This window comes from Tractidigestivibacter sp. (assembly GCF_057241865.1).
In genome coordinates, this window is the sequence record NZ_DBHHPX010000013.1 from 1 (window position 1) to 54,333 (window position 54,333).

65 protein-coding genes, 1 other RNA gene and 1 pseudogene (1 of these 67 only partly in view) are annotated in these 54,333 nt (G+C 59.3%); 7 read left to right on the forward strand and 60 right to left on the reverse strand.

Going from position 1 to position 54,333, the window contains the following annotated elements; genetic code table 11:
- Both ACO59D_RS05770 and ACO59D_RS05775 read right to left on the reverse strand, forming a co-directional pair.
- A partial coding sequence (locus tag ACO59D_RS05770) for a TCP-1/cpn60 chaperonin family protein (protein ID WP_485126157.1) occupies positions 1 to 247 on the reverse strand: 247 nt, incomplete at its 3' end.
- A 68-nt stretch (positions 248 to 315) separates the two neighbouring features.
- Positions 316 to 606, reverse strand: a complete 291-nt coding sequence (locus ACO59D_RS05775; protein WP_130811371.1) for a co-chaperone GroES — start codon at positions 604 to 606, stop codon at positions 316 to 318.
- 319 nt (positions 607 to 925) lie between these two features.
- Between ACO59D_RS05775 and ACO59D_RS05780 the strand changes: the two genes are divergently transcribed.
- Positions 926 to 1,504: a xanthine phosphoribosyltransferase gene (locus tag ACO59D_RS05780; protein WP_485126158.1), complete on the forward strand. Its 579-nt coding sequence runs from the start codon at positions 926 to 928 to the stop codon at positions 1,502 to 1,504.
- A gap of 62 nt (positions 1,505 to 1,566) precedes the next feature.
- On the opposite strand, the gene ACO59D_RS05785 is transcribed toward ACO59D_RS05780, so the two are convergent.
- Positions 1,567 to 3,492, reverse strand: a complete 1,926-nt coding sequence (locus tag ACO59D_RS05785) for an NAD(+) synthase (protein WP_485126159.1) — start codon at positions 3,490 to 3,492, stop codon at positions 1,567 to 1,569.
- 164 nt (positions 3,493 to 3,656) lie between these two features.
- Here ACO59D_RS05785 and ACO59D_RS05790 point away from each other — a divergent pair.
- The 3 genes and pseudogenes from ACO59D_RS05790 to ACO59D_RS05800 all read left to right on the forward strand — a co-directional run.
- Positions 3,657 to 3,821, forward strand: a pseudogene (locus ACO59D_RS05790) (helix-turn-helix domain-containing protein); the annotation flags it as partial.
- A 6-nt stretch (positions 3,822 to 3,827) separates the two neighbouring features.
- On the forward strand, positions 3,828 to 4,583 hold the full coding sequence (locus tag ACO59D_RS05795; RefSeq protein WP_485126224.1) for a hypothetical protein: 756 nt from the start codon (positions 3,828 to 3,830) through the stop codon (positions 4,581 to 4,583).
- Positions 4,584 to 4,883: 300 nt separating this feature from the next.
- Entirely contained in the window at positions 4,884 to 6,530 is a 1,647-nt protein-coding gene (locus tag ACO59D_RS05800) for an ABC transporter ATP-binding protein (protein ID WP_485126160.1), read from the forward strand.
- Here ACO59D_RS05800 and ACO59D_RS05805 read toward each other — a convergent pair.
- From ACO59D_RS05805 to ACO59D_RS06080, 56 genes are all read right to left on the reverse strand, one after another.
- On the reverse strand, positions 6,525 to 7,313 hold the full coding sequence (locus ACO59D_RS05805) for an amino acid ABC transporter ATP-binding protein (RefSeq protein WP_485126161.1): 789 nt from the start codon (positions 7,311 to 7,313) through the stop codon (positions 6,525 to 6,527). The genes ACO59D_RS05800 and ACO59D_RS05805 overlap by 6 nt on opposite strands.
- A gap of 1 nt (position 7,314) precedes the next feature.
- Positions 7,315 to 8,514, reverse strand: coding sequence for an amino acid ABC transporter permease (locus ACO59D_RS05810; protein WP_485126162.1), 1,200 nt, complete (start codon positions 8,512 to 8,514; stop codon positions 7,315 to 7,317).
- 19 nt (positions 8,515 to 8,533) lie between these two features.
- On the reverse strand, positions 8,534 to 9,475 hold the full coding sequence (locus ACO59D_RS05815) for a transporter substrate-binding domain-containing protein (RefSeq protein WP_485126163.1): 942 nt from the start codon (positions 9,473 to 9,475) through the stop codon (positions 8,534 to 8,536).
- A 220-nt stretch (positions 9,476 to 9,695) separates the two neighbouring features.
- Positions 9,696 to 12,125: a tRNA (adenosine(37)-N6)-threonylcarbamoyltransferase complex transferase subunit TsaD gene (tsaD, locus tag ACO59D_RS05820; protein ID WP_485126164.1), complete on the reverse strand. Its 2,430-nt coding sequence runs from the start codon at positions 12,123 to 12,125 to the stop codon at positions 9,696 to 9,698.
- Between the two features lie 408 nt (positions 12,126 to 12,533).
- The gene (locus ACO59D_RS05825; protein WP_485126165.1) at positions 12,534 to 14,000 is read right to left on the reverse strand and encodes an RNA-binding domain-containing protein; all 1,467 of its coding nucleotides are present in this window, start codon (positions 13,998 to 14,000) and stop codon (positions 12,534 to 12,536) included.
- A gap of 220 nt (positions 14,001 to 14,220) precedes the next feature.
- Entirely contained in the window at positions 14,221 to 14,724 is a 504-nt protein-coding gene (gene tsaE, locus ACO59D_RS05830; protein WP_485126222.1) for a tRNA (adenosine(37)-N6)-threonylcarbamoyltransferase complex ATPase subunit type 1 TsaE, read from the reverse strand.
- Positions 14,725 to 15,342 carry a uracil-DNA glycosylase gene (locus ACO59D_RS05835; protein WP_485126166.1) on the reverse strand — a complete coding sequence of 206 codons (618 nt, stop codon included), beginning with the start codon at positions 15,340 to 15,342 and terminating at the stop codon, positions 14,725 to 14,727. It lies immediately after the preceding gene.
- Positions 15,343 to 15,385: 43 nt separating this feature from the next.
- A complete protein-coding gene (gene alr, locus ACO59D_RS05840) occupies positions 15,386 to 16,543 on the reverse strand; it encodes an alanine racemase (protein ID WP_485126167.1) in 1,158 nt (385 codons plus the stop codon).
- A gap of 11 nt (positions 16,544 to 16,554) precedes the next feature.
- Complete coding sequence (locus ACO59D_RS05845) at positions 16,555 to 18,177, reverse strand: NAD(P)H-hydrate dehydratase (RefSeq protein ID WP_485126168.1); 1,623 nt, start codon at positions 18,175 to 18,177, stop codon at positions 16,555 to 16,557.
- Between the two features lie 6 nt (positions 18,178 to 18,183).
- Positions 18,184 to 18,786 carry a holo-ACP synthase gene (gene acpS, locus ACO59D_RS05850; RefSeq protein WP_130811385.1) on the reverse strand — a complete coding sequence of 201 codons (603 nt, stop codon included), beginning with the start codon at positions 18,784 to 18,786 and terminating at the stop codon, positions 18,184 to 18,186.
- 3 nt (positions 18,787 to 18,789) lie between these two features.
- Complete coding sequence (gene glmS / locus ACO59D_RS05855) at positions 18,790 to 20,640, reverse strand: glutamine--fructose-6-phosphate transaminase (isomerizing) (RefSeq protein WP_485126169.1); 1,851 nt, start codon at positions 20,638 to 20,640, stop codon at positions 18,790 to 18,792.
- A 171-nt stretch (positions 20,641 to 20,811) separates the two neighbouring features.
- Entirely contained in the window at positions 20,812 to 22,149 is a 1,338-nt protein-coding gene (glmM, locus tag ACO59D_RS05860) for a phosphoglucosamine mutase (RefSeq protein ID WP_485126170.1), read from the reverse strand.
- Positions 22,150 to 22,374: 225 nt separating this feature from the next.
- On the reverse strand, positions 22,375 to 22,770 hold the full coding sequence (gene rpsI, locus ACO59D_RS05865; protein ID WP_130811388.1) for a 30S ribosomal protein S9: 396 nt from the start codon (positions 22,768 to 22,770) through the stop codon (positions 22,375 to 22,377).
- Between the two features lie 3 nt (positions 22,771 to 22,773).
- Positions 22,774 to 23,214, reverse strand: coding sequence for a 50S ribosomal protein L13 (rplM, locus tag ACO59D_RS05870; RefSeq protein ID WP_130811389.1), 441 nt, complete (start codon positions 23,212 to 23,214; stop codon positions 22,774 to 22,776).
- A 328-nt stretch (positions 23,215 to 23,542) separates the two neighbouring features.
- Positions 23,543 to 24,436 (reverse strand): patatin-like phospholipase family protein, encoded by an 894-nt coding sequence (locus ACO59D_RS05875; protein WP_485126171.1) that lies wholly within the window; start codon positions 24,434 to 24,436, stop codon positions 23,543 to 23,545.
- A gap of 340 nt (positions 24,437 to 24,776) precedes the next feature.
- Complete coding sequence (locus tag ACO59D_RS05880; RefSeq protein ID WP_485126172.1) at positions 24,777 to 25,841, reverse strand: GH25 family lysozyme; 1,065 nt, start codon at positions 25,839 to 25,841, stop codon at positions 24,777 to 24,779.
- Positions 25,831 to 26,532, reverse strand: a complete 702-nt coding sequence (locus tag ACO59D_RS05885) for a C39 family peptidase (RefSeq protein WP_485126223.1) — start codon at positions 26,530 to 26,532, stop codon at positions 25,831 to 25,833. Before ACO59D_RS05885 ends, ACO59D_RS05880 begins: the two co-directional genes overlap by 11 nt.
- Positions 26,525 to 26,785 carry a phage holin gene (locus ACO59D_RS05890; RefSeq protein WP_485126173.1) on the reverse strand — a complete coding sequence of 87 codons (261 nt, stop codon included), beginning with the start codon at positions 26,783 to 26,785 and terminating at the stop codon, positions 26,525 to 26,527. The genes ACO59D_RS05885 and ACO59D_RS05890 overlap by 8 nt, the downstream gene beginning before the upstream one ends.
- On the reverse strand, positions 26,778 to 27,134 hold the full coding sequence (locus ACO59D_RS05895) for a hypothetical protein (protein WP_485126174.1): 357 nt from the start codon (positions 27,132 to 27,134) through the stop codon (positions 26,778 to 26,780). Before ACO59D_RS05895 ends, ACO59D_RS05890 begins: the two co-directional genes overlap by 8 nt.
- A gap of 1 nt (position 27,135) precedes the next feature.
- Positions 27,136 to 27,582: a carbohydrate-binding protein gene (locus ACO59D_RS05900; protein ID WP_485126175.1), complete on the reverse strand. Its 447-nt coding sequence runs from the start codon at positions 27,580 to 27,582 to the stop codon at positions 27,136 to 27,138.
- 150 nt (positions 27,583 to 27,732) lie between these two features.
- A complete protein-coding gene (locus ACO59D_RS05905; protein WP_485126176.1) occupies positions 27,733 to 28,635 on the reverse strand; it encodes a DUF6273 domain-containing protein in 903 nt (300 codons plus the stop codon).
- A gap of 9 nt (positions 28,636 to 28,644) precedes the next feature.
- Positions 28,645 to 29,436, reverse strand: coding sequence for a hypothetical protein (locus ACO59D_RS05910; protein WP_485126177.1), 792 nt, complete (start codon positions 29,434 to 29,436; stop codon positions 28,645 to 28,647).
- Entirely contained in the window at positions 29,433 to 29,849 is a 417-nt protein-coding gene (locus ACO59D_RS05915) for a hypothetical protein (protein WP_485126178.1), read from the reverse strand. The genes ACO59D_RS05910 and ACO59D_RS05915 overlap by 4 nt, the downstream gene beginning before the upstream one ends.
- Positions 29,850 to 29,869: 20 nt before the next feature.
- Positions 29,870 to 31,777: a phage tail spike protein gene (locus ACO59D_RS05920; RefSeq protein WP_485126179.1), complete on the reverse strand. Its 1,908-nt coding sequence runs from the start codon at positions 31,775 to 31,777 to the stop codon at positions 29,870 to 29,872.
- Positions 31,768 to 32,466, reverse strand: a complete 699-nt coding sequence (locus ACO59D_RS05925) for a distal tail protein Dit (RefSeq protein WP_485126180.1) — start codon at positions 32,464 to 32,466, stop codon at positions 31,768 to 31,770. Before ACO59D_RS05925 ends, ACO59D_RS05920 begins: the two co-directional genes overlap by 10 nt.
- Positions 32,467 to 32,494: 28 nt before the next feature.
- Positions 32,495 to 35,236: a phage tail tape measure protein gene (locus ACO59D_RS05930; protein WP_485126181.1), complete on the reverse strand. Its 2,742-nt coding sequence runs from the start codon at positions 35,234 to 35,236 to the stop codon at positions 32,495 to 32,497.
- Positions 35,237 to 35,533: 297 nt separating this feature from the next.
- On the reverse strand, positions 35,534 to 35,917 hold the full coding sequence (locus ACO59D_RS05935) for a hypothetical protein (protein WP_485126182.1): 384 nt from the start codon (positions 35,915 to 35,917) through the stop codon (positions 35,534 to 35,536).
- A gap of 10 nt (positions 35,918 to 35,927) precedes the next feature.
- Entirely contained in the window at positions 35,928 to 36,524 is a 597-nt protein-coding gene (locus ACO59D_RS05940; protein WP_485126183.1) for a major tail protein, read from the reverse strand.
- A gap of 9 nt (positions 36,525 to 36,533) precedes the next feature.
- On the reverse strand, positions 36,534 to 36,863 hold the full coding sequence (locus ACO59D_RS05945; protein ID WP_485126184.1) for a hypothetical protein: 330 nt from the start codon (positions 36,861 to 36,863) through the stop codon (positions 36,534 to 36,536).
- On the reverse strand, positions 36,860 to 37,231 hold the full coding sequence (locus ACO59D_RS05950) for a hypothetical protein (RefSeq protein WP_485126185.1): 372 nt from the start codon (positions 37,229 to 37,231) through the stop codon (positions 36,860 to 36,862). Before ACO59D_RS05950 ends, ACO59D_RS05945 begins: the two co-directional genes overlap by 4 nt.
- Entirely contained in the window at positions 37,212 to 37,535 is a 324-nt protein-coding gene (locus ACO59D_RS05955; protein WP_485126186.1) for a hypothetical protein, read from the reverse strand. Before ACO59D_RS05955 ends, ACO59D_RS05950 begins: the two co-directional genes overlap by 20 nt.
- A complete protein-coding gene (locus tag ACO59D_RS05960; RefSeq protein WP_485126187.1) occupies positions 37,532 to 37,834 on the reverse strand; it encodes a phage head-tail connector protein in 303 nt (100 codons plus the stop codon). Before ACO59D_RS05960 ends, ACO59D_RS05955 begins: the two co-directional genes overlap by 4 nt.
- Positions 37,835 to 37,845: 11 nt before the next feature.
- The gene (locus ACO59D_RS05965) at positions 37,846 to 39,132 is read right to left on the reverse strand and encodes a phage major capsid protein (RefSeq protein WP_485126188.1); all 1,287 of its coding nucleotides are present in this window, start codon (positions 39,130 to 39,132) and stop codon (positions 37,846 to 37,848) included.
- A 3-nt stretch (positions 39,133 to 39,135) separates the two neighbouring features.
- Positions 39,136 to 39,771 carry an HK97 family phage prohead protease gene (locus tag ACO59D_RS05970; RefSeq protein WP_485126189.1) on the reverse strand — a complete coding sequence of 212 codons (636 nt, stop codon included), beginning with the start codon at positions 39,769 to 39,771 and terminating at the stop codon, positions 39,136 to 39,138.
- Complete coding sequence (locus ACO59D_RS05975) at positions 39,752 to 41,029, reverse strand: phage portal protein (protein WP_485126190.1); 1,278 nt, start codon at positions 41,027 to 41,029, stop codon at positions 39,752 to 39,754. The genes ACO59D_RS05970 and ACO59D_RS05975 overlap by 20 nt, the downstream gene beginning before the upstream one ends.
- Before the next feature lies 1 nt (position 41,030).
- A complete protein-coding gene (locus tag ACO59D_RS05980; RefSeq protein ID WP_485126191.1) occupies positions 41,031 to 42,659 on the reverse strand; it encodes a terminase large subunit in 1,629 nt (542 codons plus the stop codon).
- Positions 42,660 to 42,750: 91 nt separating this feature from the next.
- Positions 42,751 to 43,170 (reverse strand): hypothetical protein, encoded by a 420-nt coding sequence (locus ACO59D_RS05985; protein WP_485126192.1) that lies wholly within the window; start codon positions 43,168 to 43,170, stop codon positions 42,751 to 42,753.
- 168 nt (positions 43,171 to 43,338) lie between these two features.
- Positions 43,339 to 43,656, reverse strand: coding sequence for an HNH endonuclease (locus ACO59D_RS05990; RefSeq protein ID WP_485126193.1), 318 nt, complete (start codon positions 43,654 to 43,656; stop codon positions 43,339 to 43,341).
- Positions 43,657 to 43,766: 110 nt separating this feature from the next.
- Complete coding sequence (locus tag ACO59D_RS05995) at positions 43,767 to 44,177, reverse strand: hypothetical protein (RefSeq protein WP_485126194.1); 411 nt, start codon at positions 44,175 to 44,177, stop codon at positions 43,767 to 43,769.
- Positions 44,178 to 44,315: 138 nt separating this feature from the next.
- Positions 44,316 to 44,753 carry a dUTP diphosphatase gene (dut, locus tag ACO59D_RS06000; protein WP_485126195.1) on the reverse strand — a complete coding sequence of 146 codons (438 nt, stop codon included), beginning with the start codon at positions 44,751 to 44,753 and terminating at the stop codon, positions 44,316 to 44,318.
- Positions 44,754 to 44,763: 10 nt separating this feature from the next.
- Positions 44,764 to 45,156 carry a single-stranded DNA-binding protein gene (locus ACO59D_RS06005; RefSeq protein ID WP_485126196.1) on the reverse strand — a complete coding sequence of 131 codons (393 nt, stop codon included), beginning with the start codon at positions 45,154 to 45,156 and terminating at the stop codon, positions 44,764 to 44,766.
- Positions 45,153 to 45,476 carry an integration host factor, actinobacterial type gene (gene mihF / locus ACO59D_RS06010; protein WP_485126197.1) on the reverse strand — a complete coding sequence of 108 codons (324 nt, stop codon included), beginning with the start codon at positions 45,474 to 45,476 and terminating at the stop codon, positions 45,153 to 45,155. Before mihF ends, ACO59D_RS06005 begins: the two co-directional genes overlap by 4 nt.
- Positions 45,448 to 45,624, reverse strand: a complete 177-nt coding sequence (locus ACO59D_RS06015; RefSeq protein ID WP_485126198.1) for a hypothetical protein — start codon at positions 45,622 to 45,624, stop codon at positions 45,448 to 45,450. Before ACO59D_RS06015 ends, mihF begins: the two co-directional genes overlap by 29 nt.
- Positions 45,625 to 45,815: 191 nt before the next feature.
- Positions 45,816 to 47,027: a tyrosine-type recombinase/integrase gene (locus ACO59D_RS06020; RefSeq protein WP_485126199.1), complete on the reverse strand. Its 1,212-nt coding sequence runs from the start codon at positions 47,025 to 47,027 to the stop codon at positions 45,816 to 45,818.
- On the reverse strand, positions 47,005 to 47,253 hold the full coding sequence (locus tag ACO59D_RS06025) for a hypothetical protein (RefSeq protein WP_485126200.1): 249 nt from the start codon (positions 47,251 to 47,253) through the stop codon (positions 47,005 to 47,007). The genes ACO59D_RS06020 and ACO59D_RS06025 overlap by 23 nt, the downstream gene beginning before the upstream one ends.
- Entirely contained in the window at positions 47,250 to 47,516 is a 267-nt protein-coding gene (locus tag ACO59D_RS06030; RefSeq protein ID WP_485126201.1) for a hypothetical protein, read from the reverse strand. Before ACO59D_RS06030 ends, ACO59D_RS06025 begins: the two co-directional genes overlap by 4 nt.
- A gap of 10 nt (positions 47,517 to 47,526) precedes the next feature.
- The gene (locus tag ACO59D_RS06035; protein WP_485126202.1) at positions 47,527 to 47,670 is read right to left on the reverse strand and encodes a hypothetical protein; all 144 of its coding nucleotides are present in this window, start codon (positions 47,668 to 47,670) and stop codon (positions 47,527 to 47,529) included.
- A complete protein-coding gene (locus ACO59D_RS06040; protein ID WP_485126203.1) occupies positions 47,667 to 47,933 on the reverse strand; it encodes a DUF3310 domain-containing protein in 267 nt (88 codons plus the stop codon). The genes ACO59D_RS06035 and ACO59D_RS06040 overlap by 4 nt, the downstream gene beginning before the upstream one ends.
- A complete protein-coding gene (locus tag ACO59D_RS06045; protein ID WP_485126204.1) occupies positions 47,930 to 48,145 on the reverse strand; it encodes a hypothetical protein in 216 nt (71 codons plus the stop codon). Before ACO59D_RS06045 ends, ACO59D_RS06040 begins: the two co-directional genes overlap by 4 nt.
- Positions 48,135 to 48,482, reverse strand: a complete 348-nt coding sequence (locus ACO59D_RS06050; protein ID WP_485126205.1) for a hypothetical protein — start codon at positions 48,480 to 48,482, stop codon at positions 48,135 to 48,137. The genes ACO59D_RS06045 and ACO59D_RS06050 overlap by 11 nt, the downstream gene beginning before the upstream one ends.
- A 5-nt stretch (positions 48,483 to 48,487) precedes the next feature.
- Positions 48,488 to 48,805 carry a hypothetical protein gene (locus tag ACO59D_RS06055; protein ID WP_485126206.1) on the reverse strand — a complete coding sequence of 106 codons (318 nt, stop codon included), beginning with the start codon at positions 48,803 to 48,805 and terminating at the stop codon, positions 48,488 to 48,490.
- 299 nt (positions 48,806 to 49,104) lie between these two features.
- Positions 49,105 to 49,560, reverse strand: coding sequence for a Lin1244/Lin1753 domain-containing protein (locus ACO59D_RS06060; protein WP_485126207.1), 456 nt, complete (start codon positions 49,558 to 49,560; stop codon positions 49,105 to 49,107).
- Between the two features lie 30 nt (positions 49,561 to 49,590).
- Positions 49,591 to 49,857: a hypothetical protein gene (locus tag ACO59D_RS06065; protein WP_485126208.1), complete on the reverse strand. Its 267-nt coding sequence runs from the start codon at positions 49,855 to 49,857 to the stop codon at positions 49,591 to 49,593.
- Complete coding sequence (locus tag ACO59D_RS06070; RefSeq protein ID WP_485126209.1) at positions 49,854 to 50,249, reverse strand: hypothetical protein; 396 nt, start codon at positions 50,247 to 50,249, stop codon at positions 49,854 to 49,856. The genes ACO59D_RS06065 and ACO59D_RS06070 overlap by 4 nt, the downstream gene beginning before the upstream one ends.
- A 189-nt stretch (positions 50,250 to 50,438) precedes the next feature.
- Positions 50,439 to 50,567, reverse strand: a complete 129-nt coding sequence (locus ACO59D_RS06075) for a hypothetical protein (RefSeq protein ID WP_485126210.1) — start codon at positions 50,565 to 50,567, stop codon at positions 50,439 to 50,441.
- A gap of 291 nt (positions 50,568 to 50,858) precedes the next feature.
- A complete protein-coding gene (locus tag ACO59D_RS06080; protein WP_485126211.1) occupies positions 50,859 to 51,083 on the reverse strand; it encodes a helix-turn-helix domain-containing protein in 225 nt (74 codons plus the stop codon).
- Positions 51,084 to 51,238: 155 nt separating this feature from the next.
- Here ACO59D_RS06080 and ACO59D_RS06085 point away from each other — a divergent pair, with 155 nt between their 5' ends.
- The 3 genes from ACO59D_RS06085 (at position 51,239) to ACO59D_RS06095 (ending at position 54,276) form a co-directional block, all read left to right on the forward strand.
- Complete coding sequence (locus ACO59D_RS06085; protein ID WP_485126212.1) at positions 51,239 to 51,616, forward strand: helix-turn-helix domain-containing protein; 378 nt, start codon at positions 51,239 to 51,241, stop codon at positions 51,614 to 51,616.
- Positions 51,617 to 51,628: 12 nt separating this feature from the next.
- Positions 51,629 to 52,528, forward strand: a complete 900-nt coding sequence (locus ACO59D_RS06090) for a 3'-5' exonuclease (protein ID WP_485126213.1) — start codon at positions 51,629 to 51,631, stop codon at positions 52,526 to 52,528.
- Positions 52,529 to 52,785: 257 nt separating this feature from the next.
- Positions 52,786 to 54,276: a recombinase family protein gene (locus tag ACO59D_RS06095; RefSeq protein ID WP_485126214.1), complete on the forward strand. Its 1,491-nt coding sequence runs from the start codon at positions 52,786 to 52,788 to the stop codon at positions 54,274 to 54,276.
- Here the strand turns inward: ACO59D_RS06095 and ssrA are convergent.
- Positions 54,230 to 54,333, reverse strand: a transfer-messenger RNA (tmRNA) gene (gene ssrA, locus ACO59D_RS06100) (it continues 267 nt past the right edge of the window). The two genes, ACO59D_RS06095 and ssrA, sit on opposite strands and share 47 nt — an antisense overlap.

A 54,333-nucleotide genomic window follows, 5' to 3' on the forward strand; every position in this document is an offset into this window, starting at 1 on the left:
TGTCGTTGGTCTTGGTGGCGACCTCCTTCACCAGCTGGGCACCCATGTTCTCGATGGGGTCCGTGAGCTCAATCTCCTTGGCGACAGAAACGCCGTCGTTGGTGATGGTGGGGGCGCCATAGGAGCGCTGGAGCGCGACGTAGCGACCCTTGGGGCCGAGCGTGGTGGTGACGGCGTCAGCGAGGGTGTTCACGCCCTTGGCCAGCTTCGTGCGGGCGTCGGTGCCAAAAACAATGTCCTTAGCCATGTTGTGCTTGTCCTTCCAGATAAACCCTGATGGGTGAATTACCAGCTAGCATCTCGACTCTATGCGAGCTACTCCTCGATGATGGCGTAGATGTCATCCGCGCGGAGGAGCAGGAAGTCCTCGTCGTCGACCTTGACCTCGTTGCCACCAAACTTGCCGTAGAACACCTCGTCGCCCGCCTTGACGTCAACGGGGATGCGGTTGCCATCCTGATCGCGCTTGCCCTCGCCCACGGCGACGACCTTACCGCGCTGCGGCTTCTCCTGAGCGCCCGAGGAGATGTACAGACCAGAAGAGGTCTTCTCCTCCTTGGGTGCGGGCTTGACGAGAACGCGGTCTCCCAGCGGCTTAAGAGTCATAACCAAGAACCTCCTTTTAGGGCGCCGTGCGGCGCTTGAACCTGTGATGACGGACGTGTGGTCCTGTCATCCAATCCAACGTCCATCTATGTACCCATCCGATTGAGGTTATACCGTCGCGATGAGAAAAATCTTCCAATTGAGACTTAGATTTTCTAACTGGGTTGGAACCATGGATGCGGGTCGCGTCGGGCGCAGACGTGCGTCGGGCACGGTGACGCCGGAGGCGCATTCTCATACGCCGCAGCTCGCAGGTATTAACTATGCTCGTAATGCGTACAATGGAACGCACGTTAGGCGCCAAGGGAACGGGGATTGCATGCGTGAGCTCGAGGAGAGGATCAAGCAGGAGGGCATCGTCCGCGAGGGCAACGTACTCAAAGTCGATAGCTTTCTCAATCACCAGTGCGATGTCGCGCTTTACGCGGATATGGGTGACGAGTGGGCGCGACGCTTTGCCGGCAGGCCCGTCGACAAGATTCTGACCATCGAAGCGTCTGGCATTGGCATCGCCTGCGTCGCAGCCACGCGCTTTGGCAACGCTCCGGTGGTCTTTGCGCGCAAGTCGCAGTCCATCAACCTCGATGGCAAGCAGTACGTGGCACGCGTGCACAGCTACACCCACGGCAACGACAACACGGTCATTGTCGCCAAGCGTTTCCTCGACAAGGGTGAGCACGTCCTCATCATCGACGATTTTCTCGCCAACGGATGCGCGCTCGACGGCCTCATCGAGATCTGCGAGCAGGCAGGCGCCATTGTCGAGGGCATCGGCATCGCCGTCGAGAAGGGCTTCCAGCCCGGCGGCATGCGCCTGCGCGAGAGGGGCTTCGACGTTCAGTCGCTGGCCGTCGTGAGGTCCATGGACGCAGAGACCGGCGCGATCGTATTTGAGTAGCGCCGCACGCGACACACCCCACACCGAGAAACGCGGGCCCGCATCGCCGTGGGCCCGTCTTCTTACAGGCCCTCGAGTTCGCGCAGCCAAAGCGTGGCGCAAGCGTCGGACGGCATGCGCAAATCTCCCCTGGGGGAGACAGCCGCCGAACCTACCTTCGGTCCGTCCGGCAGGCAGCTGCGCTTGAACTGCTGCGCGAAGTAGCGCCGGTAGAAGGTCTTCTCCCACTTGAGAATCGTGGCATCGTCATAGGTGTCCCCAAGCGCATGGCGCGCCAGCCGATACGCCTTGCGCGGCGGCGCGCACCGGCGCAGGACCTCGTACAGGAAGAAGTCGTGCAGCTCATAAGGACCGACAAGGTCTTCTGTGCGTTGGGCGATGGCGCCATCCTTCTCGGCAGGCAGAAGCTCTGGCGAGACGGGCGTGTCCAGAACGTCGTAGAGAACGTGGGACTCCTCGTCGTTTCCGCAGGTATCGGCCACGTAGCGAACAAGATGCCGCACAAGGGTCTTGGGCACGCTGGCATTGACCGCATACATCGACATGTGGTCACCGTTGTACGTAGCCCAGCCAAGCGCCAGCTCGGAGAGGTCACCGGTTCCAACCACCAGGCCACCCTCCTGGTTTGCAATGTCCATGAGCACCTGGGTGCGCTCGCGCGCCTGGCAGTTCTCATACGTGACGTCGTGCATGGACTCGTCGTGGCCAATGTCGGAGAAGTGCTGGCGCACGGCGTCGGAAATGTTGACCTCGCGCAGGTCACAGTCAAGGGCAGCCGCAAGCGTGGTGGCGTTGCCATGCGTGCGGCCCGTAGTGCCAAACCCAGGCATGGTCACCGCAATGATGCCCGTACGGTCCAGGTCGAGCAGGTCGAACGCGCGAACGCACACCAAGAGGGCAAGCGTGGAGTCAAGCCCGCCCGAGACGCCAATCACCACGTGGCTCGAGCGTGTGTGCGCAAGGCGCTTGGCTAGGCCGCGGGCCTGGATGCTCAGGACGTCCTCGCACCTCTCGGCACGACGCTCGGCATCTGCGGGCACAAACGGATGGGGGTCAACAAAGCGCGTGAGCGTGGTGCGGCTGGGCGTAAGCGAGAAGTGCGTGACCGTGTAGCCCGCCGCCTCGGGTGCCGGCGCGGCGACAAAGGTGGACATGCGGCGGCGCTCCTCGCAGAGGAAGGCCACGTCCACCTCGCTTGTGGCGGCACCGCCACCAAAGGGCTGAGCCTCCGCGAGCATACGACCGTTCTCGGCAACCATGTCGTGCCCGCCAAAGACCAAATCCTGCGTGGACTCGCCGTCGCCAGCCGAGGCGTACACATAGCCGCAGATGAGGCGCGCAGACTGCCCGCTCACGAGGCTGCGCCTGTAACCTGCCTTGCCTACGATTGCGTTGGAGGCCGAGAGGTTGCAGATCAGCGTGGCGCCCGCCAGTGCGTGCTCGGTTGAGGGCGGATTGGGAATCCAGAGGTCCTCGCAAATCTCGGCGGAAACTACCAGCTGTGGGAGCTCGTTGCAGGCAAAGAGCTGCTTGGTGCCAAAAGGCACGCCCGAGAAGCCCGCAAAATCCACAGACACGCAGGCATCTGACCCCACCGAGAAGTGGCGAGACTCATAGAACTCGTTATAGGTAGGAATGGCCCGCTTGGGAACAGTGCCCAGCACGCATCCATGCGCGAGGACAACGGCGCAGTTGTAGAGCTTGGCATTCACGCGCATGGGTGTGCCGAGAAGCACAAGGGCGTCCAGGCGGGAGGTCTTCCGGGCAATGGTAGCCACGGCCTTCTCGGCCGCGTTGAGAAGGGCGTCCTGCCAGAAGAGGTCCTCACAGGTGTAGGCCGTTGTACAGAGCTCCGGAAGCACGATGACGCGCGCGCCGTCTTTGGCGGCGGCCTCAATATGACGCAGGCAGGAGGCGGTGTTGTACTCCACGTCGGCAACGCGGACCTCGGGCGTCCTTGCCGCGACCTTCACGAATCCGTCCAGCATCTTTCCTCCCGGGCTCCTCCAAGGGAATTGGTTTGGCGCAAGACTCATATTTCCAAGAGTAGCGTATCGTAGAGATGCAACGACGTTCTATTGCGTCAAGCACGGCCATTCCGTCAAAAGCATGGGCCCACACTCATTTCACTCACGCGAAGGGAGGCATGCATATGACAGCGAATTCACTTGGAGGCATCATTCGCACGCTTCGCAAAGAACGCGGGCTCACGCAAGAACAGCTTGCAGAGGGCATCTGCTCGCCCGTCTCGGTGTCGCGCATAGAGAATGGGCGACAAACACCCTCGAAGGCAGTGCTCGATGCACTTATGGACCGCTTGGGCATGAGCAGCTACCAGCTCTTTGACGTTAACGCCGGCAGCAAAGAGCAGCGAGAATTTGACAGGCGCATTCAGAATGCATGGCTCGCTTTCGATGGTCTCGACGCAAGGCGCGGCAGAGCTCTACTTGAGGAGCTGCAGACGAGTATCGACGATGGCTCGCCTGCCACCGAACGACAAAGACTCCTTGAAGTCGATGGTGCATCTATGCTTAGAAATGGCTGCACCCCCACCGATGCCATGCGCGCCCTTACCCTGTTAGAGCAGGGGCTAAGACTCACAAAGCCAGGTATTGATCCAAGCGACCTACGCGACGAATTGCTCTCTCCTACCGAGGCGCAGATTCTCTCGCACATGGTTGCGGCCCTGTACTATGCAGGACGTGACATTGAAGCAGTTCGTCTTAGCGAGGAAATACTTCTCTCGTTAAAACGACAACAGGCACAAGGCCACCGGTTCCTTACTGCATGGCTCAACGTAATGGTTAATCTTGCGATTATCGAGGAGAAACGCGAGCATTTTGACGAGTCTACCCTCTACCTGCAGCAGGCACGAAGAAGAAGCCTCGACGAGGAAGAACTCATTATGATGCCCATCATTCTTGCCGGCCTTGCCCGTGCAAAGTTCAGAGAAGGCGACGTTGCTGCAGCTACGCACATGATGCGCACGGTTGCCGACTACCTTGATCTCTGCGACAAAGATGACTATGCACAAGACATCCGCTCATGGGCTCAAGAGCACATGGATGTAGAGCTCTAGGCGGCGATGCTCAGAGATACTAGGTGCTCAGTATCCAGTACTTAACATCTCGAGTAATTTAAAACTTACATGCTCTGATATGGAGTGAGACATGCCTCCTTGCGATGATTCCATTGTTGGCGTAAGGGGGCGTTGAACATGAAGGGGCAAGCAGAGCATCTGTCAGGGCAAGTCAATAGTGGCTGGGTCGTCATTATCATCAAGCATTAGCTTCATCAATCCGCTGGCAAGGCCTCTCTCTGCCAGCGGATTCCTAACGGCATACAACTGCATTTATGTTTAGCGACTGAAGGGGAGACCATGCAGGGATTGTCATACATCAGAAGATACGCCAGCGCCGGTAAGCTAGCAGGTCTCTGTCTTCTCAACTTTCTACTCTGCGCCATGGTTATGGGCGTCGCCCTTCTGCTGAGCTTGCTGCTTGACACCATCTCCAATTCGGCAACAACGGGTGACCTCTCTGCATTGCTGCACCTCATCTTTATTGCCTGCCTGTATGCCCTTATAGTTGGGATTCTAAGCGTGATTGTGGGCTATCTTAAGGCATCCATTATTAAGAATGTCATGGTTGGCATTCGCGAAGGTGCTTCCCGTGGTCTATTGTTCAAAAATACTGCAGGGACCTCCAGTAGCGCAGATCAACTCACACTTCTCGGACAGAGTATGGACACGCTTGAGAATGACTGGCTGGGAGGAATGGCAGACATATTGAATGCTGCTTTCAGCATAGCAATCGGTTGCGTTCTGCTGGTATGCCTTAATCCGCTCATTGCATTGATTTCACTCATAGGAATGGCTCTCCCTACCCTGGTTCCGCAGCTATTTAGTAAGCGTCTAGCTGACCAGCAGCAACAAATTATCTCCGACACTGCAGCCTACAACGGACGAGTGCGCGACACAGCCCAAGGTAACGAGGTTATAAAATCGTTCCACGCAGAGTCGTTTATCCTCGAGAAGCTGAATGAAGCCGCTAAATTTCTACAGGGTCATAAAGAGAGTCTCACCAGAACGACGGTGTGTATCAGTGGATTCTCAGGTGTCGTTGGTGTAGCCGTACAGTTCATCATCATGGGCATCACGGGCATCTTTGTGGTAAAGGGCTTTGTGACTATCGGCAGCGTAGTGGCGGTTACGCAGCTCTCAGGAAGCGTCATCTCGCCAGCAACAGAGCTTTCTAATAAGCTTAGCAAGCTAAAGGCAACCTACCCCATCTTGGATCGACTTGCTGAGCTTGATGGGGCTGCTCACAGTGATACCGATGCCACAACTCACCAGGTAGATCATTCACTTGCTCTCGATCATGCATCCTTCTCGTATGACGGGAACGACACACAAGTAGTAAAGAACTGCACTGCACGCTTTGACGCGGGACGCAAATATGCCATCTGTGGGCAGAGCGGCTGTGGCAAGTCTACCCTACTCGGCTTGCTGTCTGGAATGCATGCGCCCAGCTCAGGAACATTGCTTGTTGATGGTGAAGCCAACGCAATACCAGACGTTGCCTTTGTCCACCAAAATGTATTTCTCTTTGACGGAACCTTACGCGAGAACATCACGCTTGGAGGTAGCTTCTCAGACGCTGCCATCTCCCAAGCCATGCACCTTGCAAAACTCGATGATGCTGCAGCAGCACTCCCGCAGGGACTTGACACGCCTGTTAGCGAGAACGGCACGCGTCTCTCGAGCGGTGAGCGTCAGCGTGTCGCCATTGCAAGAGCACTGCTTTACAGCAAGCGAACGCTTCTTGTGGACGAGGCAACCTCAGCACTTGATCGCAACACCGCAGCTCAAGTGGAAGACGCATTGCTTTCCCTTGATGGAGTGACCGTAATTGCCGTAACGCACCATTTAGACAAGACGCATGCAGCTCGCTATGACAAGGTACTCACCATGAAAAATGGGCATCTGCAAGACGAGAGACAGGGGGACCGTCCCCTTGTCTCATAGGTAGCGGGCGAGAAATTCGCGGGTACGGGGCTTCTCGGGGTCGGTGAACATCTTCTCGGGACTGCCCTTCTCGGCAATGACGCCCTCGTCCATGAACACGACCTCGTCGGATACGCTGCGCGCGAACGCCATCTCGTGCGTCACCACGACCATGGTCATGCCCTGGGACGCCAGACGCCGCATGACCTCGAGGACCTCGCCAGAGATCTCGGGGTCAAGCGCCGAGGTGGGCTCGTCAAAGAGCATGAGGTCGGGCTTCATGCAGAGCGCACGCGCAATGGCAACACGCTGCTTCTGCCCTCCGGAGAGGGTGTTGACATCGGCGCCGGCAAAGTCTGCGAGGCCCACGGAGTCGAGGTTTGCCAGCGCGACCTTCTCGGCCTCCTGCCTGCTCGTCTTCTTGAGCGTCACCGGTGCCAGCGTGCAGTTGTCCAGCACGTTCATGTTGTTGAACAGGTTGAAGCTCTGGAAGACCATGCCGATCTTCTCGCGCAGGGCGTTGATGTCAACGTGCTCGGCTGCAAGGTCCTTACCGCGGAACCACACGTGTCCCGCGTTCGGCGTCTCGAGCAGGTTGATGCAGCGCAAGAGCGTCGACTTGCCAGAGCCCGATGCACCGATGATGGTCACGACCTGCCCCGGCATAACGGTGAGGTCGATGCCGCGAAGCACCATGTTGGAGCCAAAGGACTTCCGGAGGCCCTCCACGCGCACGACGGCCTCGGAGTCTGCGCCGGAGGCCGTAGCGCTCACGCCGCATGCGCCGTTCCCGCTTGTTGCCATGCTACTTCTCGCCTCCCACCTTCACATTGGACACTCCCAGCACGAGCTCGGTCTTGGCGTCAAGCCGCTTGGCAAGCTTGCCCAAAAGCCACGACGCCGTTGCCGTCATGATGAGGTAGAACACGGCGATAACGAGATAGGCATTGAGCTGCTTGTAGTAGATGCCAGAGATGGTAGAGGCGGCAAACGCAAGGTCAAACACGCCAATCACCGAGAGCACCGAGGAGTCCTTGATGTTGATGACCAACTCGTTCGAGAGGCCGGGGATGGCGTAGCGAATGCCCTGCGGGAAGACGACCTTCACCATGGCCTGCCACTGCGAAAGCCCCAGCGAGCGCGCGGCCTCCATCTGGCCCTTGTCGACAGACTCGATGCCGCCGCGCAGGACCTCCATCATGTACGCCGTGGAGTTGAGCGAGACAACCACCAGGCCGGCGATGAAGCGCGACCACACGGCATTGATCTCTGTCACCAACATGCCCGACCCACTGAACAGGCCAAAGCCCGCATAGTAGATAATCACGCCCTGCACAAGCATTGGCGTGCCACGCACCACCGTGCTGTAGACCCCGGCAAACCCCACGCCAACCTTCTTGAGGAAGCGGATGAGGTCGTTGTCGGGACGGTCAATCTGCTGGATGCGCACGAAGGCGAGAAGGAGCGCCAGCACAAACGCGATGGCCGTGCCAAAAACTGCCAGCTCAATGGTAGTGGCAATACCCTGGAGATACGTCGAGTAGCCCTGCTGGAACATGTAGAGGGTCTGGATGAGCATGTCATCCTGCGGCATGGAGGTGGCTGCCGAAGCGGTTACCCATGCGCTGGCAAAGCCCATCACCGCGCGGTCAACGAACAGCACGATGGCAAGCGCCCAGATAGCGTAGGACCCAAGGCGCAGTGCGCGCTGGGCACGCGGACGCGTAAACGGCGACGCCTCGGCATATGCATCCCAGTGCGTGAGCTTGAACACAAGTGCCACAGCCGAGAGGACAAGCCACGCAGCCAGCACGTAGTACATAACGACCTCGACCGTATACGCATGAGCGAGGAAGCTCAGCGACGGCCGCGGCTGGCTGGAGAGCCACATGCCCGCATACGCCACGGCTGACGTGCCGAGAAGGACGTAGCGGTGGTCTCGGCGCAGCCACGCGGCAAGGCGTGCGCGCCGCGTGGTGGGCTTGGCGGATAACGCGTCTGTCATTGTGCTTCGCTCCTTGCCGCTATTCCGGCTGGCGGTCCATGCAGTCATCCCACATGCTCTGGCGCTCGTCCGCCGAGATGCCATCGATGACCTCGTTGATCTTGGCGAGAACCGCATCCTGGCCCTTGGCGATGGCCGCGTTGTCGGGGTTGGAGGCGTCCGTGAAGCCCTTGCCCTCGGCGAGGTCAACCTTCTTGAGCGTGGGGTAGCTCTTGAGGAGGCGCGGCAGCGAGAGGGACGAGAAGGTAATGGCGTCGCAGGTACCATTCATGAGGCCGTCGACCACCAGCGGAACGGTTGCCACCGGCGTGAGGTGGTTCACGTTGGGAATCTGGTCGATGAGGTCATCGTAGAAGGTGTCCTTCTGGCCAAGGACCGAGGCACCCGAGAAGTCGGAGAGCTTGGTGGCATTGGCGTAGGGCGAGTCCTGCTTGACGACCATGATGACCTCGTCGTCGATGTAGGAGTTGGAGAAGTCTGCGGACTGGGCACGCTCGTCTGTGACGGACATGCCCGCGCAGATGATGTCGATCTGGCCGTTAACCAGCGAGTCGACGAGGCTGCCAAACTCCATCTTCACCGCGACCGGATCCATGTTGAGGGCGCTGGCAATCTTCTTGGCCACCTGCACGTCATAGCCGTCGGCATAGGCACCGTCGACATTCTCGATGGGAATGGTGGTATCGCTCGCCGTGGACTCCTGCCAGTTGTAGGGGGCGTAGGCAGCCTCCATGCCAACGCGCAGGGTCTTGCCGTCACCGAGCTTGAGAGAGTCCGAGGGCGAGGAGCTTGTCGAGGAGGCCGACGAGGAGCCCGAGGACGTGTCGCCCGACTGGGCGGCAGGGCCGCATGCCGTGAGGACGGTAATCCCCCCAACGGTGAGGGCCGTAATGCCCGAGGCCCTAAGAAAGTCTCGACGAGAAAATGAGCCAGACGCGCGCTGGATGGGATGCCTCTTCATGGTTGTCCTCCTTGGACGGTTCCCGCTGTTCCCCTTTCGCGCAGCGCAACCGGAGGGGACCCATTCCCCTCCCCCTTGCAAACGGGGCCCACCCCTGCGACCCGATGCGAGAAAGTTACGCGCACAGGGAAACGATACTCCTCCGACGGCGGCGCGTCCCAATGGTCACAGCGAGGTAACAATGACCGGGATGCATGCGGACGGGAGACCGGCTGCCACCCTACCAGCTGGGTGGCACGGGGGCATCGGTTGTGGACCAGGCCCCCAGTGGCGCGTTGGGGTCCGCGTCAAGCGTAAGCGGCGCGAAGTTGCGTGCACGGTAGCTGCGCAGGGCCGCAACGCTGATCATGGCCGCGTTGTCCCCGCATGCCCTCATGGGCGGAACGGTCACACGCACGCCGCGCTTGCCAAACGCCTCGTGATACGCCGCGCGCAGCTGTGGATTGGCAGCGACGCCGCCGCCCACGCAGAAGTCCGAGACGCCCGTCTGCTCAACGGCCGTCACGGCCTTGGCCACCTGCACGTCAATCACTGCCGCCTCGAAAGACGCCGCGAGGTCGGGCAGGTCGATGGGTCGACCGGCGCGATTCTCGCCCTCGATGTAGGTAATGACAGCGGTCTTCAGGCCCGAAAGCGAGAATTGATAGTCTCCGCTGTGCATCATCGCGCGCGGGAAGTGGATGGCACGCGGGTTGCCCTTTGCTGCAAGTCGGCTGATGACGGGGCCGCCGGGATACCCCAGGCCAAGCGCCTTGGCCACCTTGTCGAAGGCCTCGCCCACCGCATCGTCGATGGTGGTCCCCAGAATCTGGTAGTCTCCCCATCCACGCACGTAGACCAGCATGGTATTGCCGCCGGAGACCAGGCTCGCCACGAAGGGGGACTTAAGGTCCGGCGTCTCGAAGAGGTTGGCGAGCAGGTGCCCCTCAAGGTGATGCACCGCAATCAGCGGCAACCCGGTAGATGCGCAAAGCCCCTTCGCAAACGCAACGCCCACCACAAGTGCACCCACAAGGCCAGGACCAGCCGTGACCCCCACGGCCGAGAGGTCTGCCGCGGTGAGCGTGTCGCACCCAAAGTGCGCACCAGCCTGTGCCATGGCCTCCTCATACACGCCCACGATAGCCTCGACGTGCTTGCGGCTGGCAATCTCGGGCACCACGCCGCCAAAGCGTGCGTGGAAGTCAATCGAGGTAGCAACTACGCTCGAGCAGACAGCGCCGTGCGAGTCCACCACGGCAACGGCCGTCTCGTCACAAGAAGACTCGATCGAGAGGACCAGGTCGCCGGCGGCAGCCAGCGCCTCCTTGCATGCGGTGTCGCGCGGGCCCGCAAGGATGGGCCACGGGCGGATGGAGGCGTGCGGCTCGGGGCGCTTGCCCAAAGACTCAACGTCACCCGCAAGCGGGAGCTCCGCGCTCAGGATAAGGGCGTCATGTCCACCGGCATAGTAGCCCGGACGGCGGCCAATCTCAACAAAGCCCAGGTGGGAGTAGGTGGTTATGGCAGGGCCGTTCTTCTCGTCCACTTCGAGAGAAGCCGTCTTTGCGTTGAGCACGTGCGCGTCGTAGCACAGGCGCGCCACCAGGCGGGAAGCAACGCCCTGGCGGCGGTGCCCCTCCTCCACAGCCACATCGCAGATCTCGAAGTTGTCACCGGCCATCATGCCACCGGCAAAGCCGATGATGCGGCCAAGGTCGTGCGCGACCCACCAGCTGCGACCCGGCTGCGAGAGCTCCTCGTAGAAGAGCTTCTCGGTCCAAGGAGTATGAGAGGAGCCCGAGAAGGCCGCCGCCTCCAGCTTAGCAACGGCGGAGAGGTCGTTCACGGACATGGGACGCAGCTGCAGGTGCCTGTCGGCCAGCGCGTCGTCCACTCCGGTAACCTCGACGCTTGCGGGAGCCTTGAGGCCAAGGCGCTTGCGCTCGTTCTCCTCGGCATCCGAGAGGCGCGTGTAGATGGGCAGCACCAGTGCCGGATCGCCCGGGCCAAGGGGCTGCGCGGCGGCCGCAAGCGCCAGGCCCTCGCCCGTGGGGTACCAGAGCCTCTCGTCGAGGATGTTCGCGAACCCGGCCGCCTCAAAGCGCGCGCGGTACCTCTTGAGCCCGTTGCCAGTGAGGATGAGCTGGGACGCATCCCCGCGTGCCGCCCATGCCGCCACGCATTCATCGGCCTTGCAGACCGTCTCGGTGGCAAACGCGCGGTGGACCCCAGCGTCATCCAGCCGGTAGGTGCCTGGGTATACCTCGCCCCGCATAGCGTCATCGGCCACGCCGAGAAGCCCGCGCACGCCCGCCCGCCAGGCAACCCATGCCGTGGCATCCATGACCGAGACTCCGTGGAGCGGCTTCGAGAGGCCGCACGAGAGACCCTTTGCAGTCGCGATGCCAATGCGCACGCCGGTAAAGCTACCGGGACCGCGGCCCACAAGAACGCAGTCGATGTCAGCCATGGTGTTGTCGCAGTCATCGAGGGCCGCGAGAGCCGTGGTGACCAGCTCAACGTTGGCCTGCCGGCGGCACAGGTGGTCGCGCGCCGCAAGGACGTGCGGGGTCGCGTCGGTCCTCCAGGAGACCACCGCACAGGCAAGCATGTCGGTGGACGTATCGATGGCCAGGGCAAGGCCCTGGGGGTTGGTATCGCCTGTCATTCTCATCTGTCTCCAGAAACGTGGCATCTTCACGGGGGATAGTGTAGCGCGCAGCCACCAGGGGCTGTCGAGACGTTTTCAGACACATAATGGTGCACGTGACCCCTGTTCCATCTGAAAGCGCCTCAATGGCCCGCAAGGCCCTGCGTCGAGAGCGACGAGACGCAGACCCTATGCCGTAGCCTCCGCCAGCGCGTCGGCCAGCTCCTCGCCACGGGCATCGTGGGCGACAAGGCGCACCTCGCGCGGCCCACGTGTGGCTGATAAGTGAGTGATAAGTGAGAGGCAAGTGAGCGGGGTTGAAGACTCGCAGGTGAGGGCGATGTGCCACTCCCAGCCGTGCGGGCATTGCCCCTTTTTGATAAGTGAGCTGCAAGTGAAACCCGCGGGATGACGGGGAGACTGCCCCTACGACCACCCCGGAACATAGCGACGATACCTTGCGCTCGCATCCTCGTCTTCGAGTTTTATCAGCCCCGTTGCACAGCACTCCCTAAGGAGTCTAGAGATCGCTACGAGGTCTCTCTGAGTAGAAGACATACCAAAGCGATCTCGTACCGTCTGATTGCTCGCCGCCTCCCCCTGCGCGTACATCAGGCATGTATGCCAGTACACCGCCTCTTTTCTCTCCTGCTTTGTCATTCGGTCATAACTGCTGCCCGAAGAGAGCGTGACCCTGGTCCCCTGCGCCTCGTCGCTTACCATCTTTGGTCCCAGCTGGTGCGTCTCTTCGCACGATTCGACTGCGAGGTCCCAGCCCGTTCCACCCTCTTCGCAAAGGTCCATCTGCCTCAGGATGTTGACTAGCCCGGTATTCCTCGTCTTTGGCAGGGCATTGAGAACCCTATCCGGCGGAATGAGACTGGCCCCTGGATTAGAGAACTCCACCCTGTTTTCGTAGATTGCAACAAGCGGCCCCATTGTCGTTACCGTCAGATCCTGGTGAATGACGGTGTTGGAGAGGAGCTCGCGAATCGCTGTCTGTGGGTATGCCCTCACGACACGCCTAAACGCACCATCAGTCTGTTCTCGCGCAGGAATCACGGACATGACATATTCTTCGGCCTTTCCAAGCGCCATTGCGTAGCCCTCATCAAAGGTCTTATCGTCAAGTATCCGGGTATTACCCCTCCCGGCAAAACGTAGGACTCGAAGTGCCCTCTTCCGAAGGCCTGGGATACTTGTCAGCCTTCTAGCGATGAGAAGCGCTCCAAGGTTCGTGATTGCATAGAGACCGTTATCCTGCTTCTTCGCAAGGCCCTGCTCGCACAGGGGCACCATGCAAGCTTCAATAGAGCTTGGTGCCTGCAGCCCCAGCAGCCTAAAAAAGCTTTCAAGATCTAGGTAATCCGCAGCTTCGGCGCAAGTGAGGTCACCCACCGCCACGCGTTCTTCGAAGTTTGAGCTCTGCAGGCGCCGCCACAGCTCAGCCTCGCGGTTAGAGGCTGTCACCAGCTCTTTTGTGCTGCTTCCAACGCGAATGTATGCCTTCTTCTCGAAATAGACAGGCTGCCCAGAGGCCGCACTCACAACCGCCACGACAAACGAGCGCCCATCATGCTCGATAGAAACGAAATCGAAGTTGACATTAGGTGACAGCATCCTCTGCAGCCAAATCTGAAGGTCTTGGTTGCCCTTAGCCTTTGCGGACAGCGGATCAAACGTAGTACCGACAAGTTCGTGCGTATCATCAGCGACGCCCCAAACCTTGTAAGCAGACTCGCGACCGTGGTATGCGGCAGAGTTTGCAAGCGCAGAGATATCCTGACCTATTCGCACCGGATCGGCATTGTTCTCCTTGAACTCTATCCACTCAGTTTCGTTCGGATATCCAACAAGCTGGTACAGAAGGTCCATTGGGGTGGTCTTGGTCATCTTGCCTCCCGCAGCCAAAGCAAAGTTCGGTGATAAGTGAATGATAAGTGAGTGATAAGCGAGAGGCAAGTGATCGGAGTTGAAGACTCGCAGGTGAGGGCGATGCGCCACTCCCAGCCGCGCGGGCATTGCCCCTTTTTGATAAGTGAGCTGCAGGTGAAGCCCGCAGACGTCGCGCTTGGCAACGCCGCCAGGCGTGGCCGTTGCAGCACCGCAGACCCTATGCCGTAGCCTCCGCCAGCGCGTCGGCCAGCTCCTCGCCACGGGCGTCGTGGACGACAAGGCGCACCTCGCGCGGGGGCTCCTCACCTGGTGCCGCCTCGGCCTCGAGTCGCGTAACAAACACATCCACGCGGGCAACGCCGATCTCGTCGGCAAACTGCTCGCCCCACTCGATCACGCAGACGCCATCGGCACCCAGCACGTCAAAGAGGCCCGTGTCCTCGAGTTGCTCCGCGCGATCAAGTCGATAGAGGTCAAAGTGGTCAAGGTCCATCTCACGCCCGTGATAGACCATCTCGATGGTGAAGGTGGGACTCGTGACGTCTTCCGTGACGCCCATGCCTGCGGCAATGCCCTTGGTGAGCTGGGTCTTCCCGGCACCCAGGTCTCCGGTGAGCACCAGCACGTCACCCTCCCGGAGAAGCTCTCCCAGCACGCGGCCAAGCGCGATGGTCTCCTCCTGCGATGCGGTCCTGAATGAGACCTCTCGTGCCACAGTCAGTCACCCCTTCCTCGGGCCAGGTGGGTTGTCTCGCAGCCATTGGCCCACCATCGCAAGGTCGCTCTCGAGGAGCGGCTGCCAGTCAGAGTGATAGATGCAGGCGGCAGGATGGAACGTGGGACACACCACAAAGTGCCCCGTCTGATACAGCTTGCCACGCAGCGACGTGACGCCGGCCTCGGTTCTCAGCACAAACTGAGAGGCAAAGTTGCCCAGGCACACAAGAACGTCGGGCCACACGGAGCGGATCTGCTCGCGCAGGAAAGGCGAGCAGGCCGCGATCTCCTCGGGCTTGGGGTTACGGTTCCCAGGTGGACGGCACTTGACCACGTTGGCAATGTAGATCTGGTCACGCGTAAGGCCGGCAAGCGAGAGAAGCGAGTCGAGCTTATGGCCGGCGGCCCCCACGAAGGGTTCGCCCTGCAGGTCTTCGTTGCGGCCGGGACCCTCGCCCACGAACATCACACGCGCATTGGGGTTGCCCACCCCAAACACGAGATTCGTGCGCGTCTGCCCCAGGGGGCAGAGCTGGCAGTCGCCCATAACGGAGCGAATCTCCTTGAGCGTGACCTCCTGCGGCCCCTGATGCTCATGGCCGGGAATATGCATCACCGACATTTCTCCATCATCCTCCAAGAGGCTGGCGCGCCCGCGCCGACGCTTAGACATAGACCTTCTCAAGACGCATGCCAAAGTCGCATACGACTTCGTAGTTGATGGTGTCGCGAAGCTGGGCCATCTCGTCGACGGTAATCTCCTCGTCACCGTCGCGACCAATGACAGTTACCACATCGCCCATCTTGACCGGCTTTGCCGGGCGATATGCGCGCGCGTTGTTCACATCCACCGCAAACATGAACTGGTCCATGCAGATGCGGCCAACCTGACGGCAGCGCACACCATTCACGATAACGTCCATGTTGTTCGAGAGCGTGCGCGCAAGGCCGTCGGCATAGCCGATGGGTGCCGTGGCCACCTGTATGTTCTGCTTGGGGACGCGCCAGGTGAGGCCGTAGCCAACGCCGTCACCCACGTTAGGGTAGATGGCCCGAACGATACGCCCACGCACGCTCATGACAGGCTCGAGCTGGATGCGCGGTGCCGTGGTCTCGGCAGGCTGCAGACCATAGAGGCCAATTCCCACACGGCACATGTCGAAGTGGCACTCAGGGTGCAAGACGGTACCCGGTGTGTTGTCGCAGTGGACAAGGCCAGTCTCCAGGCCGGCCTCGCGCACAATAGAGACAGCCTCCTTGAAGCGGTTGAGCTGGAGCGCAAAGTCCCAATCGTCAATAAGGTCGGCGGTGGCGAAGTGCGTGAACATGCCTGCGCACTCAAGCCCACGGTGGAAGTCGACGGTCCGCCTCAGCTCGAGCACGTCCTCGCGGCACACGCCGATGCGCGTCATGCCGGTGTCGACAGCCAGGTGGTAGCGAGCCACCTTGCCCGAAGCGGCGGCGCACTCGCCCAGTGCAAGGGCAAACTCGGCCGTGTAGACCGAGGGCATAATGTCGTGGTCCACAAGGGTCTGCACGCACTCCACGGGCGGCTCGGAGAGCAGCAGGATGGGCCATTCGATGCCCGCCCGGCGAAGCCTCACGCCCTCTTCCACGGTGGCAACGGCAAACTGGTCCGCACCGGCAGAGTGCATGGCGCGGACGCAGCGCTCGGCACCGTGACCATAGGCGTCGGACTTCACGACGCACATCATCTTGACGCCAGGCCCCAAGAGAGCCTTGAACTTGCGCGTATTCCCCTTGAGGGCAGCAAGGTCAATTTCGACCCACGACCACCTGCTCGCAGGGCTCTGAACTGCCATGCCTTCGCTCCCTATTCGTTCTCGTCGCCGCCATCGGCGTCAGGGAAGGTCACGCGCTCCCCCAAGGCGTCATCCGCAACACCCAGTTCGTCGATGATGTCCGAGGCCATAACGCCCCTCGAGCCCATGCGCTCGGCTGTAAGCGAGGCTGCATAGCCATGGAGTTCGCAGCAGAGCGAGCAGAGCAGGGGCAGGCTGTCCACGCGCCCATAGGACTGCGCAAGCTTGGATGCGATGATCCCGCTCAGAACGTCGCCCGAACCTGCCGTGGCAAGAGCCGCCGGACCGGGCTTGGGAAGGATGGCCTGCTCGACGCCCACACAGCCGCTAGCGGTGCCCTTGGTGACAACAACCAGCTCAGAGCCACCGTCGGACCACACGATCTTGCGTGCGTCCTCGAGCTGGCCCACAAGCGAGGAGGGCGGGTTTTCCTCCCTGCCCACCAGGCGACCGAGCTCGCGACGGTGCGGCGTGAGCACAAGCGGCGTCGACCTGCGGAGAATCTCGGGGAAGTCGGGCAGTTTGCCCGAGGTGAGGCGGGCAATGCAGTTAAGAGCGTCTGCATCAAGCACCAGCGGCGTCGAGGTCCCAAGAAGTGCCGAGACAACCGCAACGGTGCCACCAGAGATCCGCATGCCAGGCCCCGCAAGCACGGCCGAGCACTTCTCGGCCAGCTTGGTCACTATGGGCACAGCCTCCTTGGAGATGGTCCCGTCTTCATCGCAGGGAAGCCCCACGACAGGGATCTCGAGCACATGGGCCTGTACCTGCGGCACGATGTACGAAGGAACCGCCAGCGTGACATAGCCGGCACCGGCGCGGGCAGCCGCACGCGCTGCCAAGATGGGAGCACCCACAAAGCGTGACGACCCACCAACAACGAGCACCGACCCGCGCGAGAACTTGTCCACAGCTGTAGTGGGCGGCACCATCACGTCAAGGTAGTCCTCGAGGTCGGTGCGCCAAGCCACCGGATCTGCCTCGACCACGATCTGCTCGGTCTGCTCGGCAAGCGGGGCCACTACGATGGATCCGCATACGTCACGGCCGTCATCGGCGAGAAGGCCGGGCTTCAAGGCCAGCATGGTTACCGTAAGGTCTGCCACCACGCAGAAGCCAGGGGCGTGGCCGGTCTGCGCCGAGAGGCCGCTGGGGACGTCCACAGCAACCACGCGTACGCCCGAGCTGTTCACGCAGTCAATCCAAATGTCGAATGGTGCGCGGACCTCACCGTGGAAGCCCGTTCCCAGCATGCAGTCGAGCGCGACGTCGGACGCCGAGAGAAGCCCCTCAAGCTCGTCGCGCGACGGCCCCACCAGCGTAGAGACGCCCGCACGCACGGCACGCTGTGCCACCTGGCGCGCAAGGTCACCGGAGAGCTGGTCGGGCCCGATGGGCGTAACTACCTTCACGTTGACGCCGTGGGCGAGCAGGGCCTCTGCCGCAACCCAGCCATCCCCACCGTTGTTGCCCATGCCGGCGAGGACCACGGCATTCTGCACGTCGCCCAGGGCAAGCACCTCCTGGGCTGCGGCACAACCGGCACGGTGCATGAGCTCTGAGACGCTCACGCCTGCGCGGGTGAGCGCGACCTCGACGCGCTTTACGTCTTCGACGTTGAGTACGGGCTGCATGTTGTTCTACTCCTTGGCTGGCTCAGCCGGCGCGGATGCATCCGCGGCTCCCCCGGCATTGCCGTCCTCTTGTGTGATCTGGGTGTCGGTGACGGAACGCTCTCCCGACACATCAGCCATTATCCCATCTTGCGCCTGTTCGAGTTCGTCCAAAACAGAACGCGCCTCACGAAACGACGCGGCAAGCTCGCGTTCCGGGTCTGGACGCGTGTCCGGCTGGGGGCGGACCTCGTCGGTCACCGCCACGGCGTTGGCCACGGCCACCTCGCGCGTATAGGAGAGCGAGAGCGCAACCTCGCGTACGCCGCTCTCACGGGCGGTCTGGGCGGCACGGCCGGTGAGCAGCGCATGGGGCCTCCCGTGGGCATCCATGGTCACTGAGACGTCCGAGAAGCCCACGCCATTCGAGAAGCCCGTGCCCAATGCCTTGACCACCGCCTCGCGCGCCGCGAAGCGCGCGGCGTAGTGCTCGGCCGGGCGTGCACACGCATCACAGTAGGCGCGTTCCTCCTCGGTAAACACACGGGCGAGAAACGACGGCCTGCGGTGCATGGTGCGCTCCATGCGCGCTATCTCGAGCATATCGACGCCAATGCCAGCCAGGGCCATACGCTACTCCACCGTGACGGACTTGGCGAGGTTTCGTGGCTTGTCCACGTCGCAGCCGCGCGAGCGGGCAACGTAACGGGCAAGAACCTGCAGGTGAACCACGGCCACGATGGGGACGAGCAGCTCGTCGTCGACGGGTGGGATCCACAGCACGTGTTCGCAGAGCGACGCCACGGACTCGTCACCGTCGGTGGCGACGGCAACGCAGGTGGCGCCGCGGGCGATGACCTCCTGGATGTTGGAGATGGTCTTGTCGTGCACGCGGTCCTCGGGGACGATGGCCACCACGGGAAATCCCGGCTCGAGCAGGGCAATGGGACCATGCTTCATCTCGCCGGCAGGGTATGCCTCGGCGTGCAGGTAGCTGATTTCCTTGAGCTTGAGTGCGCCCTCGTAGGCGGTGGTGGAGTTGACGCCACGACCGAGGAAGAGCGCCGAGTGCGCCCGGCGGAAGACGGTCGCAGCCCGCTTGTCCTGCCATGCGCGTGAGAGCACGGTGCGGATGAGGTTGGGCAGCGCGGCGAGGTTGGCGTAGTGGCTGCTCACCTCGGTTGTGCCCATGTGGCCGTTGGCCTGCGCCAAGCGAAGTGCGAAGAGTGCGCAGGCAACCATCTGGGCGGTGTAGGCCTTGGTGGAGCACACGCAGACCTCCGGACCTGCCTGCACGTAAAGCACGCCGTCAGACTCGCGCGCAGCAGAGGAGCCCAGCACGTTGGTCACGGCGAAGATGTTGCAGCCCATGCCCCTCATGCGCCGTGCTGCCGTGAGGGTGTCTGCCGTCTCTCCAGACTGCGTGATGATCACGCAGAGGGTATGGTCGGTGATGAGAACGTCCTGTTCGTAGTTGAACTCGGAGGCGTACTCGCAGATTACCGGAACGTGTGCCCAGGTCTGGATGAGGGTTCTCGCGATGAGGCCCACGTGGTAGGAGGTGCCGCAGGCGATGATAAAGATGCGGTCGACAGCCGCCAGGTCCTCCTCTCTCATGCGCAGCTCGTCGAGAAGGATGCCCTTCTCGCCCAGACGGCCCTTGAGCAGGCGCTCGATGGCCTCGGGCTGCTCGGAGATCTCCTTCTCCATGAAGTCGGCGTAACCACCAAGCGTGGCCGCAGAGGCGTCCCAGTCGACGTCAAAGGTGCTGGGGTGCTCGACGGTGGTGCCCTCGTTGTCGTAGACGGTGACCTTGCCGGTCTGCTCGAGCAGGGCGACCTGGCCGTTCTCGAGCTGGATAACGTGAGAGGTTACGCTCGCAAGCGGCGTGACATCGGAGGCGGCATAGGCACCATCGGGCGTGCTGGCCACCACGAGGGGTGAGCCGTTGCGCGCAACCACGAGCTGGTCAGGGGCATCGGCGCACACAACGGCGAGCGCCCAGGAGCCCTCGAGGCGGCTCACGGCATTGCTCACAGCCGCTACCAGGTCTCCCTTGCAGGGGCCCGCCCAGGCGTCCTCGATGAGGTGCGCAATGACTTCGGAGTCTGTGCCGGAGGCAAAGTCGTGGCCGTTACGGGACAGGTAGCTACGGATTTCTCGGTAGTTCTCGATAATGCCGTTGTGGACAATGGCAATGCGGCCGGTGCAATCCAGGTGCGGGTGGGCGTTCTTGTCAGTTGGTGCGCCATGCGTGGCCCAGCGGGTATGCGCAATGCCGGTGGTGCCGGTCAGGTTGGCCGTCTGGCAGCGCTCGGCAAGCACGGCCACGCGCCCGGCACACTTCACACCGTGCAGGTTGCCATCGGACGAGAGCACTTCGACGCCCGCCGAGTCATAGCCGCGGTACTCGAGGGTCGACAGGCCGTCGAGCAGGAACTGAGCCGCTTGCTTTTTTCCGGTATATCCCACGATTCCGCACATGTTTGCTCCCTCGCACACAGGTCACGGCTTGCTTGTGCATCTGCGCTGATGCGACAGACGATGCAATAGAGTCTATCAGCCACGGAAGCGCGCCTGTAGCCCAACCGGTATCGTCTGAGAGAAACCACGCCGCCGAGCCTGCAGCTCGGTGGCGCAGCCGGACGGATGCCCTTACTCCTTGAACGGCTCCAGTGCCTTGAGGACGACGGAGTTGGCCTCCTGGCACAGGCGCTCCTCCGGGGCCTCTGTCAGCACGCGTACCAGGGGCTCGGTGCCCGAGGCGCGCACCAGCACGCGACCGTTACCCTCGAGGAACTTCTCCGCCTCTGCCACGGCCTCCTTGACCTCGGGCGCCGCCATGACCGCGTCCTTGTCGGCGACCTGGACATTTACAAGCTGCTGTGGATAGAGAGTGACGGGTCGAGTGAGCTCGGAGAGCTTCTCGCGCTCGGCACGCAGGACCTCCATGATGCGCAGGCTCGTCATGATGCCATCGCCGGTCTTCTCGAGGTCGCCAAAGATGATGTGACCGGACTGTTCGCCGCCAAGCGTGTAGCCGTTCTCCATCATGCAAGCCCAGACGTTCTTGTCGCCAACAGCGGTCTTCTCGTACGAGATGCCGGCCGCGTCGAGCGCCTTGAAGAACCCAAAGTTGCTCATGACGGTGGGAACCACGGTGCTCTTGGCGAGACGACCGTGCTTTGCCATGTAGGTACCGCATACGTAGAGGATGAGGTCGCCGTCAACCATGCGACCGCGCTCGTCCACTGCCAGGCAGCGGTCAGCGTCGCCGTCGTAGGCAAAGCCAACGTCGAGGCCGTTCCTCACCACAAAGTCCTGCAGGCGCTGGATATGGGTGGAGCCGCAGTCCACGTTGATATTGAAGCCGTTGGGCGCATTGTTGATGACGTGGGTCTCGGCGCCCATGGCGTCAAAGACCGGCCGCGCCACGCTGGAGGCGGCACCATTCGCGCAGTCCAGACCTACCTTGACGCCCTGCATGGAGAAGCCGCAGGACGCGATGAGGTATGCGATGTAGCGGTTACGGCCCTGCATATAGTCTACGGTACAGCCAATGGCATCGCCCGTGGCGAGAGGAACCTCGAGCTTGCCATCGATGTAGTCCTCCACCTGCTCGAGGACGTCCTCGTCCATCTTGTAGCCCTCGCGGTTCACGAGCTTGATGCCGTTGTCCGTGAAGGGGTTGTGGCTTGCCGTGATCATGACGCCGCAGTCAAAGCCACCGTCGATGACCTCATACGATACGCCCGGCGTGGGGATAACGTGCAGCATGTACGCATCGGCGCCGCTAGCGACGAGACCCGCCACCAGCGCAGACTCAAACATGTAGCTCGAGCGACGGGTGTCCTTGCCGATAAGTACGCGAGCCTTGGCGTCGCGGCGAGCGCCATAGTACCAGCCAACGAAGCGGCCAATCTTATAGGCATGGTCAACGTTCAGGCCCTCGTTTGCCCTGCCTCTAAAGCCATCGGTTCCGAAGTACTTCATTTCTCGCTCCTTGTTTCGGGATACCGGTCATGCACAGACGGCGGTTATCTTACCAGTTGCGTGTGAGCTCACCGTGAGGAGACGGGCGGCTGCGGCCGACGGGCGATGGGCGGCACCTCGGTGACGCCAAAAGGCACATTCCTGCGCACTCCCGCGTCACCGCCAGCAAAAAAACGGGACCCGCCACGCAGGCGAGCCCCGATAAGGAGCAAATGGTGAGAAGAACTAGCGCTTCGAGAACTGCGGACGCTTGCGGGCCTTCTTGAGACCGTACTTCTTACGCTCGACGGCACGAGAGTCGCGGGTGAGGAAGCCGGCCTTCTTGAGCTCGTTGCGATACTCACCGGCCTGAAGGAGGGCGCGGGCAATGCCAAGGCGAAGTGCGCCAGACTGGCCATTGATGCCGCCCCCATCGCAGCGGGCGAGAACGTCGAAGGACTCGGCGGTCTCGGTCAGACGAAGGGGCGCAGCGGCGTTGTCAACGAGCTGCTGGCGGCCAAAGTACTGGGCAGCGTCACGGCCGTTAACGATGATCTTGCCGGTGCCGGGGACGAGACGGACGCGAGCGACGGCCTCCTTACGACGGCCAGTGCCGGTATAAACAACGGTGTTCTCAGCCATCGATTAAGCCTCCACATCAATCTTGACGGGGTTCTGAGCGGCATGCGGGTGCTCGGGGCCAGCGTAGACCTTGAGCTTCATACCCTGCTTGCGACCAAGGGTAGTCTTGGGGAGCATGCCCTTGACAGCGTGCTCTATCACGCGCTCGGGGTGCTTGGCCATAGCCTCCTTGAAGGACTCGGTCTTGAGTCCGCCAAGGTAGCCGGAATAGCGCCAATAGGACTTGGTATTTGCCTTGTTGCCGGTAAGGACGACCTTGTCAGCATTGATGACAATCACGAAGTCACCAGTGTCTGCATTGGGGGTGTACTGGGGCTTGTTCTTGCCGCGGAGAATCATGGCAGCCTGGGTCGCGAGGCGACCGAGCGTCATGCCGTCGGCATCGATGAGCACCCACTTGCGCTCGACTTCGCCCATCTTGGCGAACTGAGTCGACTTCTTCACTTGACTCCTCCTACACACATCTTGGAATGGCTGCCTCTGGACAGGCCGCCATGCTTTTTCGAAACAGAGGTTACGGGGCTCTGGGTGGAAAAGCCTTAAAAGTATACAGCTTCAGAAGTCTTCGTTTGCAGGTCTTTTCCTCACACAAACTCGACAAAACTCGACCCCCAAAATTACGTCGGGACTGGGGAGTGCAGGCGTACGACGGTCAGCTGACAGAACCATCCCAGAGCGTCGCCCTCTTCTTGTGATTTTTCGCCGGTTACGATTTTTCCGAACGCTTAGCCGGGCCTAACCGGCGAAATCCCACGAGTTAGCTACCGTCAGCCTACAAAAACGCGCGAATCTCATCGAGATGGGCTACAGCCTCTTGGCGACCTTGCAGGTAAAGGCGCAAGAGCGGCTCGCCCTCATGCTCCGAGGTGCGAATGCGCACCGGCTCAGGTGGCAGAAGCGCCAGCGCGCGGCCCTCGGCCTCAAGGCCCGCCAGTTCCTCTCGCTGCGCGTTGTAGCGGTCGGCACGCGTAGAAAGGGCCTGCTCGTAGTAAGGGTAGGCGTCGTAGCGGTGGGTTCTCAAGATGGTGCGCTCGGTGGCTCCGTCCTTGATGTACGTTCGATCCTGTGTGAGCACCACCAGCGCACGGCCTGCGGGCTCTGCACCGGGTACCTCGGGGGCGCCATCGAGCCCCATTGCAACGGCAAAGGGAATCGAGTCTGTAGTGCCACCATCCAGGTAGCGGTGGCCTTCAATCTCGACCACCGTCGAAACGCCTGGCAGGGACGCTGAGGCGCGGGCCTTGGTGGCATCAAACCTCTCGCCTTTGGCCTGCAGGTAGGCGGGCGCGCCAAAAAGCACGTCGGACGCAACGAAGTACATGGGCGTGAGGTCCTTGCTGTACACGTCCATGTCACAGGGGTCAATATGGTTCTGGACCTCGTCGTACATGAAGTCGGCCCCGGCAAGGTTTCCCGTGCGGACCAGCGAGAGCAGCGACATCATGCGCGGGTCATCGCGGAAGGCCAGCATGACACGCATGGTGCGGCCAATCTGACGCGAGCGGAAGCTCACAGCGTTGAGCGCACCGGCCGAGACGCCCCACACGCTCTTGAAGGAGTTGGCGTAGATGCCGTTCTCGAGAAAGACGTCCAACACGCCAGCCGTGAAGATGCCCCTATAGCCACCGCCCTCGAGCACGAGGGCGGGCTTGTCGTTGCTGCCCATAGACCGCCTCCAAAAACGTCCCACCAAGCTGCCGCGCATGGCACAGCCCACCCAACTACAAAAGCGTCGAGCTCCATTACGGAGTTCGACGCTTACGCTTTTGGTGGAGCTTATGAAAAAAACGGCGAACTCTTCTAATACCATCATAAAGCTCGATACGTGTGTCGTGAAAGTGTCCAATAACTGGTTCGTCATAATCGGAACTTATGAAAAATAGCCATTTGCGCGCGCTTGCGTTCGTATGCTGCATATTGATGTAAATGCAGGTACACGGCTCGTTGTAAGCCAATTTAACGGCAAAGTGCGCGGCGCCCCCACAAGGGTGCCGCGCATTCTCGGTTTAGTAGGACAATTTCTGTCCTGGATATATGGTATAGGGTGAGTGAATGCCGTTTTTGCTTGCGATGGTATGCCAATTGACGCCAAGCGATACACCGATGCCACTTAACGTGTCGCCGCTCTTGACGGTATACACACGCGAAGAGCCGACACCTGCGCGGGCGTTCACAATCTTCTGAACCTCGCTGTATCGGCTTCCTAAGACCTTCTTGCGCAGCTCTCCATTCCCGAGCTGTCCACGCTCAACTGCATCTGCAACGCGCTGCGCCGGCATTGTAAGTACGTAATTAATGATGCTCTGCACCTCATCGTACCGGTTGCCGAGCTTGTTCTTGCGTACATCGCCATCGCCAAACTCACCGGCCATCGTACGCGCCGCGAGTTCTAGCGCGGTGCCCTCTACATCATCATTTGGAACTTCAGGCTGCTGCACGTCTACAACGGTTGCCCCAGATGGACTTGAAATCTTGTCCCACCCTTCATCGGTAAGGTAGGCGATATCGAGGTCAAGAGGGGCATCATACCCGGCGAGTCGGCCGTTTGAAGTGTACTGATGAAGCGTTACGGCATTCCAGGCGCCAAAGCCACCACCAGGAAGCCACGGGTTGCTTTGATAGCCTGTGCGCACTGTGTTGGCGTACTGAGCAACCCACAGCGGGTGATCCGGAGCAATGGCGCTCCAATCCTCTTCGGTGAGTACAGAGCGGGATGTGTATACCGCACAACGCACGCCGGTAAGCTCAAAAACGCGGTCAAGGAACCGCTTAGCCTTGTTGGTGCCCACACGCCCGTACATTTCATAGTCAAGCGCGGGCATGCCCTCTTTAAAGTAGTTTTTGCAGTTTGCAACGAAATAATCTGCCTGGGCCAATGGGTCTGCGCCGTTGAAGAAGTGGTAGAAACCCCATTTCTTGCCAAGCTTCTTAGCGCTCTGAATCCACGGGTCGCAAGTGTTGTGGACGATATTCACGCCCTCGGTTGCCTTGCAGATGACGAAATCGCAAGGCACCTTAGAAAGGTCAAGACCGCGTTGATAGTTGCTGATATCGATACCGTTAAGCGCCATAGAATCCACCCCTTATGCTGTAGAAGTATTTGAAATTAACCACCGCAAGCTCATCTGCTGAGAATGGGCGTGAGCTGTTCGTACCACTGTCAGGGTCACGCACCCAGTAGCCCTCATCGTCTGCACGCCAAATCAAAACAACGTGTCCGCCATATTCGGCATCACCAAGAGCGCCCGACATGCCAGCGAAGACAAGCCATCCGCTTTTCACGTCAGATAGCGCGCGGTCTGTCTCGAAGTAGATTCCGCTGCTCTCTATCTGATATTCGGGATAGTGGTTTTCAATCCACAAGCAGAACTTGCCGGGGTCGTTCACATTGTCGGTAAGGCAGCTATCTCCAACGGAGCCTGCAAGTTGAAGAGGCGTTATTCCCTGACGCGTCATGAATTCGAGTGCCATAGCGGCGCACACAAGTCCGCATCCGCTGTTTCCGATGGTTCCGCTTGCATATGGGATGTATGACCATTGCGGGTCTGTCTGAAGCCATAGCGGCATGTTATTTCCTTCGGCAATTGGCCTGTCACGCACGATTACGCTTTGGTCTTGCTCAGCCGCCTTATATCCTTCTTGCCGAGCTTGGATAAGCGCGGTCGCGTCGCCCTCTACGTGACCAACGATTAACAAGCCGCATGGGAGCATTGCCGCGAGCACGCCTGAAAGCACGAGGGCTAGGCTCTTCAACCTACTCATCACGCTTTGGCTTGGGGTAGGTGAGCGCCTGGGTAGAATCGCCAACACCAGCCGTTGTAGGGTCGTTTACGATACCGAGGATTGCAAGCACTGAGAAAAGTGCGTTGATAATCGCGGCAAGCTGCTCGTTAAGCACGCCGAAATCCCACTGATAGCCGAATGGCGCGGCGACAACCTGAATGAGGAGCAGAACGGCAGGAATGAGAGCCAGCCAGAATGTCTTGTTCTTAGCCCTTACGGTGAAGTTAATCATTTGAGTTCTCCTTTTCACTGGATGCGTGTGCGTCCATAAGCTCTTGCCATAGATGTGAGCCGACTCCATTGCCGCCAAGACCGGCATAGACGTCATGCACGCTGTTTGCTTGTTCCTTGACATCGAGCGGTACAGGTCGGTCTGCTTGCACGTATTCTTCGTGCAACCTGAAAAGCTCTGACCTCATAAGTACTCGCATGCCTTTAGCCAACAAACTGAGTTCTATTTTGAATTGCTCGTCGTGTGTGCGCATCTTCTCGCGCTGCGCGTGGACGGTTGCGGTGAGCGCACCGACAACCGCCGTCATGATGATGCCAAACATCGTCAGCGCCATGTCTGCGATATTCACGTCAGCCTTCTGCCACTTCGCGCCAGACAGCGCTTGTTCCGGCAGCGCCGGGTTTCCATACGTTGTTTGCAACGATGGATTCCCAGACCTTCCCGCTATGCTTGACTCGTGCGCCCTGCGAATACGGATTGGTTGAATCAGGCTGAACCCAGTCAGGGATGTCGCTTGTCAGCGTGTCGGTAATGCCAGCGCCAAGCGTCTTAGCCCAAAGGCTCGCCGCAGCCGATGGTGACCAATCGTCCTGCGAGGTGTGCGTTTGAAGGCACGTGTAAAGAGTCCCTTCGTAGTTGACGCGCTCCGACTGTGCATATATATGGCTATTGCCGTCCCACGCCGCATAGAGCGACGGGTTCCTCTCTGCAATGTCGCTAGACAGCGACGGAGCAAGGCCATCGAAGATAGCGAGGATTGCACGCACCTTCTCTTCTTCAGCTTCGCTAAGTGCCATATGCTCGCCTTTCCCTAAATAAAAAAGCTCTCGCAAGGTGCGAGAGCATGCCTGCCATAGATTTGCGCTCCTGCTATCTGAACAGCTTCTCCACCCATGAACGTATGACTGATAAGACTGGTTGGCCTGCTCGACCGACGTAGCGCTTGTTCAGCCTATGAGGAAGCACGGCATCGGTTGTATCAAGTCAGCCGTTAAAATAGAGTTGCTGCCATAGCCATAGTTGCAGACAAAGCATGCGTTGGACAAAGACCCACCAGCAACCGACCGCAGCCACCACATGGCGCGGCCTCCGATGATGCGGCTTGCCGTGTCGTTGAAGATGGGGAACTGCGAATCGAATCCGACAGAATAGCCTTTCGTGCCCCAGAACGAGCAGCCGTACACCTCCATCTCTGAAGGTGACCAAATCTTGCCGATTTCAGCCCAGCTCCATCCGCTCGATTCAGTAAGCTTGGCGCTGCTCGAATAGCGCTCTTCGAGCAGCACTCTCTGCGTCATTATCACGTTCTGCAACGCAGATGGCAGCGAAGGCAGGAAGTCGCTAATCTCCCAGTCGTGCAGCTTCGAGACAAGATACGGGTGCCTTTCTGATGACGTGCCGTTGTTGTCATTCGACTCGCGCCACTGCAAGTAGCTCTTATTGGATGCCTTGCTTCCCTTGACGGTCACCGGCGCGAGCGGAACCATCACGATGTGATGCCCCTTGCCTTTATCGTCGCAATTATAATAGGGGTCGATAGCGCCGATGCGATAGCGCACGGTCTGTGCGGCGACGTTCGCGCCCTCTGTGATGGGCACGTCGATGTAGTCGCCGATTCTAAAACTTGCATAATCGGCGTTACTCACGCGATTTCGAAGCCATACGTAAATGTCGGTACTACCAATCTCGCCGCTGAACGCCGTTGCGAGAGAGCGACCACCATAAGAGTTGATGGATTGCTGACGGTCGTATTCCTCGGCTGTGGTGGCGGCGTTCACCGCGATTCGAGCAGAAGCATCTTTCAAGTCGTATGCCGTTCCGTTGATTGAGAATTTTGACAGGTCTGACATGGTGTCCCCTTAATCAAGTGTTGCCGTCTCGGTGCTCATGCTCGCCTTCACAAGGGTGAGCGTTTCACCCGACAAGCCGACTTGGCGGTCTGCCGGCGCATATGCCGTTTCAGCGATGATGACGTACTTGTCCTGAAGCTCCGAGACTGCGGTGGCAAGCACGTCATTGGCGCACTTTAGCTCTGCAACCAACTCATCTGAAGGCGGTGTAGACGAAGTGATGCCGTTTGCGATGTCAAGCGCATGCGCTGCGGCGACACGCGCGCCTGACGCTGCTGCGGATGCAGCAACGGCGGCGGTATTGGCGCTCGAAGCAGCATCATTTGCGGTAGAAACGGCACGATTCACGGAATCGAGCGCACCGCTCACGCGGTTTGCGGCATCAGCAGCCTTGCTTATGAGGTCTTCCACTGCATTATCCCAGTTTTTCGCCGGCTGCTTTCCTGCCGTGACGCATTTCAAAATCTCGATTGCGAAGCGTTCCGTCGAATAGCGCACGCCGTTCTTCTCGAACGCGAAATAGGCTTCGTCGGTATATCCTGGAACACTGCAAAGCTTGCTCTCGTCCAGGGTGACCGTTGCCACGTTGCCAGAAATGGTAGCCGCGGCGCGGTAGTAGTTCGCCTTGTTTGGCAAAAGAACTTCGAGGTAGGCTGCATATCCTGACAACGCCGCTTCCGCGCCGCCATCGTAGATTAGCGCACGGATTGTGGTACCGCCCTTGTCGCCCTGACCGACCATCAGAAGGTTCGTTCCCAAGCCGTCCTTGCTAAGGTCAAGCTCTATGGTCTGCGTGTTCATTGTGCATCATCGCCAAGCGCGATGTCTTTGAGCGCCGCGAGGGCGTTCTTGAAGGCCGCCTCTGGCGAAATCTTAGGTGCCTTGCGCACGGCGCTTGCGCTTAGCATGTCCGTCGAAGACGATGCCTCCACTGTGGGGAACATAGTGCCTTCAAGCGTATCGAAAACGTTGATGACGGCTTGTATGCGGTCATCAACATACGATGGCTGCACTATTACGAAGCTTTCGTCCTTGTTCTCAGGCTGCTTGATTTCCTCTGCGGTGACAACAGAGCGTGCGCCGTCAGAATCAACAGCTATGAAGACAATCCCACTGTCTGCCGCCTTTCGCAGCGTATCTTGGTCATATTCGGTTATGACGCCCTCGGTGTTGCTGATGGGGTCATGCGCCATGTAATGCGTGATGTATGCCATTTATCCTCCAGACCATAGCGTCATAGGTTGCAGATGGTGCATATGCCGTTTATGAAATGGATACTACGTGTGCCCGTGTACCATCTGATGCTTCCGCTCCCCGCGTCCTCAATACGCGTTATGAAAGTGAATTTCCTATCGCCGGTGTAACCAATGGTTCCAGCATCGGTCGTGTTTGTTGCTGTGTACAGGTGTGGTACGCGCAGACCCAAGTACGTCGCCCCGCTGCAAGCCTGGATATATCCGCCCCTTGCGCCGTTGGCGTACGACGGTATGGAGACCATTTCGATGGTGGGGCTGTTGTTGTAGTAGAAGCGCAATAGCCCGTCCGTCAGTCGCGCCATATACGATGTTGAGTTGCCGGACATCATCTGACCGTTGGCGTTGACGTTGTTCGCGGTCATGTTGTTGGTCGTGAGCATGCCGCTGGTCAAGTTCCATGTGTTGCGTCCAAGGTTATCTGTGAGCAGTCCGGCGCGGATGCGGTCTGCTCTCATGGTTCCGGCGTTGATGCAATCGGCGGTGACGCTTGCGCCCGTTATGAAGGTCTTCCAATCCCATTGTCCTGAGCTTGTGAGGCTTGACGCGAGCCGAATACCACGCCCGGAGATGTTCACCGCCCACATGTTCGAGACGCTGCGAACCGGCAAGCCGTTTTTCGGGTTGAGCGGCACGTTGCTGTAAATCGTTCCAATCTCGAAGGTTTCCACCTTGTAGGTGCCGACGGCGTTGAATTGGTCGTTCAGCGCGTCTTGCAGCTGAACAAGCCAGCCGACAGACGCACCGGCAACCGCGTCGTAGGTCGCGGCTGCTCGGCTGCTCGCCTTGAGCGCCTGACTGACCGACTGCCACATGTCCGCCATGCTATCTGAGAGGTTTCCGAAAGTCACCTTGGCGTCGCCGCTCAGCAGGTCGCGCTCGATTTTCGAGACGCGCCCAGTCAGGCGCACGCCCCTTTCGTTGAAGCCCTTGTCGATAATGGCAACCCTGTCACCTACGGAAACGCCCTCCCAGTCGCGCCCGAAGGCGTAGAGGTCAATGACGCTTGCCTTGTAGCTGACCTTCGGTTCTGAGACTTCTGCAAGATAGGCTTTCGTCTCGGCCAGCAGCTGCGACGCATCCTCGCACTGCTCGTTGACGTAGCTCGTGCAGGCGGGCAGGATAGCGCCGCCGGTGCCGGGATGCCCCCAAATCTTCGTCGCCGCCGTGTCCTCGACATATGACACGCCGCCATTGACGCTTGCAAAGGTCAGGCGCCGCCCATAAGCGCCGCTTTCCGTCTCGACCCCCTTGCCAAAACCGTATACGCGGGTCTTCGGGTTGTCGCTTGCCACCTTGCGGGCGATGTCCTTTATGTCCTTCGTCCACGTAAAGCGCTTCGAACTTGACTGGTTGCCGCGCATCTTGCGCACGTTGACTATGCGCGAAACTACTGCCGAGCCGTTTGTCACGATGGCGGTTTCAAGCTCGCCGCCCCACTTGTCAAGAATCTCGGCAAGCGATTCGCGTGCGCTCTGGTGATATAGGACGGCGCTTGCGCTGGTTGCGACGTCGCACGTCCCGACCGTCCACCGAGTGCCATTGAGCACGCTTTGCAGCGCTGTGGCAACTTGACCTGACGGGCGCTTGTCATCAGTCCAATCGTCCCAAAGCTCGGCAATCGAGTTGACGCCGGTTAACGTCGTTCCAAGGGTACCGTCATCACCGTGCTCGCGGCTCACCTCGTCCACGATGTGCTCGTGGGCCACGCCCTGAGCGTCAATCCAGACGATGTAGTCGCCCTTGCTGACGTCATCAGTGCACGATATCTTGATTTCGTCCGTGCCATCCAGCGCCTCGCTGTGCGTCGCGCTCGTGACGTTCAGACGCTCGAGGTTCGCGCCGAACCGCGAGAAGCGGGTAAAGCCCGGTTGTCTTACTAAAGCCATCGTTCCCACCATTCCAGCACGGCGGTGCCGCTGCTCAATCGGAGTTTTGTGCGCCCGTCAATCGTGAAGAAGTCGGAATCGAGCGTGACGGCGGCGGTGCCGCCGTTGACGGTCGCATGCTCCTTCTCCATATCAACGCGAACGGTGCTGGTGCTCGTGACGCTCGACGCAAGCTTTACCTGCTCGCCCGTGTCAACGTTCTGCACGTACCAAGCTGCGCTTGACGCGGGCTTTGCCGTGATGAGCAGGTGCGTCGGCCTGTCTCCGCCCGCAGCGGCCGTGAACGTTCCGGCAGACACCTCGGCGCGTCGCTTGCGCCCGTAGTAGAAAGGGTCGCCGACATGGAATGTTATCGTCGTTGACGGGCTGTCATCCGTGATTTCCCCGAGGTCGGTGTCTCCGCTCACGATTGCCAGAAGGTATCTCGTCGGGTCATCGGGTAGGAACAGCGGCGCGGGTTCGGCGGCGCTGAGCATCCTTGCCAGCGCGTGCCGAACCGTTGCCACGTCCCTCCTGTCATCGCTTCTCAGCCAGACATCGACCGGCAAATCATACCCGTCGAAGCGTGCTGACTTGAACAGCTCTCCGTCGCACCCGCTGACGCTTTCATAGTTGGCCTTAACGGGCGGCATGATGTGGCGCTGTACCTTGCACATCACGAGGGTGCTCAAATCGTTTCCGTTGAACATCAGATGGTCGGTTTGCGCCCTTTGCTGTCTACGTTGCAACTTGCGCCCCCCTCTGCTTCAGCTTGCTTGCGATACCCATGCCTATCTGCTGCCCAGTCTCATACGCGTCCGCGTTGCCAGAGACCGTGGCGTTTACCTCGACCGCGACGCTTATCTGCCGTCCCGTCTGCTGGCTGCTGAACGCGCTGTTGACGGCGCGCTCGATGAAGTCAAACAGCTGCTTTTCTGGCGCCACGAACTCGCCGCCCGCTTCGCCGACGCCGATGAGCGATGGTTGGTCGAAATAGCCGCCGTGTGCATACCAGTCGATGCTCACGCTCGGCAACGACACGGGGCCGTAGTCGCTCCAGCTCACGTCGAAGTGGGGGAGTTTCGGCGTCGGTATGCTTATGCTAATCCCGCTGAAGGCATCCATAATCTGCTGCGGGATTCCCGAAATGAAGTCCCATGCGCCCTGAATCGGGCTTGTGATGGCGTCCTTTACGCTATCGAAGACACCGGCGACCTTGGAACCGAGACCGGGGAATCCGAGCTTTTCGCCGATGCTGTCAGCGATGTTGATGGCGTTCTGTCGTGCGTTGTCCATCTTGCTCTGAATGTCATCTCGAATCGCGTCGAATGCGGTCGCCGCTTGGCTCTGCGCCGTACTCCAATCGCCGTTCATCGCTGCTTGCAGGGCACTAGCGGCTGAGCTTCCCACTGTCTGGGCCGTGTTCATGTCGTTTTGCACGGCCTGGCCGATGGCGGCGAATGCCGTCTGCGTGCTGGTCGTGAGGTTGTCCCATCCGGTCGAAACGGCATCAGCGGCGCCTTGCGCTAGGCTCCCAACGGTGCTTTTCAGCCCCTCCCAAGCGGTTGATGCTCCGCCTTGGATGTTCTCCCAAGTGTCGGAAGCGCCCTGTTTGAGGGTTTCCCACTTCTCGCCAACTCCGTCTACGAATCCAGAGACTGTTCCGGTGACCTGCTCCCAGATGCCGCCCCAGAACTCGGGAATGCCTGCAAAGAAGTCCTGCACTCCCTGCCACTTGTCCGTAATCCACCCGGTGAAGTCAGACCACAGTTGCTTGCCGGTCTCCGTCTGCGTGAAGAACCATACCAAGCCGGCTACGACAGCGGCGATGCCAGCGGCGACAAACACCCACGGGTTGGCCATGAGCACCGATGCAAGGCCGCTGAAGGCACCAGAGATGCCAGACGTTACGCCAGACAAAGAGGTGCCTAGCTTTGAGACGGTCTGGAAGGCTGTGCCGATGCCCTCGGCCATCTGCATCGCCTTGCCTATGCCAGTCGCAAGACCGCCGAAGGCGACGCCGCCGAGCACCACGTTCGCGGCAAGCTGCTGCTGCTCTGGGGTAAGACCATCCCAGACCTGCTTTAGCCCGTCCGCAATGTCGGCAGCCTTCTGCACGGCTGGCACGAGCGTGTCTAGTATGTCGGCCCCAAGCTCGGCTCCTGCAATCTGAAGGGAATGAAGGCTCTCCTGCATCCTGTCGGGGGCATCCTTTGTTCCCTCGAATGTATCGTTCACGGTACTCGCGTAGTCATCGAGCGAGCCGCCGAGAGCATCGAGATTGATGCGTCCGGATTCTGCCGCGTCGACAAAGGCCATTGCCGACTTCGAGCCAAACAGGTCTATCGCTTCCTGCGTCGCCTGTGCCTGCGTGGCGGGGTCTTGCAGCCTATCCGTAAGGTCTTGCAGCGTCGTGCCGAGGTCGGTTCCGCTCGCAGCGCAATTTGCAGCAGCCTTTTTAAGACCTGTCAGCATCTGGTCTGCCGGAACGCCGGCAGCCTCGAAGCTCCCCAGCAATGCGGCTGAGTCCTGGAGGCTGAGTCCAAGGTCACGGAAGGTGGCACCGTTCGCGTTGACATCGTTCATCAGCGTGTTCACGTCTATGCCGGTTTGCTGCGAGACTGCTTGGAAGACACCAAGCACATTGCCAGCCTGCGAGGAATCAACGCCGAAGGCTTGCATAGCCATAGAAGCGTTCTCGCAGGCGGCAGCGAGGTCAACGCCAGTATTGGCGCTGAACTCAAGGAACTGCACGGATGTCTGCTCTAGCTGGTCTCCGGTAAGCCCGAATCGCGCCGACACCTCGCCAACGGCGGTGCCGATTTCCTCAAACGACGCGCTTGACTGCTTTGCGACGTTCTCGAAAGACTGATTTAGCTGCTCGGCAGCCTCACCCGTCGCGCCAGTCTTCTGTATTACGATATCGGCTCCGGCATCGACTTCGTTGAACGCGGCGACGGCTCCGGTGGCGACTGCGGTGCTCGCGCCCAAGACTGTTTTGCCAACTGTCTCGACGCGTTTGCCGTGCTCTGCCCACTTGTCAGCGTTGTCTTTGAGCGATTGCCCGAGCTGATAAAGATGCGTCTGCGATGCGTCAAGCTCTGTGCCAGCCGCCTTGATTTTCTCGCCATAGGAATCGAGCTGTGATTCGCATTCGATAATCGAGCGCTTCAGCGAATCGTACTGCCTCTCTTCCTCTTCGGTGAGCTGGGCGCCTGACTGCTTCTTCGCTTCGAGTTGCTGCAAAGCCTGTCTGTACGCGTCAAGCTTCTGCTCGGTCTCGCCGTAAGCTGCATTGAGCGTCTTGACCTTCTGCGCTAGAAGCTCGGTGTTGCCAGGGTCGAACTTCAATGCCTTGTTAATGTCGCGAAGGTCGCTTTGGGTGTCACGCGATGCTTTCCGGACCTGCTTCAGAGCGCCTTGCAGCTCTGTCGTGTCGCCGCCGAACTTGATTACAAGCCCCTTGTACGAAACAGCCACGTAATCACCCCTCTTCGATTGTCAGAACAGCGTGAGTGCTTAAGGCAGCGCACCCTTACGGATGCGTTGCCGTTAAGAACTTATGACCAGAACGCCGCTTCGGCCTTCCTCGCCTTCTCGTCCTCTTCGTAATGCGCCGATGCATCGGCATAGAACGCGTTGATTTCGAGCAGGTCTTGCACCTGCAGATAGCTCATCAGCTGAAGGTCTGAGAGCGTCAGGCCGCATTGCTGGCAGTTGTAGATGTATCTCGCATCGCAAGAATCGCTAAGCTCGCTTGGCAGCGGCGGCGCGGTTCTATTTGGCAGGCGCGGCTTCCATGTCCTTTTTCTGCGTTGGAAAAAAGTTGTCCAAAATGATTTGCATCACGTCGAATGCCCAACCGTCTGCACGCCCCAAATCGTATGAGTCAGGAGGGAACTCAGAAACCCATTCATCGAACTTCTCATCGAACTTCTGGTTTGCCGTCTTTACGCATGCGTAGAAGATTTCGAGCATGGGCACGATGGGCGGAAATCCGTACTCGCTCTGTGCGGCGATAATAGCACCCAGAGCTTCGTTGATGTCCTTCGGGCGACGTGTACCGTTCGGGTTGTCTACCGCGAAGCAGCGCGAGTAGACGATGGGCGTGAAGGCGTTGCAGGTTGCTTCGAACTCCTTTTCGCCGACCTTGATAATCATTCCCTATCTCCTATGCTCCTGCTGAAGTCTTGTGCGCGAGGGTGATGTTCACAGCATCGAAAAACGTCTTATAATCAGTTAGGCCGGTGAAGCTGTCATAGCCGCTCGTGCGAATGTCGGTACCGGGAATGTTCACCGGTCGCCACGTGAACGAGTAATCTAGCTTGGCAATCTCAGGCTTATCTTCCTGCGTATCCATATCCTGCTTCGGCTTGGTGAGCTGGCACATGAGCAGGCAGCGGCGGCGTCCGAGGATATGACCCGGCTGCTCGCACATGAAGGCGAACTTCTTGGGCTTCAGATTCGCGCTCAGGATGGTGCGCCCGTCTGCGGCAATCTCGTAGCCAACGAGGTCGGCGATAAGCTGCCGCAGCTCTGGCGTGCCCTCGGTATCGAAAAAGCTCATGGTTCCAGAGCCGCCGTTGTCAATCTCCTTGTCAAGCCAAGGCTCGTTGTCAGCGTAGCTCGTTGCGGTCTCTACGCTCGGCTCCATGCTGATAGAGACGGTGCCCGCGATGTGCACTGGCTTGTCATAAGTGAGCGTATCCTCGTCCTTGACCAAGGCAAAGTGCGAGTTCTTCACGCCGAAGAATCCATTTCTTGGCATTTTGTCCTCCTAGTCCTCGGCGACGTTCACGGTGAACGCCGCTTCTGTCAATCCTTCTGATTCGATTTCCGTGACATCGAGCGTGTAGGGGCACTCTGCGGATTCGAGCGCATCGCGGATGCGCCTCTCGTTCGCGTAGTCGCGGTGCCGCGTGTAGAGCGCCACGTCGTATGGCATCCATGAAAGGTAGTTCCTGTTGTCCGCGAATGCCGCTTCGTTATAGCCGGCGACAAGGCAGATGAAGGGCGGAGACGGCTCTTCGCCATCGGCGAACCTCTGGTTAGCCCACGGTATGCCCAGCGTATCGAGCACGCCGCAAAGCTCCTTCAGCCCTATCATTCTCCGTCACCGCCCATCTCTGCGAACTCGCTTGCCACTTGGTCTGCGACCTCCCTGATTACCCCGTCGCCGGGAACGTGGCCGTAGTCCTTGCCGGTCTGGTTCGTTATCCTGTGCCCGTTCTCCAACAGGTGGGTGAGCTGATAGAGCCGGTTGTGCACCGTGCACTCGGTGCCGGTCTCGTCGTTTTCGGTGTCGGCCTTCCAGCCCTTCTTGTAGGCGCCTGTGCGCGACTTGCTCTTCTGCTTCAAGAGCTTCACGGCGCGCTTGCCCGCTTCTGCCGCGTTCTGCGAGAGGGCTGATGCGTTGTCATCAACACATTCTTTCATGCAGCTGCTGATGAAGCGCTCAATGTCTTGGGTTGCCACGTTCGCCCACCACCTCTGATAGTGTCAGCCGCACGAAGTCGGGGCTTGACCTGTCGACGCGCTCGACGTTCAGGCGCTTGCCGCCGAACTCCACTAGCGGCTCGTCCCTGTAGGCGCTCTTGCGCATCTGCAAGACCGCTTCTGGGTGTATGCCTGCGACTGCGGCGGCGTAGTAGGCGGCGTCGCCCATGCTGAAGACGTTGCAGAAGACCTTGCGCTTGTCTTCCTTCGTGTGCTGCACGCCGTACTCGTCCTTCGTGACAACCTTCGCGATGAGCTGGCAGGTGCCAGCCCACATGCTCATGACGAGCCCCCGAACTCAGAGCTGCCGGCCATCATCGTCAGGATGTCATCGAACGACTGAGCAAGGCGCTCGGCATCCGGGTTGTCCATGCCGAAGTTCGCCTTGCAATAGACCTTGATTGCAAGCCTTACGGTGCCGTCTGCATCATCAGCCGCTTTTGCGGCGACAACGCCGCCCGCGCGCAGACGGGCACGGGCGGCAGTGATGAGGTCTTCGATCTCGGCGTCGTAGTCGGTGCAGTCGGCGGGAATCCTCAGCGCTTCTCGGCACGCGTCAAGCAGCTTCGTCATCTCTGCCATAGCAGCTCTCCTTAGTGGCCAGAGGTGCTACCAATGGTGAGCTGAGCGAACGCCTGCGGAACGACAAGGCCACCATCGAAGAGCAGGTAGCCATCGAAGCAACGCTTCTGCGTGCCCGGCTCGACGTAGGGCGTCACGTCCACGCCATCGAAGATGTTTCCTCGGAACAGGTCGGGATAGCCGGCCTTGATGATGCCGTCAGCCATCGAATCGTCTCGCTTAACGAGCTTGCCGAAGATATGCCCCTCGACGGCAGGGTCTTCGGTCTTCTCGTCGACGAAGTAAGAGCGACCGGTAGAATCCTCGACCATGGCGATGTAGTTCCAGATGGTCGTGTTGTTCGCGTAGATGATGCATCCGGCAGGTGCGGCATTGCCGAAAGTGTTGAGCAGGCCGAGCATCGAGGTGATGTCGGCCTTCGTGAGCTTGCCGGCAGTCTTTGCCGCGATCTTGTTGGCTGCTGCCATGCCAAGAGTCCCATCGACAATCTTTGCATGCACGCGTGCGTTGGCGGCAACGCCGAGCCGCGCACCGGTCTCGTTCACGATGTACTGCTCGAAGCCGTTGATGGACTGAACCGCCATCTTTCGGCTCATCTTCACGGTCTTCTTGATTTCCTCGCCGGTGAGGGTGATGGTGTCGAACTTGTTCTGCTCATCTACAGGAGCTGCGCCCTCGTCGGTGACAGCGGCATCGCCAACTTTGATTGCCGTGTGGCGGATAAGCTCGAACTGGTTGGGGAAGTTGTCCTTGTGAATGTCGCCATAGAGGACGGCGGTGTTGTCGATAAGGCTGAAAATCTGCTGTTGCAGCTCAACGGGGATTACCGCGTCGGCGTTGCTCGTCAGGTGAGTGAAGGCGGCGCGCTTCTCGATAAGGTGGTTGTATGCGTCGCGCTCAGCCTGCGTGAAGTCTGTTCCCTCGACAAGCTGCACGCCGGAACGACGGGCAACATCCTTCACCCATGCACGGCGGGCGACAGAGTTGTAATCGGTCGTGTCGCGCACGCGGGAAACCGAGCCGCGATGGGTCGCTGAGGTTCCAAGCGGCACGGAATCGACCTTGCGGGCGTTGCCGGTCTCGATGGCAGCCCGTGCCGCTGCGACGCGGGCGGCATGACCCTCGCGGCGCTGTGCCGCTGCCGCATTGCGCTTCTCAATCTCTGCGGTGAGGGCGCTCATGTGCTCTGCATCCTCATCGGTCGGCTCGGCAGGCTCGGTGTCGCCGGCAGCGGGCGCGTACTTGTCTATAAGCGCCTGAAGCTCGGCAAGCAGGTCATCCATAGTCAGATCGTCCATTGTCTAAACCTTTCTGCTCTTGGCGATTGCCAATGTCGCCCTTGCCCTCGCAAGGGCACTTTTACGGCGCGCAAGCTCCTTGCGCGACTGCTCAATCGCTCCGTTGAGCAGGTTTCTCGCTGATATTTCGGTGTTCGGGTCAGCCGGCAGGCTGACGGCAGACACATCGAAAACCTTTTTGATTCGCGTGATGGTCGTAGTGTGCGTCTCTCGGTCGTACTCATCTGCGGCGACCGTGAAGGCCCACGACATGCGCGTGATTAGTCCCGATTGAATCTCTTCGTAAAGGTCGCGTGCACCCCGAGAGCGCGACAAGTCGGCAGCGACGAACAGCCCATGTGGGTCAGGCTCTACGATGAGCGTGTCGTTGCTCATACGCGCGAAGACCTTGCCAGAATGGTCATACTGCATGATTACGTCGCTCATGTCGGTACCGCGGAAGGCATCGGGGCTGATAATCTCCGTGTACTTGACACCGTCCCAATCCTCGAAGAGCACGTAAGGGTCATTGAAGGTTGACGCGTACCCCTCGACGTAGTAATCCGTTTTGAATCGCTTGTCCACTGCACCCTCATCAGCCCTTACGTGAAGCGGTGTGGACAGCGCGCGGTATTGTCGGTCATTCGGCTTTGCCGGCATCGTCTACCTCCTTGCTGCCATCGGTTCCGCTGCCGGCGTCCATCGCGGCAACGTTGGCGTTCGTCTCTGCCGCCTGCGCGGCTTGCTCGGATGTGTGCTCGCTGATGAGCGCGAGGTCGATGTACTCGCCGCGTATGACGTGGCGCTCGCCGCCATCGTAGTGCGCCGACTGGAACACGTCGGCGACCTGGTTGCCGCACCAGATGCCACGGTCGAAAAGCCCTACGGCGACGTTGAGCTTTGTCGCGTTGCTCGCGAACTCAAGCCGGTTCGCGGAGAACATGATTGAGTTGCCGTGCGCAATCTCGTTTGCCGTGTAGGTCATGGAGGTGAGCACGAACCCAAGCTGCACGGCGAAAGGCTCGATGCGCCCCTCGTAGTAGCTGTTGTAGGTGTCCTCGTCCGCGCGGTTCGTCACGATGTCCTCGTTACTTCCGAAGAAGCGGTAGGCGCTCTTCTCGATGCGCTCCATCTGCGCCGCATCGACCGTGTAGCTCGTAGGCGTTATCTGCTCGACATCTGAGAAGAGCTTGTCGTAGACGGCGATGCCGCCCGCGTTGTCAGCCGAGAGCTGCGCGTTGAACTGCTTGCGCGCCTTGTCGCGGTCTTCGTCGTTGCGGTTCTGCGAGAGCTTGCCGATGAAGCGAATCGCCGCGCCCTGCTCTATGGCCGTCTGCTCGGCCTCGTTCTGGGCGTGAATCAGCTCCAACGTGGGTTCGAGCACGTTTGTGCCGTCGCCAAAGAGGTCGCTTTGGTACTGATGGCGCGTCATCACGCCAACGCGTGACCACTCGACAAGCACCGAATCGCCCGTTGGGAACGTGAGGTTAAGCCAAAGCTCACCGTCAACGTCATATGCGTCGCACTGGTTGGGCAGAACCGGGTAATACCCTGCAATCATCGAACCGTCGCCCGCGTCGATTGGAACGATGAGCGCCGTGTCGTTGACTTGAAGAAGCGTCCATATGCGCTTGATGAACTGCGGCGTTGTCATCCACGGGTTAGGCTGCTGCCTGAGCGCTCGCGCCGCTACCTGCTGCGCAGAGCCGGAAACCTCCGGCTTCAGCTTGCTCGCATGGTCTGCGCCGCTCTCGATGATGCTGCGCGTCAGCTCGGCTTCGTAGATGCCGCCTTGCCATGTCGTGAACGATGGCGCATAGGCGGTGAAGGTGGAGAAGTAGCCGTTGACTGCCTGCATCTGCGGCTTGTGGAAAACCGCGTCGAAGAGCGAACGCAGGCGGAATCTCGTTTTGCTCAATCTACCCTCCAATCATCGCGTGGTAATCGTCGGCTATGTCTTTCAGCGTGATGTACGCGTCGCATTCGGCAGCCCAAGCGTCGATGCGGTTGCGCGGGTCTTGGTTCTTCTTGTCAGGCTGGATGTTGCCGTTCACGTCCGTTCTGATTGACACGTTCGAGCGGCACCATTCGGCGATTGGGTTCGCGTTGTCAACGATGCGGTTCTCCTTGTAGAGAGACCGCATCTCCTTCATCGGCGTCGAGAGCGTCTTCGCGCCTTGGATGACCTTTTGCAGGTTGTCGGCACCAAAATAGTCCTCGTAGGCATCGACGGTGGGGACGTCGCGCATGTGCCATGGGTCATAGCCGCAGGCGACGGCATAGATGCCGTACTTGTCCTGCACCTCTGCGACCCAATCGAGCACGGTGCGCTTGTCCATGATTGGCGTGTCGCACGTCCGCATGAGGCCGCGTGCAATCCACGCGTCGTAGGGCACGTCATCTCGCCCGCCCCGCCTGCCTTCCCTCTCGGCACGCTCCAAAGCCTGCTGCGGTATCCAAGCCATGTGCAGCGCGTAGATGTTGGGGTCATCGGGCCGCTGCATGAGAAGGCACGCCGCCGTGAGGTCTGTCGTGTCGGCAGCGTCCACGCCGAGCACGGCGTAGGTGAAGCTGCCGTCGCCGGGGTCGAACATCTCGTCGTTGTGAATCTCGGCCCAATTGAGCCAAGCTTGCAATTGGTTCTCGATGAGGTTGAAGTCCTTGACAAGCAGGGTGGGAAGATAGGTGGGGTCATCCTTTGCCTTGGACACGTTCTGGCGAAGGGCAGACGCTGATTTGATGGTGCCAAGCCCCGGGTTCGCCTTAATCCAAGCATCCTCGTCCTCCCATTCCTCGCGCTCGTCCAGCTCGAACACGAACGCGATGAAGCGCTCTGCCTTCTCGCCGGAAACCTTGCCGTCAAGCCACTTGGTCGCGTACTCGTATTGGGCATCGAAGATGCCGTCGCGCACGAATCCGTTGGTCGTGATTTCGAGCACGAGCGGCTGGCGGCGCGCCGATGTGCCCTGCATCGTGAGGTCGTAGAGGTCGCGGTTCTTCATGGCGGCAAGCTCATCGACGATTGCACCTGAGATATCGAGACCGTCAAGATGGTTCGTGTTCGCCGACAGCGCCCTGATGCTGCCCATGTTCAAATCGCAGTAGAGGTCTGACACGCGCTTGCGGATGTGCCTCGCGAGCGCGGGCGACGTGAGCACCATCCGCCATGCGTTGTTGAAGCCCTTCGCCGCTTGGTCGTGCGCGGTGGCCACGTTGTAGACCTCCGGCGCACCCTCGTCATCGTTCACCATCAGGTCAAGCTCGATTGCAGATGCAAGGGCGGTCTTGCCGTTCTTGCGCCCCATGAGCCAGAGCACTTCGCGGTACTGCCTCGCCCCGTCCGCATCCACGAAGCCGAAGATTACGGACAGAATGGCGCGCTGGAACGGTTCGAGCTTGAACGCATGCCCCAAGCGCCCGGACGGAAGGCGGCAGAACGATTCGATGAACCGAACGTGCTTCTGCGCGAACTCCTCGCGGTAGTGGTAGGGATAGAGCGGGTCGGTGTTGTCCATGTCGTGCAGGACATGGGCGGCGGCCTGCTTCATCTTGTCGCATGCCACTATCGCACCGCTGAGTATTCCGCCGAAGTATTCGCGTATCGCTCGCTCGCACGAACCGCCCTTCGGTTCCTCACTCCTAGTAGCGCGTTTCATTGATGAAGTCTACGAGCGCATCGGCGGCGGCGGTGCCGCTCGGAATCATGTCCGTAAGCTGCTTCACGCCGCGTGAGAACGTGGTGAAGAGCTTGTTGTACGCGCTGAAGCCGGGATGCTCGCGCAGTCCCGTCTGCCCCCCACCGTTGTCGTACTCGGTGTAGATGTCCTCGTAGAGCAGTTCTTTGCGGGAATCGTCGAGCTTGACTTTCAGGAAGGCGAGGTTCGCGAGCAGCGGCATGACAACCTTGCGCCTCTCGTCCGGTATCGCATCCTTGGTGATTTTGCGCAGCTTGTTAAGCTCGCTCGTTACGCGGTTCTCCTTGGCAACGGGGCGCTTCGGCGGGCTACTTCCTGCAACTCTGGCCGAAACTTTCGAATTATTTGCCGATTTCACCGTCATTGCAAGACCACCCCCTTTGCGAAACCCGGCGCGCGCATTTTTTTACCTCCCGACGTTGGTCCCCCGGCTATCGGCTGCGTTTTGCAGAACGGGGGGATTGCGTTGCCGTCTGAACTGCGGTTTTGTGTCAGACTTTCAGCGCGTACGTCTCGTTGTGTCGTTTCTGATTCAGTTACCGAGCGACACCAGATTGCCGTCGCCGTCGAATGCCAAGCCTTTTCGCGTTGAGCCTTGCCTTATCCAGCCGTGCACCTTCTTATGGCATCGGTCGCATAGGCTGACGAGGTTGCTGGGGTTCGTCGCGATGTCCGGGTCGTTGACGTTCGTCGGCGTCAGCTCGATGATGTGATGCACCATGACCGCAGGCGTTATCACGCCCTGTGCGAGACAATGCTGGCACAGATGGTTGTCGCGGGTCAACGCTGCATCCCTTGCGTGTTCCCATTCCGAGGATGCATAGAAGGCACGAGAGAAGTCCTTTGCCATCGCACACCCCGCAAATGAAAAGGGCGCGAGCTTTCGCCCGTGCCCTTCATAGAACCTAATCCACCATACCGAACTTTAACACATCGAGGGAACTGATGGGAACTATTATTTCAAGCAGTTCTCACCTTGGCCCATCCCTCGCGGTCGATGTAGGCAAACCCCACCTCGCACAGCTTGCGGCACCACTTGTCGGTGCATTGCATGATATCTGCAATCTCGGCCCACGTTTGCGCATTGCAATAGTACATGCAGATGGCATCGGCGTATCTTGTGCCCTTCAGCTTTGCCAGGCCGCCGCGACCGTCCGCGCCGTAGAGCACGATGCAGGCTTCGTCCATCACGCCTTCAGCATCGGCGATGCGCTGCCTTAGCTTCCCCTCGAAGTCGATGCGCGCCGTCACGCTATCCATCGGGTCGGCTGCACAGCTGCCGCCCACACCCTCACTATAGCGCTGTGTCTTCGCGCCCTCACGTGCCTTCATACGTTCAAGCATCTCTCGCGCCTCGTCTGTCCTAAGCATCTCGGCGCGCACTTCTTCGAAATACTCCTTGGCTAGCATAGGGCTTCACCGTTCTGTCGTGCGCTTGCAATCCGAGCGCCACAGCTTGAAGGCTTGCCACAAGCTGAGCCATCCGATAATCGCCAACATATCGACCGCCTACTCGACGCCGGTGCTGCCGAAGCCATCAGCGCCGCGCTCTGTGTCGCTCAGCTCATCCACTTGAACAAGGTCGCATGGGACATACGGCATCATGACAAGCTGGCAGACGCGCGTGCCCTTATCGAGCGTGACGGTCTCGGCGCTCTGGTTGAGCAGCGTTGCGCACACCTCGCCACGATACCCGCTGTCGATGACGCCAACGCTGTTCGAAAGTGTGATTCCCTTCTTGCTCGCAAGGCCACTGCGTGGGAACACAAGCCCGACGCATCCGCTCGGTATCTCGCAGGCGATGCCGCAGCCTACCGTCCGTTTCTGCATGGGTTCGAGCGTGACCGATTCCGTTATGCGAAGGTCAAGCCCCGCATCGCCGGGGTGTGCGTACTTCGGCGCTTCGACGTTGCCGACAGCCTTGATGTTCATCTTCCTGCCTACCATTGACTGCCCCCTAGAACGGAATGTCGCTGTCGTACACGTCAGAGCTGTTCGATGCCGGTTGCGGTTCCTGCTGTCCGCGCCTTGCCTGCATAAGCTCCAAGTCATCAACGCGGATTTCCCAGCGCTTGATGCTCTGCCCGTCCTTCTCGTAGGTGCGTGTGTGAACATGGCCTATGAGCGAAATCTTCGTGCCTTTGAGAAGCCACGGTGCGAGGGCTTCTGCACGCTTGCCGAACATGACGCAATCGAGCCAGTTGGTGTAATCGCCCCAAGTGCCGTCGCCCTGTGGCCTGCGCTCATTGACCGCAATCGAGAACGTAGCGACAGGATTGCCGTCCTTGGTGGAACGCAGTTCTGCATCTGCCCCGAGGTTGCCCGAAAGCGTGATTTTGTTCAGGCTCATTTCGCACCTCCGAACGTCTCTATGAGCGCGGCACGTTGACGGTTGCCGAGACCGCCAAGCCGGCGCGATTCGGCGATGTGCAACTTCTTCAATAGTTGCTGCGTCTTGCTGAATCCATATCCCGGCACGGCTTTGATGAGCGTGAATGCTCTCATGCGGGATATGGCCTTGTCTTCAAGCGCCATGTTCAGAACGTCTTCGACGCTGTAGGTTCCGTCGGCGACCTTCTTCAGAACCGCCGCCCGCTTCGAACGCGCAGCCTTTGCCTTCTCTAGGTTCGCCCTGCGCTGCTCAGTTGTCAGATTCGGAATCATCTTCATAGCCTTCCTTCTCGTAGGTGATGTACTCGGTGCCGTGCGTCAGCTTGACGGGCAGCGTGTAGTCCTTCAGGGCTTCGTCTGCGCCACGCCCCATGAGGTTTCGCTTCAGGCGCGCCCAGCAATCGTCATCAATCTCAATGGTTTTCATCACACCTCATTCCTTCGGGATTCGGTGGGACTTGCCGCCACACCGGCATCCTCCTTGCTCGCTATTGCCTGATAATCAGTCCTTATCTGTTGAGTGCCGTTTCCCTAAAGCTTGAAACCCTTGATTCAACTCGCTCTATGCCCTCACAACCAACCCGCGCTGAAAACATTCGATTGGTTCACTTTTGGCACCTACAGCCCAAGCGCACGGTGCTCTGCATGCGTGAACAGGTCTGCGATTCCCTCGTTGCCGCCAGGCAGCAGATGGCCGTAGACTCTCAGCGTTATAGCTTCGTCGGCGTGCCCGAGCTGAACCGATAGCTTCTTCAGGTTGCAGCCCTCGGCGATGAGCCACGTCGCATACGTGTGCCGAAGGGAATGGAACGTTATCTCTCGCGGCAACCCGCATGAGTCGCGAATGCGGCTAAAAGCGCGTGAGACCGTCGTAGGGCGCTCGTATTCCCCCTTCATGGTCACTAGCGGAGCTTTGGAGCTTAAACGCGCGGGCGTGCCATCTGAGTTTGCCAGAAAGGCATCCTGCTTGGATATGTAGGCGCTTATAACGCCAAGCTCGCCTTGGTTCACATCGACGTTGCGACTCTTGCGCCCTTTCGTAACGTCGCGCCGATAGGGCTTCCTTCCGCTCGATTCGATTACCGTTCCGCCTACGTGAATCCATGATTGGCGCATCTTCACGTCCTCGCGCCTGACGGCGCACACCTCGCCGACGCGCATGCCGGTGTGGAGGGCGAGCCAAGCGGCGAACGCATAGACGGCATCGCGGTAATCCGCCTTGGTCTCGAAATCCTTGTCGATGGCCTGTGTGAGCGCTGCATTGAATGTCCTGTAATCCCACTCGCTGACGGCTGCGGCTTCATGGTGCTCGGGCGATGGGTGCGCAACCGATACGAGCGGGTTGGCATCGCATGTGCCGCTTTCCACGAACCACCTGTAAGCGCCGCGTAGGAACATGTGCACGTTGTTTATCGTGTTGCGGCTGAGGCCCTGCCCACCTTCGGCTTTGCTCATGTGCAGACGCTCTTCGAAGCGATGGAAGTCCATCACGCCCAAATCACGCGCATTCGCGGTCTTCAGATATCTGGTGACATAGCGGATGAACAGGCGATAGCTTCTGGTGCTGTTCGGGCTTGCCCCGTTGCGCTCTCGAAGCTCTACGTAGTCTTCGAGCAAATCGGCAAGGCGCGTGCTCGCAACCGTCCCATTGGCGGTCAGGCTGCCCGCCCAGGCATCAGCAAGCGCCTGCGCGTCTTCCTCGGTCGCCGCGTCAGGAAAGCGCCTATAAGGCCGTATGGCCTTCCCGTCTGCGCCACGTCCGAGATAAAGTCGGCATTCCCAAACGCCGTCCGCACCGCGTTTGACCTTAGCGCCGGCCATTGTTGCCATTACCCCTCCATCTCGCATCTCCGAACGCGTGCGCGGCGTCGTGAAAGCGCTGCACCGCGCCGATGTCAACGCGCGCGCCATCGCGGAAGCCATCCATGTACCTGCTGCGCCCATAACGCCGAATGGCCATGAGCGACAGGGTGACGAGGGCTATGGCGCAGACGGCGGCGATGCCGCCGATGATGGGCGCGACGGGCAACACGATAACGAGACAGTTACGGTTCATCGCTGGTCTTCCTCGTCATCGGCGCGCGGGATAACCAGATGCATACGCTTGACGGTGATAGCCGGCACGCATTCGTCAAAGCGTAAAGACGCCACTATGTCCATCTCCGAGAGTGCCGCGCCCGGGTACTCACCGAGTAGGTTTTCCGCGTTGTCGATGATGTAGCGTCCGCAATCCTTGATTGCCTCGACAAAGCCATCATGCGTGCCAAAATCGCGGAACTTGCGAGCGGGCGTGTACTTTGATTCCATTTTGGTTTCCATGCAAAACCTCCTAAGGCATGCAGATGATGAGCGCCAATGTCACGAGAAACAGGGCGAGAAGCCTGAGCTGATTGATGACCCACCAGTACAGCAAGAGCGCGCAGGTGATGGCGGTAGCCGCGAGCACGCAAATCACGGCTTTGCGATGCTTCAACTTGTGCCGCCTATCTCATCGATGAGGTAGTCAATGCACTGCCTGCACTTCTGCAAGTCCTGAACGCCGTTCTTGCGTCGCCAGCGCCAGATGTACTTGAAGGCTTCGGCCCACCAATGGGCAGCGATAGATGGCAATGCGTACTGCTCCCCACTCATCATCGAGCGCATCGCATCCATGCACTCAATCTTGCCGTCTCCTGCGTAATGGTCGGGGTGCTCGACAACGCTCCCGTGGTTCTGGGAGCTCCTAATCACGGTCATTCGTCTCGCCTTCCTTCAAAGTTGTCACCCTGGATGCCTCCGTTCCCGTAAACTGGATAGTGTGGATAGTGCGCCGTCGCGCGCCGTTCGTCACTCGTGCGCGCCGCGACGCACAGGCACCACGCCACGACCGCCGTGCACGCGAGCGGCGCCGCCACCGGCACGGCCGCGGCGGCTGCCAGGACGGCGGCACCGCGCAGCTCAGCCCTCATCGCCGTCTCCCCCTGCATGCCCATCACCATCCCGGATGCACCTCGCGCCGCACTCGGGGCAGTATGCCGGCGGCGTCTTCTGCGGCCGGTACACGCTGTGGCCGCAGGAGAGGCGGTACTCGTAGGCGCAGCTGCCGTATAAGTACCTGCGGTAATCCACCTCGCACGTCGGGTCTATGAGGTCGGCGAGATGCAGGATTGCCGCCTTGCAGGTGCCCATTGCCTTGTTTGCGGCGTCGATGTGGTCGAGCAGGTCGTTGATTGCGTCGGAGTGCATGCATTCTGCCTCGCTCCTCAGCCTCGCCGCCACCTCGCGTCGCTCGTCGCTGGTCAGCATTCGTCTCACCTTCTCTCAAGAACCCTCGCGCCGCAGTTCGGGCAGTACTTGAAATGGGGCTTGTAGGGCGGCTCTTCGTCAAACCACCCCATGTCATAGCCGAACAGCATGTCAAATCCGCAGGCTGAGCACTCGAACGAACCGCAGTCCTCTGAGGGTTCGTATGTCTCTACCTCTTCGTCGTTCTCATCGAATCTGGTGGCAAACTCTGACGGCTCGTATGTGCACGTCTCCTGCAGCGCATATCTCCGCCCGCCGTACTCTATGAGGTCTGGGCATCCATGCGACTCTGACATGCTGAGCACTCGTATGCTCTTCGTCATCGCTTTCCCCCTCCTAATCGCGATTGTTGAAAACTCTGTTGAAAACACGTTGAAAACGATTCTTTCGATTGGATGAGTTGCCGTGATTTCGATTGCCTACAGAAAGAAGAAGCAAGAAAGGCAACCTTGCTTGTCACGTTGACTAACAAGCAAGGATGGTGGGTTTTGGTTTTGGTTAGGAACCAAAACCCACCTTGTCTTGTCTTGTCTTGTCTTGTTTTATGGTTAGGCAACCATTTGCGGGTGGGTTTAGCACCCTTAAAACCACTGGTTTTGCATTGGGTTTAACAAACATACTTTTACACCTCCTGACCTGCTGAATCGTTATTCTTCGAGTTCTTGCGTGGCCTTCCGCCCTTGCGTCCGTTAGCGCGTTGGCGACCGAAGTAAAGCGAGTTTTTTTGCATCCGAGAGTTTTTCAAACAGCCGTTTTCGTCGCGTTCCAGAAGGCCGATATCCAACAGCTCTGAGACATAAGATTTGCAATCTTCAATCGCTACGTACTCATCGAAAGCGCCCGTCTGGCCGAAGCCGAGAACGCCCGCGAGGATAAGCGCGTCTTCTTCCGTCTCGAATGCGATTGAGTGCCCTTTGGTGGCAGCCAGATACTCGCAGAGTCGCCACCATCGCCCGTAGCCGTCCCACCCACGGCGGTGAATGAGACGTTGGCACTTCACGTCCTGCGCTGCGTTGGAGTCGTGCGGGAAGAAGGCCATAGGCTCTTGCGCGGCGCCCAGCTCTGCGCTTGTAGGCATGTGTTCACCTCCTTTCGCTCTTTCTCGCCATCAGAGCGAAAGGTCTTCCGCAACGTATGCGCCCACGTAGGAAAGAAGACGCTGCATGTTGCGCGCTCTGTCTTGCTCGTATTCCGCATCTTCAGCAAGCAGTTCATCAACCCATGCGAGAGTGCCGCGAATGATCTTCAGGGTCGTTGGCATATCCATCTCGACCGCTTCTTTGGTCTCCATGTTCACAAGCGATAGGTTCGGGTTGAGCCAACGTGTGTCAGCATTAGCCTTCTGAATGGTGTCTACGACGTGCATTCGCTTCATTGCTTCCTCTCCTTATCGAACATGGATGCCCTAAGCTCTATGCGCATATCCGGGTTCCTTCTGAGCAGCCAGCGGGCGAGCAAAGGGCTGTCGCTGTTGTTGATTGCGTATTCGTGCTCGTGCCCTTGGTCATCGAAGAACGGCACGCCTACGAGCTTCACGGTGCCCTCATAGCGCTGTTTCTCGATGAGGTACTTGGTGGACACGCGCATGCCGTGCGCATCGATTGCAAGCGCCGTCAGCTCGATTTCACGAAGCGCCTTTGGGTTCTTCTCGCACCATTCCTCGAACAGGTATCGCCTGTCGGCAATCTTCAGCGGCATCGAGTAGACGTATTCGCGCTCCTCGCGCATGGCTGCCTCTAGCGGTTGCGTGTAGTCATCGGTGTCCATTCGGGCACCTCGCTTCGCGGCTCATGACGCGACGCAGTGCCGCTTCCGCTTCGGCCCTGCTTGCCGAAGGCGTAACGGGTAGCGCCTGGCAACGGCAAACAGTGCCAATTCCTTTGCTCTCAGGCGCGTTCGCGTCTTCCTCTATGCGCGCCATCCAGAAGCCCGCACTGTCGCGGTAGACTTCGGCCCTCATGACCAAATCACGCGCCACAAGACGCGCCCAACCGCGATGTAAAGCGGGGTGAGAAGCCACCAGCCAACCATGTCGCACGCATATGTCAGCAGCGCGGCACCTGCCATGGGGAGGATTCCACTCATGGTGAGAGCAGCTAAAACGTAGGCACCCCATCTCTTCCAACGTGGAAGATGCGCTAAACTGTCGTATGTCAATTGCTGTCCGCAATTTGACGCGCCCGCTCGAAGTGACCGCTTCGTACGGGCATCTTTCTTTGTAGCCATTCGCGCGTCTTCGCAACGGCGTACCTGCACCACTGACGCTGCACAGCGCTTGGGCCGCACGGTTTTGGCATTCGTGATACCACCTCCAAAACCGACGGTTTTTATTTCGGTTTCGCCTAAGCAAAACCGATGTTTTCCAGCTCGGTTCACTTAAACCGTCTCCTTCCAGCCCATGAGCTCGTTAGGGCTTTTGCCAACGACACGGCAAATCGCGATGATTTTGTCGGCACCCGGCGTGTAGCCATCTCCGCTCTCGTACTTAACGATTGAGTCCTTGGACACGCCCACCGCGTCTGCAAGTTCCTTCTGAGACATGTGCAGCGCCGCACGAGCCGAGCGCAGATTAGCGGCGAATGCCTCCTTGTTGAATTCCATTTGATTCACCTTCTAAATATGCAGATATCTTCCTAACACGTATGAAGTATAAGAGAGATATTGCCAATTACAATAGAAATCTAGGAAATAATTTGCCTATTCTCTCTATATGGAATAGAATTCACGGCAATATTTGCTTTTATTGGAGGTGCTGAATGCAGCTCGCTATCAACAACTTGAGAAGGAAGCTGCACATTACACAGACGGAATTTGCAACACGCGTTGGCGTGTCTTTACGTACCGTCGGCTCATGGGAACGCGGCGAATCAGTGCCGAACGCTGAGCAGGTTTGGAACTGTGCGATTGCTCTCAATTGCACACCAAACGACATACTCGGCTGGTACGAAGAGCATTCACACGAAGAAGACGGCGAATGCCTAACTCCGGTTGAGAGTGAGATAGTCGGATGCTATCGCGAGAGCACGCCGCAATGGCGGCAGAACATTGCGATGACCGCCCGCGCAGCTGCGGGTGAATCTAAAAAGACAGCCGAACGTCGTGTACCTCCCACCGAGGGACACCAAGCCGTATAGGGGTGAATCACAGTGAACAGGAAAGGCAAGCTGCTATCGATAGACCCGGAAGACGTAATCATCTTCGATACGGAGACAACCGGAATCAACGTCGGGGGAGATAGGCAAGATGAGATTCTTTCACTTGCCGTCATGAATCTTGCTGGCGACGTTCTGTTCAACGACAGATTCAAGCCGTCAAAGCGCAAACGGTGGCCGAAGGCAGAGGGCATCAACGGCATAAGCCCGGCCATGGTGAAGGACAAGCAGGCAATCGAGGAACGGAAAGACGAGATAGAGCCTATCTTCAAAGCCGCGAAGCTCTATGTAGCATACAACGCAGAATTCGACCTCGGCTTTCTCCGTGCCGCAGGGCTTGATATCCCCGAGCGTCAGACGTTCGATGTGATGAAGGAGTTCGCGAAGGTTCACGGCGAATGGAACGAACACTTCGAAGAATGGTCTTGGTGCAAGCTCGAAGACTGCGCCGCGTACTACGATTATCGAGACTTCGGCGCACACGATGCGTTGGCTGACGTGAAGGCGACGGCGCATTGCTACAAGGCGCTTCTCGATGACTCTCTATTTGGTGAACCTCGCCGCCATCCCAAGCGCGTTGAAGACGAGTTCGGCGAAAGCTACCTTGACTACGGCGATGAGGAATATAGAGACATCGTCTCGGGTGGTTATGCCGCATCTACAGCGAAACATGATGCAGCTACCAAATCTGTCGATAAGCAGGCAACCGAGCAGAAGCCCGAAACACGGAGTGAAGCCGAAAAGCAGCTGCGCAAGGCAAATCCTGCACTTGTAGCAATAGGCATTCTATGCGCCGTTGTGGGCTTCTTTATCGCCACGGCCGCACCTATCGTTGGCGTTCCGATTCTTGCTTTAGGCGTGCTTATCGCGTTTGTCGCGAAAGGCGGGAAATAACGAAGGCCCGCGCTGCTGCGGGGCTGACCTTCAATGAATCTTGGCACCGCCAGGACGAAAACAGGTGCTCTCTCATTTAGCTTCAAAGCCGTGAGCTGGTGTTATTTGATTGTAGGGGGGATTTGAAAGACGGAAAAACGGCAACTTAAAGTGTCGTTTTCAAAGAGAGGCCCCACGCGGGAACTTGGCGGAACGCGCGCAGGGCTGATGAAGAAGCAGAGCGCTTTACCGCGCCCGCTCTAAGGAGTGATTTTAGCATGGTGAAGAACCGAGCCGCTATATATGCGCGCTTCAGCTCGCACAACCAGCGTTCGGAGAGCATCGAGATACAAGTTGACAACTCACGCGCCTACTGCAAGCACGAGGGCTTGCAGGTCGTGAGAGAGTACTGCGACTATGCCCAAACGGGGCGCAACACAGACCGCGCAGAGTTCCAACACATGATGAACGATGCCAAATCAGGTCTATTTGACTACGTGGTGATTTACAAGGTCACGCGCATCATGCGCAACCGCGACGAAATGGCCTTGGCGCGCATCATGCTGCGCAAGGCGGGTATCGAAATCCTCTATGCCGGTGAAGAGATATCAAGCGGTTCGAGCGGCGTGCTCCAGCTCGGGATGCTCGAAGTGCTTGCCGAATGGGAAAGTGCCATTGACAGCGAGCGCATCAGGGATGGCATACAGAAGAACGCCGAACGCTGCATGGCGAACGGGTGCTCGCTTTACGGATGGGATATCGAAGGTGGCCGCTATGTGATAAACGAACGTGAAGCGGCAGTGATGCGGCGGATGAAGAACCTGCTCTTCAGCGGAAGCTTGGTTGCCGACATAGTGCGCGCCGTCGATGGAGAGAGAAGCAAACGCGGCACTAGGCTCAATCAGGATACTGTCACAAAGCTTCTGAAACGCGTGCAGAATGCAGGCGTCTACAAGTACGCAGGGCATCAAGTGGAAGGCGGAATGCCCGCGCTTTGGTCGCAGGAAGAGCAGGACATGATTGACAGCATCCTAGGCGACAGGCACCGCCCGCGCAGGAAGGTTGACAGCGCGTTGGAATTCCCGTTCACCGGCAAGCTCTACTGCTCGCGATGCGGCAGGCCGATGGCAGGCACAAGCGGCACATCCAAGACCGGAACGGCATATCACTACTACAAATGCAAGAAGTGCCGCAGAACGATACGGCGCGACCTCATAGAAGATGTCGTGGTCGATATGACCTATGAAGCGGTGAAGCGCGATGACGTGAGAAGGCGAATCGCCAAAACGCTCGTGAGCTATGAAGCGGAATTGGATTCGGAAGAGAAGCCGGAGAGCTATTACATCAAGAAGGAGATGCGGCGCATTGACACCGCGTTTGAGCGAATCTGGCAGGCGATAGAAGACGGAATCGCACCGCCCGGTGGCAAAGACCGCATAGACGAATTGAAACGTCAGAAAGCGGATTTAGAAGCTCGCTTGCATGTTGCCGAGCAAACGGAATCAGCGCAGCCGTCAATAGACGATGTGTTGCTGTGGCTCGATGACTTGGCGACAGACACGACGCCCTTGGAAATCATGAACGATTGGATACGGTTTGTTGAGATTGACGCGCATACGGTGACCATCTATTTCATGTTCGATGATTTGCCTGACGATTTCACGCCTGAAAAGAAAAAGGCCGAACACCCCCGCTATGAGAGGTGTTCGACCAATTCTCTTATGGTGGAGGTGCGGAGAATCGAACTCCGGTCCAAGGCACATCCCTGACAGGTGTCTCCAGGCTCAGCTGCCGGTTAGATCTTGGAGGCCGCGCACCCGGTAGCC

Bases quoted from the DNA above. Each gene is read 5' to 3' on its own strand.
- ACO59D_RS05775 (WP_130811371.1), bottom strand. From the start codon at position 606: ATGACTCTTAAGCCGCTGGGAGACCGCGTTCTCGTCAAGCCCGCACCC.
- ACO59D_RS05780 (WP_485126158.1), top strand. From the start codon at position 926: ATGCGTGAGCTCGAGGAGAGGATCAAGCAGGAGGGCATCGTCCGCGAG.
- ACO59D_RS05785 (WP_485126159.1), bottom strand. From the start codon at position 3,492: ATGCTGGACGGATTCGTGAAGGTCGCGGCAAGGACGCCCGAGGTCCGC.
- ACO59D_RS05795 (WP_485126224.1), top strand. From the start codon at position 3,828: ATGAGCAGCTACCAGCTCTTTGACGTTAACGCCGGCAGCAAAGAGCAG.
- ACO59D_RS05800 (WP_485126160.1), top strand. From the start codon at position 4,884: ATGCAGGGATTGTCATACATCAGAAGATACGCCAGCGCCGGTAAGCTA.
- ACO59D_RS05805 (WP_485126161.1), bottom strand. From the start codon at position 7,313: ATGGCAACAAGCGGGAACGGCGCATGCGGCGTGAGCGCTACGGCCTCC.
- ACO59D_RS05810 (WP_485126162.1), bottom strand. From the start codon at position 8,514: ATGACAGACGCGTTATCCGCCAAGCCCACCACGCGGCGCGCACGCCTT.
- ACO59D_RS05815 (WP_485126163.1), bottom strand. From the start codon at position 9,475: ATGAAGAGGCATCCCATCCAGCGCGCGTCTGGCTCATTTTCTCGTCGA.
- tsaD (WP_485126164.1), bottom strand. From the start codon at position 12,125: ATGACAGGCGATACCAACCCCCAGGGCCTTGCCCTGGCCATCGATACG.
- ACO59D_RS05825 (WP_485126165.1), bottom strand. From the start codon at position 14,000: ATGACCAAGACCACCCCAATGGACCTTCTGTACCAGCTTGTTGGATAT.
- ACO59D_RS05835 (WP_485126166.1), bottom strand. From the start codon at position 15,342: ATGTCGGTGATGCATATTCCCGGCCATGAGCATCAGGGGCCGCAGGAG.
- alr (WP_485126167.1), bottom strand. From the start codon at position 16,543: ATGGCAGTTCAGAGCCCTGCGAGCAGGTGGTCGTGGGTCGAAATTGAC.
- ACO59D_RS05845 (WP_485126168.1), bottom strand. From the start codon at position 18,177: ATGCAGCCCGTACTCAACGTCGAAGACGTAAAGCGCGTCGAGGTCGCG.
- acpS (WP_130811385.1), bottom strand. From the start codon at position 18,786: ATGGCCCTGGCTGGCATTGGCGTCGATATGCTCGAGATAGCGCGCATG.
- glmS (WP_485126169.1), bottom strand. From the start codon at position 20,640: ATGTGCGGAATCGTGGGATATACCGGAAAAAAGCAAGCGGCTCAGTTC.
- glmM (WP_485126170.1), bottom strand. From the start codon at position 22,149: ATGAAGTACTTCGGAACCGATGGCTTTAGAGGCAGGGCAAACGAGGGC.
- rpsI (WP_130811388.1), bottom strand. From the start codon at position 22,770: ATGGCTGAGAACACCGTTGTTTATACCGGCACTGGCCGTCGTAAGGAG.
- ACO59D_RS05875 (WP_485126171.1), bottom strand. From the start codon at position 24,436: ATGGGCAGCAACGACAAGCCCGCCCTCGTGCTCGAGGGCGGTGGCTAT.
- ACO59D_RS05880 (WP_485126172.1), bottom strand. From the start codon at position 25,841: ATGGCGCTTAACGGTATCGATATCAGCAACTATCAACGCGGTCTTGAC.
- ACO59D_RS05885 (WP_485126223.1), bottom strand. From the start codon at position 26,532: ATGAGTAGGTTGAAGAGCCTAGCCCTCGTGCTTTCAGGCGTGCTCGCG.
- ACO59D_RS05890 (WP_485126173.1), bottom strand. From the start codon at position 26,785: ATGATTAACTTCACCGTAAGGGCTAAGAACAAGACATTCTGGCTGGCT.
- ACO59D_RS05900 (WP_485126175.1), bottom strand. From the start codon at position 27,582: ATGGCACTTAGCGAAGCTGAAGAAGAGAAGGTGCGTGCAATCCTCGCT.
- ACO59D_RS05905 (WP_485126176.1), bottom strand. From the start codon at position 28,635: ATGTCAGACCTGTCAAAATTCTCAATCAACGGAACGGCATACGACTTG.
- ACO59D_RS05910 (WP_485126177.1), bottom strand. From the start codon at position 29,436: ATGAACACGCAGACCATAGAGCTTGACCTTAGCAAGGACGGCTTGGGA.
- ACO59D_RS05915 (WP_485126178.1), bottom strand. From the start codon at position 29,849: ATGGCATACATCACGCATTACATGGCGCATGACCCCATCAGCAACACC.
- ACO59D_RS05920 (WP_485126179.1), bottom strand. From the start codon at position 31,777: ATGGCTTTAGTAAGACAACCGGGCTTTACCCGCTTCTCGCGGTTCGGC.
- ACO59D_RS05925 (WP_485126180.1), bottom strand. From the start codon at position 32,466: ATGTTCAACGGAAACGATTTGAGCACCCTCGTGATGTGCAAGGTACAG.
- ACO59D_RS05935 (WP_485126182.1), bottom strand. From the start codon at position 35,917: ATGATTATCAAGGTCGGCGAAAAGGAGTTCGAAGCAACCTGCAACGCC.
- ACO59D_RS05940 (WP_485126183.1), bottom strand. From the start codon at position 36,524: ATGCCAAGAAATGGATTCTTCGGCGTGAAGAACTCGCACTTTGCCTTG.
- ACO59D_RS05945 (WP_485126184.1), bottom strand. From the start codon at position 36,863: ATGATAGGGCTGAAGGAGCTTTGCGGCGTGCTCGATACGCTGGGCATA.
- ACO59D_RS05955 (WP_485126186.1), bottom strand. From the start codon at position 37,535: ATGAGCATGTGGGCTGGCACCTGCCAGCTCATCGCGAAGGTTGTCACG.
- ACO59D_RS05960 (WP_485126187.1), bottom strand. From the start codon at position 37,834: ATGGCAGAGATGACGAAGCTGCTTGACGCGTGCCGAGAAGCGCTGAGG.
- ACO59D_RS05965 (WP_485126188.1), bottom strand. From the start codon at position 39,132: ATGGACGATCTGACTATGGATGACCTGCTTGCCGAGCTTCAGGCGCTT.
- ACO59D_RS05970 (WP_485126189.1), bottom strand. From the start codon at position 39,771: ATGCCGGCAAAGCCGAATGACCGACAATACCGCGCGCTGTCCACACCG.
- ACO59D_RS05980 (WP_485126191.1), bottom strand. From the start codon at position 42,659: ATGAAGCAGGCCGCCGCCCATGTCCTGCACGACATGGACAACACCGAC.
- ACO59D_RS05985 (WP_485126192.1), bottom strand. From the start codon at position 43,170: ATGACGGTGAAATCGGCAAATAATTCGAAAGTTTCGGCCAGAGTTGCA.
- ACO59D_RS05990 (WP_485126193.1), bottom strand. From the start codon at position 43,656: ATGGCAAAGGACTTCTCTCGTGCCTTCTATGCATCCTCGGAATGGGAA.
- ACO59D_RS05995 (WP_485126194.1), bottom strand. From the start codon at position 44,177: ATGCTTAGGACAGACGAGGCGCGAGAGATGCTTGAACGTATGAAGGCA.
- dut (WP_485126195.1), bottom strand. From the start codon at position 44,753: ATGGTAGGCAGGAAGATGAACATCAAGGCTGTCGGCAACGTCGAAGCG.
- ACO59D_RS06005 (WP_485126196.1), bottom strand. From the start codon at position 45,156: ATGAGCCTGAACAAAATCACGCTTTCGGGCAACCTCGGGGCAGATGCA.
- mihF (WP_485126197.1), bottom strand. From the start codon at position 45,476: ATGAAGATGATTCCGAATCTGACAACTGAGCAGCGCAGGGCGAACCTA.
- ACO59D_RS06015 (WP_485126198.1), bottom strand. From the start codon at position 45,624: ATGAAAACCATTGAGATTGATGACGATTGCTGGGCGCGCCTGAAGCGA.
- ACO59D_RS06020 (WP_485126199.1), bottom strand. From the start codon at position 47,027: ATGGCAACAATGGCCGGCGCTAAGGTCAAACGCGGTGCGGACGGCGTT.
- ACO59D_RS06025 (WP_485126200.1), bottom strand. From the start codon at position 47,253: ATGAACCGTAACTGTCTCGTTATCGTGTTGCCCGTCGCGCCCATCATC.
- ACO59D_RS06030 (WP_485126201.1), bottom strand. From the start codon at position 47,516: ATGGAAACCAAAATGGAATCAAAGTACACGCCCGCTCGCAAGTTCCGC.
- ACO59D_RS06040 (WP_485126203.1), bottom strand. From the start codon at position 47,933: ATGACCGTGATTAGGAGCTCCCAGAACCACGGGAGCGTTGTCGAGCAC.
- ACO59D_RS06045 (WP_485126204.1), bottom strand. From the start codon at position 48,145: ATGAGGGCTGAGCTGCGCGGTGCCGCCGTCCTGGCAGCCGCCGCGGCC.
- ACO59D_RS06050 (WP_485126205.1), bottom strand. From the start codon at position 48,482: ATGCTGACCAGCGACGAGCGACGCGAGGTGGCGGCGAGGCTGAGGAGC.
- ACO59D_RS06055 (WP_485126206.1), bottom strand. From the start codon at position 48,805: ATGACGAAGAGCATACGAGTGCTCAGCATGTCAGAGTCGCATGGATGC.
- ACO59D_RS06060 (WP_485126207.1), bottom strand. From the start codon at position 49,560: ATGCCTACAAGCGCAGAGCTGGGCGCCGCGCAAGAGCCTATGGCCTTC.
- ACO59D_RS06065 (WP_485126208.1), bottom strand. From the start codon at position 49,857: ATGAAGCGAATGCACGTCGTAGACACCATTCAGAAGGCTAATGCTGAC.
- ACO59D_RS06070 (WP_485126209.1), bottom strand. From the start codon at position 50,249: ATGGACACCGATGACTACACGCAACCGCTAGAGGCAGCCATGCGCGAG.
- ACO59D_RS06075 (WP_485126210.1), bottom strand. From the start codon at position 50,567: ATGAGTGGAATCCTCCCCATGGCAGGTGCCGCGCTGCTGACATATGCG.
- ACO59D_RS06080 (WP_485126211.1), bottom strand. From the start codon at position 51,083: ATGGAATTCAACAAGGAGGCATTCGCCGCTAATCTGCGCTCGGCTCGT.
- ACO59D_RS06085 (WP_485126212.1), top strand. From the start codon at position 51,239: ATGCAGCTCGCTATCAACAACTTGAGAAGGAAGCTGCACATTACACAG.
- ACO59D_RS06095 (WP_485126214.1), top strand. From the start codon at position 52,786: ATGGTGAAGAACCGAGCCGCTATATATGCGCGCTTCAGCTCGCACAAC.